At 38.3% G+C, this 57,671-nt stretch carries 50 protein-coding genes and 1 tRNA gene (2 of these 51 cut by a window edge); 25 read left to right on the forward strand and 26 right to left on the reverse strand.

Annotated features, from left to right (window positions below):
- Both pgm and seqA read right to left on the reverse strand, forming a co-directional pair.
- Positions 1-1,447, reverse strand: partial view of a phosphoglucomutase (alpha-D-glucose-1,6-bisphosphate-dependent) gene (pgm, locus tag HC728_RS02040; protein ID WP_065597778.1) — the 5' portion only. It extends 200 nt beyond the left edge of the window; 1,447 of the gene's 1,647 nt are visible here — the first part of the coding sequence; it begins with the start codon at positions 1,445-1,447; its stop codon lies beyond the left edge, outside the window.
- 48 nt (positions 1,448-1,495) lie between these two features.
- A complete protein-coding gene (gene seqA / locus HC728_RS02045; RefSeq protein ID WP_005418290.1) occupies positions 1,496-2,038 on the reverse strand; it encodes a replication initiation negative regulator SeqA in 543 nt (180 codons plus the stop codon).
- A 95-nt stretch (positions 2,039-2,133) separates the two neighbouring features.
- Between seqA and HC728_RS02050 the strand changes: the two genes are divergently transcribed.
- From HC728_RS02050 to fldA, 3 genes are all read left to right on the forward strand, one after another.
- Positions 2,134-2,910: an alpha/beta fold hydrolase gene (locus HC728_RS02050; protein WP_065604138.1), complete on the forward strand. Its 777-nt coding sequence runs from the start codon at positions 2,134-2,136 to the stop codon at positions 2,908-2,910.
- Between the two features lie 87 nt (positions 2,911-2,997).
- Positions 2,998-3,219: a DUF2788 domain-containing protein gene (locus HC728_RS02055; protein ID WP_005418283.1), complete on the forward strand. Its 222-nt coding sequence runs from the start codon at positions 2,998-3,000 to the stop codon at positions 3,217-3,219.
- A gap of 59 nt (positions 3,220-3,278) precedes the next feature.
- Entirely contained in the window at positions 3,279-3,806 is a 528-nt protein-coding gene (gene fldA, locus HC728_RS02060; protein ID WP_011261496.1) for a flavodoxin FldA, read from the forward strand.
- A gap of 53 nt (positions 3,807-3,859) precedes the next feature.
- Here fldA and HC728_RS02065 read toward each other — a convergent pair whose 3' ends face one another.
- Complete coding sequence (locus tag HC728_RS02065) at positions 3,860-4,324, reverse strand: hotdog fold domain-containing protein (protein ID WP_065604140.1); 465 nt, start codon at positions 4,322-4,324, stop codon at positions 3,860-3,862.
- Between the two features lie 180 nt (positions 4,325-4,504).
- On the opposite strand from HC728_RS02065, the gene fur reads away from it, so the two are divergent.
- Positions 4,505-4,948 (forward strand): ferric iron uptake transcriptional regulator, encoded by a 444-nt coding sequence (gene fur, locus HC728_RS02070; protein ID WP_005418273.1) that lies wholly within the window; start codon positions 4,505-4,507, stop codon positions 4,946-4,948.
- A gap of 77 nt (positions 4,949-5,025) precedes the next feature.
- Here fur and glnS read toward each other — a convergent pair whose 3' ends face one another.
- Together glnS and nagE are read right to left on the reverse strand one after the other, a co-directional pair.
- Positions 5,026-6,684: a glutamine--tRNA ligase gene (glnS, locus tag HC728_RS02075; RefSeq protein ID WP_005418271.1), complete on the reverse strand. Its 1,659-nt coding sequence runs from the start codon at positions 6,682-6,684 to the stop codon at positions 5,026-5,028.
- Positions 6,685-6,859: 175 nt separating this feature from the next.
- Positions 6,860-8,353, reverse strand: a complete 1,494-nt coding sequence (nagE, locus tag HC728_RS02080) for an N-acetylglucosamine-specific PTS transporter subunit IIBC (RefSeq protein WP_005418270.1) — start codon at positions 8,351-8,353, stop codon at positions 6,860-6,862.
- 402 nt (positions 8,354-8,755) lie between these two features.
- Between nagE and nagA the strand changes: the two genes are divergently transcribed.
- The 4 genes from nagA to asnB all read left to right on the forward strand — a co-directional run bounded on the left by nagA (position 8,756) and on the right by asnB (position 14,753).
- Positions 8,756-9,892 (forward strand): N-acetylglucosamine-6-phosphate deacetylase, encoded by a 1,137-nt coding sequence (gene nagA, locus HC728_RS02085; RefSeq protein WP_005418266.1) that lies wholly within the window; start codon positions 8,756-8,758, stop codon positions 9,890-9,892.
- A gap of 1 nt (position 9,893) precedes the next feature.
- The gene (locus HC728_RS02090; protein ID WP_065597781.1) at positions 9,894-11,108 is read left to right on the forward strand and encodes an ROK family protein; all 1,215 of its coding nucleotides are present in this window, start codon (positions 9,894-9,896) and stop codon (positions 11,106-11,108) included.
- An 84-nt stretch (positions 11,109-11,192) separates the two neighbouring features.
- A complete protein-coding gene (locus tag HC728_RS02095; protein ID WP_005418263.1) occupies positions 11,193-12,797 on the forward strand; it encodes a cation:proton antiporter family protein in 1,605 nt (534 codons plus the stop codon).
- A 288-nt stretch (positions 12,798-13,085) separates the two neighbouring features.
- Positions 13,086-14,753, forward strand: coding sequence for an asparagine synthase B (gene asnB, locus HC728_RS02100; RefSeq protein WP_065604143.1), 1,668 nt, complete (start codon positions 13,086-13,088; stop codon positions 14,751-14,753).
- 59 nt (positions 14,754-14,812) lie between these two features.
- Here the strand turns inward: asnB and rfaH are convergent, their stop codons facing one another.
- The gene (gene rfaH / locus HC728_RS02105; RefSeq protein ID WP_005418261.1) at positions 14,813-15,307 is read right to left on the reverse strand and encodes a transcription/translation regulatory transformer protein RfaH; all 495 of its coding nucleotides are present in this window, start codon (positions 15,305-15,307) and stop codon (positions 14,813-14,815) included.
- 382 nt (positions 15,308-15,689) lie between these two features.
- On the opposite strand from rfaH, the gene HC728_RS02110 reads away from it, so the two are divergent.
- Complete coding sequence (locus HC728_RS02110; RefSeq protein ID WP_065604145.1) at positions 15,690-17,045, forward strand: peptide MFS transporter; 1,356 nt, start codon at positions 15,690-15,692, stop codon at positions 17,043-17,045.
- 126 nt (positions 17,046-17,171) lie between these two features.
- On the opposite strand, the gene HC728_RS02115 is transcribed toward HC728_RS02110, so the two are convergent.
- The 10 genes from HC728_RS02115 to htpG form a co-directional block, all read right to left on the reverse strand.
- On the reverse strand, positions 17,172-17,474 hold the full coding sequence (locus HC728_RS02115) for a ComEA family DNA-binding protein (protein WP_005418259.1): 303 nt from the start codon (positions 17,472-17,474) through the stop codon (positions 17,172-17,174).
- Between the two features lie 187 nt (positions 17,475-17,661).
- Positions 17,662-19,518 (reverse strand): peptidylprolyl isomerase, encoded by a 1,857-nt coding sequence (gene ppiD / locus HC728_RS02120; RefSeq protein ID WP_190395089.1) that lies wholly within the window; start codon positions 19,516-19,518, stop codon positions 17,662-17,664.
- Positions 19,519-19,722: 204 nt separating this feature from the next.
- On the reverse strand, positions 19,723-20,019 hold the full coding sequence (locus tag HC728_RS02125; RefSeq protein ID WP_011261491.1) for an HU family DNA-binding protein: 297 nt from the start codon (positions 20,017-20,019) through the stop codon (positions 19,723-19,725).
- Between the two features lie 148 nt (positions 20,020-20,167).
- Positions 20,168-22,522, reverse strand: coding sequence for an endopeptidase La (lon, locus tag HC728_RS02130; RefSeq protein WP_017018476.1), 2,355 nt, complete (start codon positions 22,520-22,522; stop codon positions 20,168-20,170).
- Between the two features lie 132 nt (positions 22,523-22,654).
- Positions 22,655-23,941 carry an ATP-dependent protease ATP-binding subunit ClpX gene (clpX, locus tag HC728_RS02135; RefSeq protein ID WP_005418253.1) on the reverse strand — a complete coding sequence of 429 codons (1,287 nt, stop codon included), beginning with the start codon at positions 23,939-23,941 and terminating at the stop codon, positions 22,655-22,657.
- Positions 23,942-24,027: 86 nt separating this feature from the next.
- A complete protein-coding gene (clpP, locus tag HC728_RS02140; RefSeq protein ID WP_005418252.1) occupies positions 24,028-24,651 on the reverse strand; it encodes an ATP-dependent Clp endopeptidase proteolytic subunit ClpP in 624 nt (207 codons plus the stop codon).
- Positions 24,652-24,756: 105 nt separating this feature from the next.
- A complete protein-coding gene (tig, locus tag HC728_RS02145; RefSeq protein WP_012533616.1) occupies positions 24,757-26,055 on the reverse strand; it encodes a trigger factor in 1,299 nt (432 codons plus the stop codon).
- 341 nt (positions 26,056-26,396) lie between these two features.
- A complete protein-coding gene (gene hemH, locus HC728_RS02150; RefSeq protein ID WP_065597786.1) occupies positions 26,397-27,365 on the reverse strand; it encodes a ferrochelatase in 969 nt (322 codons plus the stop codon).
- An 85-nt stretch (positions 27,366-27,450) separates the two neighbouring features.
- Positions 27,451-28,095, reverse strand: a complete 645-nt coding sequence (adk, locus tag HC728_RS02155; RefSeq protein WP_005418249.1) for an adenylate kinase — start codon at positions 28,093-28,095, stop codon at positions 27,451-27,453.
- A gap of 261 nt (positions 28,096-28,356) precedes the next feature.
- Positions 28,357-30,252, reverse strand: a complete 1,896-nt coding sequence (gene htpG, locus HC728_RS02160) for a molecular chaperone HtpG (protein WP_065604147.1) — start codon at positions 30,250-30,252, stop codon at positions 28,357-28,359.
- 230 nt (positions 30,253-30,482) lie between these two features.
- On the opposite strand from htpG, the gene HC728_RS02165 reads away from it, so the two are divergent.
- Both HC728_RS02165 and HC728_RS02170 read left to right on the forward strand, forming a co-directional pair.
- Positions 30,483-31,364 carry a transcriptional regulator gene (locus tag HC728_RS02165; RefSeq protein WP_065597788.1) on the forward strand — a complete coding sequence of 294 codons (882 nt, stop codon included), beginning with the start codon at positions 30,483-30,485 and terminating at the stop codon, positions 31,362-31,364.
- Complete coding sequence (locus HC728_RS02170) at positions 31,355-31,900, forward strand: regulatory protein ToxS (protein WP_190395090.1); 546 nt, start codon at positions 31,355-31,357, stop codon at positions 31,898-31,900. The genes HC728_RS02165 and HC728_RS02170 overlap by 10 nt, the downstream gene beginning before the upstream one ends.
- Before the next feature lie 68 nt (positions 31,901-31,968).
- On the opposite strand, the gene yfcE is transcribed toward HC728_RS02170, so the two are convergent.
- Complete coding sequence (gene yfcE / locus HC728_RS02175; RefSeq protein ID WP_017018481.1) at positions 31,969-32,517, reverse strand: phosphodiesterase; 549 nt, start codon at positions 32,515-32,517, stop codon at positions 31,969-31,971.
- Between the two features lie 127 nt (positions 32,518-32,644).
- On the opposite strand from yfcE, the gene HC728_RS02180 reads away from it, so the two are divergent.
- From HC728_RS02180 to HC728_RS02205, 6 genes are all read left to right on the forward strand, one after another.
- On the forward strand, positions 32,645-33,550 hold the full coding sequence (locus HC728_RS02180) for a TIGR01777 family oxidoreductase (RefSeq protein ID WP_065597789.1): 906 nt from the start codon (positions 32,645-32,647) through the stop codon (positions 33,548-33,550).
- A 384-nt stretch (positions 33,551-33,934) separates the two neighbouring features.
- Positions 33,935-35,122: a glycine betaine/L-proline ABC transporter ATP-binding protein ProV gene (proV, locus tag HC728_RS02185; RefSeq protein ID WP_005418242.1), complete on the forward strand. Its 1,188-nt coding sequence runs from the start codon at positions 33,935-33,937 to the stop codon at positions 35,120-35,122.
- 3 nt (positions 35,123-35,125) lie between these two features.
- Complete coding sequence (gene proW, locus HC728_RS02190; protein WP_012533229.1) at positions 35,126-36,208, forward strand: glycine betaine/L-proline ABC transporter permease ProW; 1,083 nt, start codon at positions 35,126-35,128, stop codon at positions 36,206-36,208.
- 2 nt (positions 36,209-36,210) lie between these two features.
- Entirely contained in the window at positions 36,211-37,218 is a 1,008-nt protein-coding gene (gene proX / locus HC728_RS02195; protein WP_065597790.1) for a glycine betaine/L-proline ABC transporter substrate-binding protein ProX, read from the forward strand.
- Between the two features lie 183 nt (positions 37,219-37,401).
- The gene (locus HC728_RS02200; protein WP_065604151.1) at positions 37,402-38,229 is read left to right on the forward strand and encodes an SDR family oxidoreductase; all 828 of its coding nucleotides are present in this window, start codon (positions 37,402-37,404) and stop codon (positions 38,227-38,229) included.
- A gap of 328 nt (positions 38,230-38,557) precedes the next feature.
- Entirely contained in the window at positions 38,558-39,412 is an 855-nt protein-coding gene (locus HC728_RS02205) for a co-chaperone YbbN (RefSeq protein WP_012533772.1), read from the forward strand.
- Between the two features lie 20 nt (positions 39,413-39,432).
- Here the strand turns inward: HC728_RS02205 and cueR are convergent, their stop codons facing one another.
- Positions 39,433-39,834 (reverse strand): Cu(I)-responsive transcriptional regulator, encoded by a 402-nt coding sequence (cueR, locus tag HC728_RS02210; RefSeq protein WP_005418236.1) that lies wholly within the window; start codon positions 39,832-39,834, stop codon positions 39,433-39,435.
- A gap of 85 nt (positions 39,835-39,919) precedes the next feature.
- Here cueR and HC728_RS02215 point away from each other — a divergent pair, with 85 nt between their 5' ends.
- Positions 39,920-42,601, forward strand: coding sequence for a cation transporter (locus HC728_RS02215; protein ID WP_065604153.1), 2,682 nt, complete (start codon positions 39,920-39,922; stop codon positions 42,599-42,601).
- 103 nt (positions 42,602-42,704) lie between these two features.
- Positions 42,705-43,145: a DUF411 domain-containing protein gene (locus tag HC728_RS02220; RefSeq protein WP_065597795.1), complete on the forward strand. Its 441-nt coding sequence runs from the start codon at positions 42,705-42,707 to the stop codon at positions 43,143-43,145.
- Between the two features lie 209 nt (positions 43,146-43,354).
- Here the strand turns inward: HC728_RS02220 and HC728_RS02225 are convergent.
- Positions 43,355-43,431, reverse strand: a tRNA-Pro gene (locus HC728_RS02225).
- A gap of 210 nt (positions 43,432-43,641) precedes the next feature.
- On the opposite strand from HC728_RS02225, the gene smrA reads away from it, so the two are divergent.
- Positions 43,642-44,226, forward strand: a complete 585-nt coding sequence (gene smrA / locus HC728_RS02230) for a DNA endonuclease SmrA (RefSeq protein WP_065597796.1) — start codon at positions 43,642-43,644, stop codon at positions 44,224-44,226.
- Between the two features lie 50 nt (positions 44,227-44,276).
- On the opposite strand, the gene ushA is transcribed toward smrA, so the two are convergent.
- Complete coding sequence (gene ushA, locus HC728_RS02235; protein ID WP_038155167.1) at positions 44,277-45,938, reverse strand: bifunctional UDP-sugar hydrolase/5'-nucleotidase UshA; 1,662 nt, start codon at positions 45,936-45,938, stop codon at positions 44,277-44,279.
- 424 nt (positions 45,939-46,362) lie between these two features.
- Between ushA and HC728_RS02240 the strand changes: the two genes are divergently transcribed.
- From HC728_RS02240 to cobA, 5 genes are all read left to right on the forward strand, one after another.
- Complete coding sequence (locus HC728_RS02240) at positions 46,363-48,237, forward strand: methyl-accepting chemotaxis protein (protein ID WP_065597797.1); 1,875 nt, start codon at positions 46,363-46,365, stop codon at positions 48,235-48,237.
- Positions 48,238-48,533: 296 nt separating this feature from the next.
- On the forward strand, positions 48,534-51,110 hold the full coding sequence (nirB, locus tag HC728_RS02245) for a nitrite reductase large subunit NirB (RefSeq protein ID WP_012533444.1): 2,577 nt from the start codon (positions 48,534-48,536) through the stop codon (positions 51,108-51,110).
- Positions 51,111-51,112: 2 nt separating this feature from the next.
- Positions 51,113-51,442 (forward strand): nitrite reductase small subunit NirD, encoded by a 330-nt coding sequence (nirD, locus tag HC728_RS02250; protein WP_190395091.1) that lies wholly within the window; start codon positions 51,113-51,115, stop codon positions 51,440-51,442.
- 108 nt (positions 51,443-51,550) lie between these two features.
- Positions 51,551-52,360, forward strand: coding sequence for a formate/nitrite transporter family protein (locus HC728_RS02255; RefSeq protein WP_065624611.1), 810 nt, complete (start codon positions 51,551-51,553; stop codon positions 52,358-52,360).
- Positions 52,361-52,488: 128 nt separating this feature from the next.
- A complete protein-coding gene (gene cobA / locus HC728_RS02260; RefSeq protein WP_190395092.1) occupies positions 52,489-53,265 on the forward strand; it encodes a uroporphyrinogen-III C-methyltransferase in 777 nt (258 codons plus the stop codon).
- A gap of 79 nt (positions 53,266-53,344) precedes the next feature.
- Here the strand turns inward: cobA and kdsA are convergent, their stop codons facing one another.
- The 6 genes in view from kdsA to hemA are tightly spaced (at most 39 nt apart) and all read right to left on the reverse strand, a layout consistent with a single transcriptional unit that may run on beyond the window.
- Entirely contained in the window at positions 53,345-54,199 is an 855-nt protein-coding gene (gene kdsA, locus HC728_RS02265; protein ID WP_005418209.1) for a 3-deoxy-8-phosphooctulonate synthase, read from the reverse strand.
- Between the two features lie 11 nt (positions 54,200-54,210).
- Positions 54,211-55,023, reverse strand: coding sequence for a SirB1 family protein (locus tag HC728_RS02270; protein WP_065597800.1), 813 nt, complete (start codon positions 55,021-55,023; stop codon positions 54,211-54,213).
- A gap of 2 nt (positions 55,024-55,025) precedes the next feature.
- Positions 55,026-55,409 carry a SirB2 family protein gene (locus HC728_RS02275; RefSeq protein WP_005418206.1) on the reverse strand — a complete coding sequence of 128 codons (384 nt, stop codon included), beginning with the start codon at positions 55,407-55,409 and terminating at the stop codon, positions 55,026-55,028.
- 15 nt (positions 55,410-55,424) lie between these two features.
- Positions 55,425-56,279, reverse strand: a complete 855-nt coding sequence (gene prmC / locus HC728_RS02280) for a peptide chain release factor N(5)-glutamine methyltransferase (RefSeq protein ID WP_054776190.1) — start codon at positions 56,277-56,279, stop codon at positions 55,425-55,427.
- Positions 56,279-57,367 (reverse strand): peptide chain release factor 1, encoded by a 1,089-nt coding sequence (gene prfA / locus HC728_RS02285; RefSeq protein WP_005418202.1) that lies wholly within the window; start codon positions 57,365-57,367, stop codon positions 56,279-56,281. The genes prmC and prfA overlap by 1 nt, the downstream gene beginning before the upstream one ends.
- 39 nt (positions 57,368-57,406) lie before the next feature.
- A protein-coding gene (hemA, locus tag HC728_RS02290) for a glutamyl-tRNA reductase (RefSeq protein WP_188863894.1) crosses the window boundary here: on the reverse strand, positions 57,407-57,671 show its final stretch. 992 nt of this gene lie beyond the right edge of the window; only the last 265 of its 1,257 coding nucleotides appear in the window; its start codon lies beyond the right edge, outside the window; its stop codon occupies positions 57,407-57,409.

The following is a 57,671-nucleotide window of genomic DNA, read 5'->3' on the forward strand; positions in this document are numbered from 1 at the left end:
TTAAACGAGCTGTGATCTCATCACCAGCAAGCATTGTTGCTGAAACCATTTCTGGTGATAACTTACTTAGCACGGCTTTTTGCGCTTTGTTAGCAACCGCTTGAATACGATTGTAGCTAGATTCGCCATGCTGAGCAGCCAGTTTGTTGTAGTATTCTTGTGGGTTCATACCGGTAACAGCTGTGATTTCAGCCGCAAGAAGACATAAAAGAATACCATCTTTATCAGTTGACCAAGGCGTACCATCAAAACGTAAGAAAGAAGCGCCTGCACTTTCTTCACCACCAAAACCTAAAGAGCCTGCATATAAACCATCTACAAACCACTTAAAGCCTACAGGCACTTCACACAAATCACGGCCAAGATCAGCAACTACTTTATCGATAATGGCAGAAGATACTAATGTTTTACCAACAGCAACTTCAGGTTTCCACTCAGGACGATGACGGTATAGATAATCAATACATACCGCTAAGTAGTGATTTGGATTCATTAAGCCCGATGGCGTTACGATACCATGACGGTCATAATCAGGATCATTACCAAACGCTAGGTCATATTCATCTTTTAATGATAATAGACCAGCCATTGCATAAGGAGACGAGCAGTCCATTCGAACTACACCATCTTTATCTAGTGACATAAACTGGAATGAAGGATCAATCGCTTCACTCACCAAGGTTAAATCAAGATCAAAAGCTTGACCAATTTGACGCCAGTACTCAATACCAGAGCCACCTAATGGATCCACACCTAATTTTAGATTTGCTTTTTGAATCGCTTCAATATTAATAACATTTTTTAAGTCATCAATATAAGGCTGCACTAAATCCATTTGCTTTACTAAATCAGATGACATCGCTTCAGTAATTGATACACGTTTAACATCTTTTAATTCATTCGCAATTAATTGATTTGCACGATTTTCAATTGCTGTCGTCAGCTCACCCTCGGCAGGACCACCATGAACAGGATTATATTTAATACCGCCATCTTGAGGTGGGTTATGAGAAGGAGTTATCACAATGCCATCCGCTTTATCTTCACACTTAACATTGTGCGTTAAGATTGCATGCGAGATACCAGGAGTTGGTGTGTAGCCATTATTTTCTTGAATGATCACTTCAACGCCATTAGCAACAAGTACTTCAATAGCAGATGTGAATGCAGGTTCAGATAGCGCATGGGTATCTTTACCTAAAAATAATGGACCCGTTACGCCATTTTCTTTACGTACGTCAGCCACAGCTTGAGCTATCGCCCAAATATGATGTTGGTTAAACGTCGCTTTATCTGCCGTACCACGGTGGCCAGAAGTACCAAATTGCACTTGCTGATCCACATTTGTTGGGTTCGGTTCTAATAAGAAATAATTAGCAACTAATGATGGGATATTGTGTAAATCTTCTTGCTGAGCTTTCTGCCCAGCACGAGGATGTATAGCCATTTGACGATTCCTTGTGACAAATTATGATTTGAGTTATGACTCAAAAAATTAGATCGCCGCACACACTTTTTCTGTTAAATCATGTTGGAAGCCCATTCGCTCCATTAATAATTCAACCATGTGGCGCTTGCGATTAGTATTTGTATTTGTGATTACCCAGAATGGAGTACCTACAATTTCACGAGGCTTTGTCGTTTTACCGCTCGCGATTAATGTCTCTTGATTGTCAGCAAAATAAACTCGAGTACGGCCTTTTACTTCCGTTGCTTCAGAGAAAGCTTTTGAGTCAATTTTATATAATTCAGATAATACAGTTAAAAAGCGATCGATCGCTTTATCTAATGCTGAAAATTCATCAGAGATTAATAAGGTACGCACCGCTTTAACGCGATCTACCGATGCCTCTTTACCAGCATCTTTACTGACTACAATGCCTTTTTTCTGTACTTCAACAGGAGCAGAAACAGCAAGGTCTGAAGGTGATGACTGCATTAAGAGACGACGTAAAATATCAGAGGCACTTTCACCGATGTGTTGAGTTTGGCTCGCAATAAAGCGGTATAGTTCTTCGTCTACTTCAATTGTCTTCATTATATGGTTCGTATTCTATAATCTATTTATGAAGGCACGATTATACCCTGTAAAATCGTGATACTCTACGACAAACCTAACACAACGATAGAAAAATGATGTTACTTAACTATAAAGAACAAGGAAATGGGGATCCTTTGATCCTAATTCATGGATTATTTGGAAGCTTAGACAACTTAGGTCTTCTTGCTCGACAATTCGAAACAGAATATCGAGTGATCAGTGTTGATCTTCGAAATCACGGTCGTTCATTTCACTCTGATATTCATAATTATCATGAACTTGCAAACGATCTTGTTAATTTATTAGATCATTTATCTATCACTTCAGCACATATTATTGGTCATTCAATGGGCGGTAAAGTAGCAATGGCGCTAGCGAGTCAATCACCACAATTGATTCAATCTCTATCCATTTTAGACATGGCTCCTATTGCTTACCCTAAGAGAAAACATGATGCTGTATTCTCAGGTTTGCACAAGATCCTTGATAATAAGCCAGTAACACGTAAAGAAGCAGACAACTTACTTGCCACCTCTATTGTTGATCCTGGTGTTAGACAATTTTTAAGTAAATCCCTATATAAAGAACAAGAGCACCTTGCTCTTCGCTTTAATGTGAATGCTTTATTTGATAATTATGCACAGATTATTGGCTGGGATAATATTCCCGCTTTTGAGGGTGATGTTATCTTTATTAAGGGACAAAACTCAGACTATATTTTACCTGAACATCAAGCGAATATTATAAGCCAATTCCCAAATGCCAAAGCGCACATTGTTAACGGAACTGGACATTGGTTACATGCAGAAAAGCCAGAAACAATTTATCGAGTCATAAAACGCTTCATTGAAAAAGTGACAAATCGATAATCCATACCAACAAAGACAAAGCTATGATATAGTTTTGCAAAATTATTCGATCAGATATAGGTCGCTTACTTAAGATAAGGGTGATTCATGCTTTATGAACATTTTGATCTCATTGAATCTATTGGTTTAGATTTATTGTTTGCCTCGATATTCTTTTTTATCGGTATGGCTATTAAAGATGTATTAAAGCAAGCAAATGTTCCCCCTTTCGGCCGTAAAATTGTATGGCTTGTTCTCTTTTTAGGTTGTGCAGGCTTTATTGCTAAAGGACTCATCCAGCTGAGCTGGGAAGGTTCTGGACTCAATTAAATTGACTGATCTAACACCATTTATTTTTATTTAATATAGACAATACAGGTATTCATCATATGGCAAGTGTAGGACTCTTCTTTGGCAGCGATACAGGTAACACTGAAGCTGTTGGCAAGATGATTCAAAAGCAGCTTGGTAAAAAGCTAGTTCATGTACAAGATATTGCTAAAAGCAGCAAAGAAGACATCGATAATTTCGATCTACTTCTATTAGGTATCCCTACATGGTACTACGGTGAAGCTCAATGTGATTGGGATGATTTCTTCCCTGAACTAGAAGAAATTGACTTTTCAACAAAGCTAGTTGCTATTTTTGGTTGTGGTGACCAAGAAGATTACGCTGAATACTTCTGTGATGCGATGGGTAATATCCGTGATATCGTAGAAGCAAAAGGCGGTACTATCATCGGTTACTGGCCAACTGAAGGTTATGAGTTTGAAGCGTCTAAAGCATTAGTAGATGATGATAACTTTGTTGGTCTATGTATCGATGAAGATCGCCAACCAGAACTAACTGAAGAGCGTGTTACTAAGTGGGTAAACCAAATCCACGAAGAAATGTGCTTAGCAGAATTAGAAGACTAATATTCTAATTCCTATAATGCTCTCTGCCTATCACTCATTTAGTGTAGGGAGCATTATCTAAACTCTGGTTTCTTCCTTACATATAATGTTCTATTTACCCTAGCTACTACCTTTCCTTTTTTATCATAAATATATACTTCAAATTGCGGAAAATGCTTTTCCCCCTTTTTTGTCGCTTGTTTGATTTCTGCTAACTGTTCATCTGATATCACAAACCGAGCGTGTAAATCAGTGGTTCCTGGTGAAATAAAATCTATTTCAGATTGTTTATCCCATACATAATATTCATCTCTTAATATCCCCATTAACATGAGAGAGAACACAGGATCGGTCATAGAAAAAATACTGCCTCCATACTGAGTTCTATTAGCATTTCGATTCCAAAAACGATCTTTCAAAATAACACTTACTTCTTGAAAGTCAGATGAAATATTTTCGATTGAGATCCCAGCCCCCCAAAATGGAGGCCAAATATTTAATGCCCTTTTTACAATTTTTGGGGTAAAGTAACGATACATATTTAATCTCTTTAATTCTGGTCAGACCTCATAATAGTTTCTTTGTTAACAAAAGATCAACATCTATTTTTTTGTAAGAGATCTTGCATATAAGGTTTCAACTGAATTGAATGTTCCCTATAATTAAGTGATTAAAACTGCACAGGAAATCGATGCAGAAAGCCAAAACAGGAAAAGTCGATGTCAGATAATAACCAAGCTCTAAAAAAAGCCGGTTTAAAAGTAACCCTTCCGCGCCTTAAAATTTTAGAAGTGCTACAAGAACCAGAGTGCCAACACATTAGCGCTGAAGATTTGTATAAAAAGCTGATTGATATCGGTGAAGAAATCGGACTTGCAACTGTTTACCGTGTATTAAACCAATTTGATGATGCTGGTATCGTCACTCGCCACCATTTTGAAGGCGGTAAATCAGTTTTTGAATTAGCAACTCAACATCACCATGATCATTTAGTTTGCTTAGATTGTGGAAAAGTAATTGAGTTCTCGGATGAGACAATTGAGCAACGTCAAAAACAAGTTGCAGAAAAGTACAATGTCCGTCTAACGAATCACAGTTTGTACCTATATGGTCACTGCATAACGGGTGATTGTGCTGATAATGATGATGCACACAACGCTTAATTAATCGCTTTTTGCATAACCTCATATAAAAAAACCAGCATTTTCATGCTGGTTTTTTATTAGCTAGTAATGATTAATTAACCAGCCCAAGTATCACGTAAACCTACAGTACGGTTAAAGACTAATGCATCAGCACTTGAGTCTTTGTTATCTGCACAGAAGTAACCTGTACGCTCAAACTGATAACCAACTTCAGCTTCTGCTGTTGCTAAACTCGGTTCAACAAAACCATTTTTAACCACTAAAGACTCAGGGTTGATTGTTGCAGCAAAATCATCCGCAGCACCTGGGTTTGGTACAGTGAATAAACGATCGTATAAACGAATTTCAGCTGGTAATGCTTTATCAGCAGAAACCCAGTGAATAACACCTTTAACTTTACGACCATCTGCAGGGTTTTTACCTAACGTATCTTCATCGTAACTACAGAAAATCGTTGTGATATTACCTGCTTCGTCTTTTTCAATACGGTTAGCTTGAATAACGTAAGCACCACGTAAACGAACTTCTTTACCTAGCACTAAACGCTTGTATTTTTTGTTCGCTTCTTCGCGGAAGTCGTCTTGTTCAATATAAACTTCACGAGTAAATGGTACTTCACGAGTGCCCATTTCAGGTTTATTTGGATGATTAGCAATATTTAGCGTCTCAACCTTACCTTCTTCGTAGTTTTCAATCACAAGTTTCACTGGCTCAAGAACAGCCATTGCACGAGGTGCTGATTCGTTTAAATCATCGCGAATACAAGACTCAAGAGAACTGAATTCAATCATGTTTTCTTGTTTCGTTACACCGATACGCTTACAGAACTCGCGAATTGATGCAGAGGTAAAGCCACGACGACGTAAACCAGAAACCGTAGGCATACGTGGGTCATCCCAACCATTTACTAATTTCTCAGTCACTAGTTGGTTCAGCTTACGCTTAGACATTACCGTATATTCAAGATTTAGACGGCTAAATTCATATTGACGCGGTTGGCAATCAATTGTGATGTTCTCTAGTACCCAATCGTATAAACGACGGTTGTCTTGGAATTCAAGCGTACAAATAGAGTGCGTAATGCCTTCTAATGCATCAGAAATACAGTGTGTGAAGTCGTACATTGGGTAAATGCACCACTTATCACCCGTTTGATGGTGAGTAGCAAAACGTACACGATAAATAACAGGATCACGAAGTACGATGAATGAAGAAGCCATATCAATTTTAGCTCGTAAGCAAATTGTGCCTTCTTTAAATTTACCATCACGCATTTGTTCAAATAACGCTAGGTTTTCTTCTACGCTACGATCACGGTACGGGCTGTTTTTACCTGGCTCTTTTAGAGAACCACGGTATTCACGCATTTGCTCAGGAGTTAGCTCATCAACATACGCTAATCCTTTTTCAATTAATTCAACAGCATAACCATATAGCTTATCAAAGTAGTTTGAAGAATATTGAATATCTCCACTCCACTGAAAACCTAACCAGTTAACGTCATTCTTAATAGACTCAACGTATTCGATGTCTTCTTTCTCAGGGTTTGTATCGTCAAAACGAAGATTACACTGACCCTGATAATCTTGAGCAATACCAAAATTCAAACAGATAGATTTTGCGTGTCCGATATGCAGATAGCCATTTGGCTCTGGCGGGAAACGAGTATGGACACTGGAATGTTTACCAGACTTTAAATCTTCATCAATAATTTGACGGATAAAGTTGGTAGGACGAGTTTCAGTTTCACTCATCTAAAGCACCTCATTGGTATTAGTATTGTCAGAAAGAACAGATTGTTCATATCTCCCTATGATCCACAATTATGGGCAGATACTCAATATATAGAATCAAATAGTTTGGTTATTTATATAAAAAAAGCCGCTCTAAAGAGAGCGGCTTGTTGATTTTGAGTTAATTACTCAATAATTATGGTAGTGCAACTGCTGTTAGGTCTTCAGAAGCTGGGATTTTTTTCATTTCGCCAGCTACGATTTCAGCAAGAGGACCAAGGATAACTTGAACGTTGTTTGAACCAAGTTTAACCACACCCATTGCACCTAGAGCTTTAAGTTGCTTCTCGCTGATTACGCTAGTGTCTTTAAGAGTTAGACGTAGACGAGTGATACAAGCATCGATGTTTTCTAGGTTTTCGTGGCCACCTAGAGCTTTAAGGTATTGTTTAGCTAGCTCACCAGTTTCTTTAGAACCGCCAACTGTTGAACCTTCTTCGTCTTCGTCGTCTTCACGGCCTGGAGTCTTAAGGTTGAACTTAACGATTACAGCGCGGAATACGAAGTAGTAGATTGCGAAGAATACGATACCTTGGATAATTAGCATGTACCAGTTAACAGCTAGAGGGTTACGAGTAGAAAGTACCATATCTACAAGACCAGCTGAGAAACCGAAACCTGCAATCCATTGCATAGATGCTGCGATGAATACAGAGATACCTGTTAATGCTGCGTGAACTACGTATAGTGCAGGAGCAAGGAACATGAATGAGAATTCTAGAGGTTCTGTTACACCAGTGAAGAATGATGCGAAACCAGCAGCGATCATGATAGATGCAACTTTTTCTTTGTTCTCAACTTTAGCAGTGTGGTAGATAGCTAGTGCTGCACCTGGTAGACCAAACATCATGATTGGGAAGAAACCAGCTTGGTACATACCTGTAACACCTACAGTTGCAGTACCTTCAGCGATAGACTTAGCGCCACCTAGGAAGTTAGGAATATCGTTAATACCCGCTACGTCAAACCAGAACACAGAGTTAAGTGCGTGGTGAAGACCAACAGGGATAAGTAGACGGTTGAAGAATGCGTAGATACCAGCACCAACAGAACCCATACCTTGGATTGATTCACCAAAGTGTACTAGGCCACCGTAAATTGCAGGCCAGATGTACATAAGTACAAACGCAATTAAGATACCTGCGAAAGAAGTTAGGATAGGTACAAGACGCTTACCTGAGAAGAATGCAAGTGCTTTATGCAGTTCTACAGAAGAGAAACGGTTGTAGATTTCAGCAGATACGATACCAACTAAGATACCAACAAATTGGTTATTGATTTTACCAAATGCAGCTGGAACTGCAGCAGGATCAATACCCTGAATTTGAGCAACTGCTCCTGGTGAAAGAAGAGTAGTAACAACTAGGAAACCAACAAAACCAGAAAGTGCAGCTGCACCATCTTTATCTTTAGACATACCATAAGCAACACCTACTGCGAACAGTACTGACATGTTGTCGATGATAGCCGCACCAGCTTTGATTAAAAACGCTGCAAGTGCACTGTTGCCACCCCAAGCTACCGGGTCAATCCAGTAACCAATACCCATTAAAATTGCTGCTGCAGGTAATGTAGCAACTGGTACCATCAGTGCCTTACCTACTTTTTGAAAATATCCTAAAATATTCACCTTTAGTTTCCCCCTATAAGGATTTTAGATTTTTTTTGAATAACTTAACCTGTTCTTCACAAAACTTATTTCGTTACTCGTTATAAACAGGGTCAGTGTAAGGGATTAATTTCGCCCCGCAAATTAAAAGCTAACGTATTGTGATCATTATCACCTGCGGAAGGAATATTTAGGGTATTTTGCTAGCGAGATCATAAAACTTATTTTATCATTCGAAAGAATAAAACATCAGGAATAAAATTTGGTGCATATTATGACCAAATTTTGTCATTACTGAACGTAACATTTAGGTATTCTGAGTGTACCGCTCAGTAAGCAGTTCTATTTTCACCTGCTTAAAAATTTCAACGAAAAAAGTTTATTTTTTTTCGTACTCTAAATTATAACCAAAGGATTCAAGCTATGTATGCGCTAACTAACTGTAAAGTTTATACAGGTAACGATGTTCTTACTGACCATTCAGTAATCATTAATGGAACAGAGATTGAAGCTGTTTGCCCAACATCAGAACTACCAGCTGGTATTGAGCTAAAAGACTTAGATGGAGCGATTCTAAGCCCAGGCTTTATCGATCTTCAGCTTAATGGTTGTGGCGGTGTAATGCTTAATGATGAAATTACAGCAGAAACCATGCAAATTATGCATGAAGCAAACCTAAAATCAGGCTGTACTAGCTTCTTACCAACGTTGATTACTTCTTCTGATGAAGATATGCGTGCGGCAATCGAAGCAGCTCGTGAATACCACAGCAAATATCAAAACCAATCTTTAGGTTTGCACCTAGAAGGTCCATACCTAAACGTAATGAAAAAAGGCATTCACAGCGTTGATCATATCCGTACGTCAGACTCAGACATGATCCAACTTATGTGTGATAACGCAGACCTAATAGCAAAAGTAACGCTAGCACCAGAGCAAAATGATCCTGAGCATATCGAGCGCCTTCATAAAGCAGGTATCGTGGTATCTATTGGCCACACAAACGCAACTTATGCTGAAGCTCGTCAAGGGTTTGAGTCAGGTATCACTTTCGCAACTCACTTGTTTAATGCAATGACACCTATGGTTGGTCGTGAACCAGGTGTTGTGGGTGCAATTTATGATACTCCAGACGTTTATGCTGGCATCATTGCTGATGGTTTCCATGTTGACTATGCAAACATCCGTATTGCACACAAAATAAAGAAAGAAAAACTAGTATTAGTGACCGATGCCACAGCTCCTGCAGGTGCTGACATGGAATACTTTATTTTTGTGGGTAAGAAAGTATATTACAAGGATGGCAAATGTGTTGATGAAAATGGCACATTAGGTGGCTCAGCTCTGACTATGATTGAAGCAGTTCAGAATACAGTTGAGCACGTTGGAATCGCTTTAGACGAAGCACTACGCATGGCGACTTTATATCCAGCTCAAGCTATGGGCTTAGATAATAAACTTGGCCGCATTAAAAAGAACATGGTTGCTAACCTTGCTATTTTTGATCGTGACTTCAATGTAAAAGCGACTGTTGTGAACGGACAATACGAGCAAAGTTAATATGACTGGCGGACAAATTGGTAATGTAGATCTAGTAAAACAATTAAACAGTGCGGCTGTTTATCGTTTAATCGACCAAAAAGGTCCGATTTCTCGAATTCAAATTGCAGATGTAAGCCAGCTGGCTCCTGCAAGTGTTACCAAAATCACCCGTCAACTATTAGAGCGCGGCTTAATAAAAGAAGTCGCGCAACAAGCATCTACTGGTGGTCGAAGAGCTATCTCCTTGACCACTGAAACCTCCCCTTTCCACTCTATAGCAGTACGTCTAGGACGAGATTACATTCAACTGAGTTTGTTTGATCTTTCGACTAAAGAGCTGGCTAGCGAATACCAAGAATTCCATTATAGCAACCAAGAACATCTACTAGATGGGCTGAAATTACTATTGGAAGGCTTTATTTCAAAAAACCAAGATACAATTAAGCAATTAATTGCTATCGGCATTACTCTTCCTGGTTTAGTTAACCCTGAAACGGGTGTGGTTGAATACATGCCAAATACCGATGTAAACAAGCTACTTCTAGCGGATTTCATCAAAGATAATTTTAATACTGAATGTTTTGTAGGTAACGATGTTCGTGGCCTTGCACTTGCTGAACATTACTTTGGTGCTTCACAAGATTGTTATGATTCGATCTTAGTCAGTGTTCACCGTGGTACTGGTGCAGGTATCATTGTTAATGGCAAAGTATTTTTAGGTCATAACCGCAATGTAGGTGAAATTGGTCATATCCAAATTGACCCTATTGGTGATAAATGCCAATGCGGTAATTTTGGTTGCCTAGAAACCGTTGCTGCTGACCCAGCAATCATTGCACGTGTTGAGTCCTTATTAAAACAAGGCTATCCATCAAGTCTTTCTCAGTTACCAAAAATCACCATGACAGATATTTGTCATGCTGCAAATCATGGCGATGAGCTAGCGACTCAAACAATATTGCGTGTAGGTAATCAATTAGGTAAGGCTATTGCGATGACAATAAACTTATTTAATCCTCAAAAGGTCGTTATCGCAGGTGCAATTACCCATGCAGATAAAATCCTATTTGCTGCAATTCGTAACTGTATTAAAAATCAATCATTAACTACTTTCCATAAAGATCTACCAATTGTTGCTTCTGAGTTATACGACCAACCAACGATCGGGGCATTCTCTATGGTAAAACGTGCGATGCTTAATGGGGTCTTGTTACAAAAATTACTCGATGAATAATCACGAGTCTCTATTCACGTGTTATTATTCTAAGGGTTGCTATTAGCAGCCCTTTTTTTCGCTTACCATCAGGAACATGAGTATATGGAGTTACTTTTTATCATTGCAGCGTTTGTAATGGGATTTATTGCTTTAAAAATTAATCTACCGCCTCTTGTCGGTTTTTTATTAGCAGGATTTGGTTTACACGCCCTTGGTTTTCAATCTAACGACGCCCTTGAGACATTTGCGGATCTTGGAGTCACCCTATTACTTTTTTCCATTGGCTTAAAATTAGATATCAAAACATTACTTGCTAAAGAAATTTGGTTAGGCGCTACACTTCATAATGTCTTTTCAACTCTGTTTTTTACCTTTGCATTATTAGGGCTTAAACTTCTTGGCATCAATATGCTTGCCAACATAGAGACAGCTCAACTGGTACTCTTTGGTTTTGCACTCTCTTTCTCAAGTACAGTATTCGCAGTAAAAGCATTACAAGAAAAAGGTGAAATGAATGCAACCTACGGTACCTTAGCCATTGGTATTCTTGTTATGCAAGATATCTTTGCGGTTGTATTTTTAACTGCATCAACGGGTAAAATTCCAGAAATTACCGCGCTCGCTCTTTTTGCATTACCTTTGTTTAGACCATTGTTTTTTAAACTACTCGATTGGGCTGGGCACGGTGAAATGCTGGTCCTTTACGGTATTTTCTTAGCGTTAGTTGCTGGTGCAGGTACTTTTGAATTAGTAGGTATGAAACCGGATCTAGGTGCACTTATCTTAGGAATGCTATTAGCTGGACATGCAAAAGCCTCAGAATTATCTAAATCACTTTTTAATTTAAAAGAAGTTCTCCTCATTTGCTTCTTTTTAAATATAGGCTTGTCTGCTGCACCAACTATTTCAGGTCTTGGACTCGCTCTGATCCTTATTCTATTGCTGCCTGTTAAAGGTTTCTTGTACTTCATTATTATTAATAAATTCAAGTTCCGAGTGCGAACCTCATTGCTTGCCTCCCTAACTCTATTTAATTACAGCGAATTTGGGCTTATTGTTGGCGGTCTTGCCTTTAAAATGGGATGGTTACCAGCAGATACCTTGGTTGCCATTGCTATTGCGGTCTCCATCTCGTTCATTATCTCAGCACCATTAAATAATTTCGGACATACCATTTACCAACGTTCTCGTCATTGGCTAAAAGAACATACTGCTGAACGATTAAATCCGATGGATAAGCTAATTAATCCCGGACGCGCTCAAATTTTGATTTTAGGTATGGGCCGTATTGGTAGTGGCGCCTATGATGAACTAAAAGAAAAATATGGTGACATTATTTTAGGCATAGAATTGCGTGAAGAATCAGCAAAACAGCACCAAGAGCTAGGAAGAAATGTGATTTCTGGTGATGCAACCGACCCTGATTTTTGGGAACGTATTCTTTCAACGTCGCACGTAAAGTTAGTTTTATTAGCGATGCCAAATCACCAAGGTAATCAATTTGCACTTGAGCAACTACAAACCAGAAACTATCAAGGACAAACCGCGGCAATCGCAGCATATAATGACCAAATTGATGGATTAATTGAACAAGGTGTTGATGCTGCATTTAATATTTACCACGAAGCAGGCAGTGGTTTTGCCCGCCATGTAAGTGAACAGTTGGATCCACAATTTAATCATCATAAAGATTACATAACACATTAATTTATCGTTAATTTATTTCATTCAAATAATGAAGAGAGCACAGCATCGTTTGTTGTGCTCTCTTTTTTTATCTCTTTTATCTTCAATAATTATAACTTTCAGTTCAAAAAAGCAGCACCAAGTAACGATTCAATAAGTAAATCTTCATTTTGTTAAAAAATATCTAATCATGGGTCGTATTTGTGAATTTATTTGTATTTCTGGGTTGATTTTTTTAGCGGTAATGGCAAATTGTATTCAGGACAATAATTTAAGATAAAAATTAAGAAGAGTAGAAGGAACTAATTTATGTGCTCAATTTTCGGAATTCTAGATATTAAAAGCGATCCAACGCCACTAAGAACTACCGCTTTAGAAATGTCTAAAAAGTTACGCCATCGAGGCCCAGATTGGTCAGGTATCTATTCATCTGACAAAGCAATTTTAGCGCATGAACGTTTAGCTATCGTTGGCTTAAACAGTGGCGCACAACCTCTTTATAGCGAAGATAAAAAGCACATCCTTGCTGTTAATGGTGAAATTTATAACCACAAAGAGCTTCGCGAAAAATACGCAGATAATTACACATTCCAAACTGATTCAGATTGTGAAGTTATTTTAGCGTTATATCGTGAAAAAGGAGCCGATCTACTCGAAGATTTAAATGGTATTTTTGCCTTCATTCTTTACGATGAAGAAAAAAATGAATATTTAATTGGTCGTGACCATATTGGTATTATCCCTATGTATCACGGTTATGATGAACATGGTAACTATTATGTTGCTTCAGAAATGAAAGCATTAGTTCCTGTATGTAAATCAATCAGTGAGTTTCCTCCTGGCCACTTCTACTCATCAAAAGATGCAGAACCAACGCGTTATTATTTACGTGATTGGATGGATTATGATGCAGTTAAAGATAACCCAACAAGTAAAGAAGACTTAACGCAGGCACTTGAAGATGCTGTAAAACGCCAATTAATGACAGATGTTCCTTATGGTGTACTTCTTTCTGGTGGATTAGATTCATCTATTACGTCTGCCGTAGCTAAACGCTTCGCGGCGATGCGTATTGAAGACGATGAAAAGTCGGAAGCATGGTGGCCTCAACTGCACTCTTTTGCTGTTGGTTTAGAGGGTGCACCAGATCTAAAAGCCGCTCGTGAAGTTGCAGATAAACTGGGTACTGTTCACCATGAGATGACTTACACCATTCAAGAAGGGTTGGATGCGATTCGTGATGTTATTTATCATATTGAAACCTATGATGTAACCACGATTCGAGCATCAACACCAATGTTCTTAATGGGTCGTAAAATCAAAGCAATGGGCATTAAAATGGTACTTTCTGGTGAAGGTGCTGACGAAATCTTTGGTGGCTACCTCTACTTCCATAAAGCACCAAACAAAAAAGAGTTCCATGAAGAGACCGTTCGTAAACTACTTGCTTTAAACATGTTTGATTGTGCTCGAGCGAATAAATCACTTGCCGCTTGGGGTGTAGAAGGCCGTGTTCCATTCTTAGATAAAGAATTTATTGATGTGGCTATGCGTTTAAACCCACAAGATAAGATGTGTGGCAATGGGAAGATGGAAAAACACATCTTACGTGAATGTTTTGAGCATTATTTACCTGAAGCTATCGCATGGAGACAGAAAGAACAATTCTCTGATGGTGTTGGATATAGCTGGATCGACACATTACGAGAAACAGCAGAGGCAAAAGTAACAGATCAACAAATGGAATCAGCAAAATTCCGCTTCCCGTATAACACGCCAACAACGAAAGAAGCGTATGTTTATCGAGAAATCTTTGAAGAGTTATTCCCTCTAGAGGATGCAGCGAAATGTGTTCCAGGTGGTCCATCAGTTGCTTGTTCATCAGCAAAAGCGATTGAATGGGATGAATCTTTCCAGAACTGTGTAGATCCGTCAGGTCGTGCTGTTCAAGCCGTTCATAACGAAGCATACGATTAATGCACTAGCACTCATTTTAATGTAATAAAAAAGCGCCTTATAGGCGCTTTTTTATTACATTAATATTCGATATCTGAGTTAGGTATTTTTATTTCTACTTTTTTATTAATTAACGTTATTAAGAGGATGGAACGTTTTTCACCATCAGCTTCTTTATAAATCGCTTCAATACCGCTATACGGTCCTTCTTTTATCGCTACTTTTTGTCCAGCTTCAGGTAAACACTCTAATTTTTCTTTATTGTTATTTTCATCGAGCGCTTTTAATGAGTAAATCAAGTCACCTTGCAGAACCTTTGGCTGAGCACCAAATCGAATAAAATCACTGACTCCACGAGTAGAGCGAATAGAAGTAAACGATGGACCTACCTCAAAGTCAAAATAGATAAACATGTAGCATGGAAATAGTGGTTCTTTTACTTGTTTTCTTTTTCCTCGAACAATTTTCTCTACAACGATCTCAGGATAAAAGCACTCTACCATTTGATTTTCTAAATGTAGTTTCGCTCTCTCTTGCTCACCGCGTTTGCAATAAAGTAAATACCACTGTTTCATAACTCAATACCTAACCAAACCAACTGAAGATCATAGCATGTCAAATCATTCAAAAAAATGATTTCCTAGTAAAAATCAATAGTTGCACGCACAACAAATGTTAAATATCGATAAATAACCAAAATTACATCTAAAGTCTAAATAACAATACAAAATTAAAATAAAAAACCAACAAGTCAAAACAAAAAAGAACTTAAGCCTATAAGAGAATACAAAAACAGAGTATGATAATGTTACTGATTTAAAGTGTTTCCAAACATTTCAAAGAGTTAAAATGTTACGCAAATCACATAAAAATGTACGACATTGCAGTAACGACATTCAAAGCGTATAAATTTACGCAGTATAAGAAGAATAATATTCCATTATAAAAGAGAACATTATGTCAAATAACAACAAATTACTTATGGGACACCCTCAAGGGTTGTTCTTACTTTTTGGAACAGAGCTTTGGGAACGCTTCTCCTATTACGCAATGCGCGCTATCTTGGTTCTATATCTCACAGATAGAACCATCAATGGCGGTATGGGTTGGACAGTAAAAGACGCATTAAGCCTATATGGTACTTATACCGCCCTTATGTACATAACCCCTCTCATTGGCGGATGGTTAGCTGATAATTACTTAGGCCAACGTAAAGCATTATTAATCGGCGGTTTCTTAATGGTAATTGGTCAATTTACTTTGGCTTTACCGCACGATTTTCTTCCTTTTTCTGTCGAAGCCTTATTTTATACCGGTCTTGGTTTTCTAATCGCTGGTAATGGTTTATTTAAACCAAATGTTTCAACAATGGTTGGTGATTTGTATGAAGATGGTGATCATCGACGCGATGGTGCATTTACTATCTTCTACATGGGTATTAACTTAGGTTCTTTACTTGCTGGTGTTGTATCAGGCTCTGTAACTGGAGTATGGGGATGGAAAGCTGGCTTCGTTGCAGCAGGTATCGGTATGATCATCAGTTTGATCATTCAAAGCCTTTTTGCCCAACGCTTCTTAGGTGACATTGGTGTTAGACCTGCTGCACATATTGCAAAAGAAAACGCAAAAGCAGCTGGTAAATCAAGCACGGCGTTAACTAAAGAAGAGATTGACCGACTAAAAGTGGTCATGATCATGGGTTTATTCGTTATTGTTTTCTGGGCGGGCTTTGAACAAGCTGGTGGCCTAATGAATGTATATTCACAACAATACACAGATAGAATGATTGGTTCTTTTGAAGTTCCTGCAGCTTGGTTCCAATCGTTAAACCCGTTCTTTATTATTGTTCTTGCTCCTATCATTGCTGGAATATGGGTTAAACTCGGTCCAAAAGAGCCAAGCTCACCAGTTAAATTTGCGATGGCTCTATTCTTCTTGGCTATGGGTTTCGTATGTATGGTTGGCGCAGTACTAGAACAAGGTGGCGACTTAACCATTAAAACCTCAATGCTTTGGTTAGTTGGCGCGTATTTCTTCCATACTTTAGGTGAACTGTGTTTATCACCAATTGGTCTTTCATTAGTGACTAAATTAGCTCCATTACGTTTAGCTTCATTAATGATGGGGACTTGGTTTGGCTTCAATGCTATCTCTAACTACATTGCAGGTTTAGTAGGCTCACATGTTGAAAGCTTAGGTGCTCTAGATATTTTTGCTGGTATTGCTATCACGGCAACGGTTTCTGGTGTTCTTCTTCTGATAATTTCAGGTACGCTTATTCGTTGGATGCACGGTGCTGAAAAAGCCCATTAATAAGTAAGTCCAAACTGAATATCAAATATTCAGAATGCGATTTAGCACAAAAAAGGCAGCCTTCATGGCTGCCTTTTTATTATACCAATGAACGGATTAGCTAAATTGGTACAACTAAATATAACTCTACAATGTGATTCTATCTCGGTTTTTCTCAACCAGTTTATCCCCAATACCTTTAACTTTCGTTAAATCATCAGCTTTGACAAACTTGCCGTTAGCATTACGGTAATCAATTATCGCTTGAGCTTTTGATTCTCCAACACCAACCAATAACGTTTTTAGCTCTTCAGCTCCTGCTTGGTTGATGTTAACCGTTATTTCAATACCTTCATGTGTATCGCTTTTTGTTACTTCTGCTGCTACTGAAGCAGAGAAAAGTGTTAGTGTTAACATCAAGGTACTAAGTAAAGTGAGTATGCGTTTCATTATGTATCCTTTTTAAAATGAAAAAATGATGATTGATACATCAGAAAACAACACCTATTCAAACATCGGAAAAAGCATATTAAAACGTTTACTAAAAACCTATATGGAAATAGTTTCTATCTTTAAAAACACGACGGGCCCCTTATAGGAGCCCGTCTTTTATATTTATCAGTTACAAAGAAATGCTTTACTGTTCAAGTAACGGATAGCTAATTTCTGTACTTTCTTTTAGCGTATCTAACGTTGCAGTTAAATCTTGCTGAGTTTGAGAACGCAATAAACCAGTAGCAATTTGCGATGACATATTTGAATCATTTAATTCTAATACACTATCAAGAGCAACAATGACATGGTTTCCTTGACGATCCATAACCTGCGCATACGTTGATTTACCATCAACAGGTTTCTCTAAGCGGTATACATCATTTGCTAACTCATCATTACGGCTGATCATACGAGCCTCAGCAAACGCTAAGCCATTATTTGCGATAACACTATTGTCACCGTTATTAAGACCTGAAATTACGTTTTGAGCAAGTTCTAGAGCTTTCTGTTCGCCTTGTGCCTGAGATAATCGAGCGATTACTGCATCTTTTACTTCATCAAGAGGTAAAACCATTTCATCACGAACATCTTCAACACGAACAACGATAACGCGTTCAGGTGCAATTTCGATAACATCAGAGTTTAAGCCATCTTCTTTAACTTCTGGGCTATAAATAGCTTGAAGTACAGCTGAATCCGCAAGCGCTTTAGGTGCATCAGCTTGAGAGAAGAAATCAGATGTTACAATCTTCGCATCAACTGCTTCTGCTGCATCATCTAATGAATCAGGTGATTCAAACGCTTTTTCAGCTAATTCAGTTTGTAGACTGTAAAACGCATCTGCTGCATGCTCATCAACTAAGAAGGATTTGATATCAGCACTTACTTCAGCAAGCGGTTTTGTCGTTGGCTCTTCGATACCATTCAATTGAATAATATGATAACCAAACGCTGATTTAACGATACCAGAATGATCACCAACTTTTGCTAATTGGAAAGCAGCATCTTCAAACTCAGGATCAATAACACCACGTTCAATCCAGCCTAAAGAACCACCTTCTTTAGCTGTAGGGATATCTTGTGAAGCATCTTTAGCTACAGTGGCAAAGTCTTCACCATTGTTAATTCTATCTAGCACTTTTTGTGTATCAGCTTCGTCGCCTTTAATTAAAATATGGCTAACTTCACGCTTCTCTTGTGTAGAATATTTATCTAAGTTTGCTTGATAGTACTCTTCAATTTCTTTATCTGTAATTGGCGCCTGCGCTTTTAATGAATTACCAGATAGCTCTACATATGACACTTTTACTTGTTCAGGTCGAACAAATTGTTGTTTGTTTGCATTGTAGTATTCTGTGATTTCTTCATCTGTTACTTTTGCATTTTTAGCAAAATCAGCAGTATTTAATGTAATAGTACGAATTTCACGTTGCTGAGTTTCTAAAGCAGCTTGTGCTTGAACTTCATTTGATAACGTAAACTCTGTCGATTCCAACGCCATAACTAGCTGGTTTCTTACTAAGTCTTGACGTAAGTAAGCGGCAAAACTATCAGAGCTAAAACCTGCGCGGCGTAAAGAAATGTTATAGATTTCTTCATCAAACTTGCCATCTTTTTGGAATTGAGGCATTGAAAGGATAGTTTGACGAATTTGATCATCGCTAATACGCAAGCCTAAATCTTGAGCTTGGTTATCAAGCAGTGCATCATTAACCATACGGTCTAAAACTGACTTACGGAATTGCTCTACATATGCAGGATCACCCAGTAACGTAGCAAAATATTCACCTAACTGTGATTGCATACGGTTACGTTCATTTTGATAAACTTGCTCAAACTCATTACGAGTAATTTCGCGCTCACCAACTTTCGCTGCTAAAGGCTGGCCACCACCGACTAAATAACTACCTACACCTGCAAATACAAATGAGAAAATAATTAGACCGAGAATGATCTTAACTGCAAGGCCTGTTGAACCTTCGCGAATTCGATCCATCATAATGTGTATTAACTCCTAATCACCGAATGGAATGATTTTATTCCTAAGAAAACATTTCAATTTCTATTGATAGTGAAAATTTAAAATAGTTCAACAAAAGAAAAATTTAACAATAAAAAAGCGCATCATTGGATGCGCCTATGACTCATATCTCTAGTCTACTAGCGTTACGCTAGCTTGTGTAGAGTTTTATCTAGTTTTCGATTAGTTACACGCATCTTTTAATGCTTTACCCGCTTTAAAAGCAGGAACTTTTGCAGCTGAAATCTCAATCGCTTCACCAGTTTTAGGGTTACGACCTGTGCGAGCTGCACGCTCACGAACTACAAATGACCCAAAACCAACAAGAGTTACTTGATCGCCACTTTTTAGCGTCTCAGTTACTGTTTCAACTAGTGCATCTAAAGCACGGCCTGCTGCTGCTTTTGAGATATCTGCACTTTCAGCAATTTGATCAACTAATTGAGATTTATTCACGGTATTCCCCTTTAAAATTTTCATTCAACAGTTTAATGAACGAGTCCATATAATAATATTTGTTGTGTGAATTTATCTTCACAGCAATAGAGTCTAACTTAACGATATCAATATAGAGTGACAAGTCATTTCGACTTGTCAGCCCTGTTATATCAACGTTTTTTGCTACACATCACTTTTTAGATTGTTCAACACTAAAACCTGATGGGTCGCTTTGTAAAGCCAATGTCAAAACTTCGTCAATCCACTTAACTGGATGTACAGATAAATCAGCAATTACATTCGCTGGAATGTCTTCTAAATCACGCTCATTCTCTTTTGGAATGATCACGGTTTTAATTCCACCACGGTGTGCAGCTAACAATTTTTCTTTTAAACCACCAATAGGCAGTACTTCACCACGTAATGTAATTTCACCCGTCATTGCAACATCAGAACGAACCGGATTACCAGTTAAGCTTGAAACAAGTGCCGTACACATACCGATACCTGCACTTGGACCGTCTTTTGGTGTTGCACCTTCTGGTACGTGAACGTGAATATCACGCTTTTCATAGAAATCAGGATTAATACCTAATTTTTCAGCACGAGTACGAACTACGGTCATTGCTGCTTGGATTGACTCTTTCATCACGTCACCAAGCGAACCTGTATAAGTAAGTTTACCTTTACCTATCATTGATTCAGCTTCAATAGTAAGTAAGTCACCACCTACCTCAGTCCAAGCTAAACCAACAACCTGACCAATACGATTCTCATCATCCGCTTTACCGTAATCACAGCGCTGAACGCCTAAGAAATCTTTCAGGTTATCTTGATTAATCGTTACTTTCTTAATCGATTTATCAAGTAAGATCTGCTTAACCGCTTTACGGCATAATTTAGAGATTTCTCGCTCTAAACTACGAACACCAGCTTCACGCGTGTAATAACGAATAATGCCAATGATTGCTGAATCATCAATCTCAATTTCATTTTCTTTTAAGCCATTACGCTTAATTTGTTTTGTCAGTAAATGATTCTTAGCAATGTTTAATTTTTCATCTTCTGTATAACCAGATAAACGAATCACTTCCATACGATCCAATAATGGACCCGGAATATTCATTGAGTTAGACGTTGCAACAAACATGACATCTGACAAATCGTAATCAACTTCTAAATAGTGATCACTGAATGCGCTGTTTTGTTCAGGATCAAGTACTTCTAATAAAGCAGATGCTGGATCACCACGCATGTCCGATGACATTTTGTCAATCTCATCCAAAAGGAAGAGTGGGTTTTTCACTTCAACTTTCGACAGCTTTTGGATTAACTTACCTGGTAATGAACCAATGTAAGTACGACGATGTCCTCGAATCTCAGCTTCATCACGTACGCCACCAAGAGCCATACGTGTGTATTTACGTCCCGTTGCTTTCGCAATAGATTGCCCTAATGAGGTTTTACCTACACCAGGAGGTCCAACTAAACAAAGGATAGGACCTTTTAGCTTACTTACTCGGCTTTGAACCGCTAAATATTCTAAAATACGTTCTTTTACTCGCTCTAAGCCGTAGTGATCTGAATTTAAGATCTCTTCAGCTTTTGCCAAGTCTTTCTTCACTTTAGAGCGTTTATGCCATGGAACACCAACCATGCAATCAATGTAGCTACGAACTACCGTTGCTTCAGCTGACATTGGAGACATCATTTTTAATTTCTGAAGCTCTTGCTCTGCTTTTTCTTGCGCTTCTTTTGGCATTTTTGCATCTACAATTTTCTTTTGCAGTGCTTCAAATTCATCAGGAGCATCATCCAAATCGCCCAGTTCTTTCTGAATGGCTTTCATTTGCTCATTCAAATAGTACTCACGTTGGCTTTTTTCCATTTGTTTTTTAACGCGGCCACGAATACGTTTTTCGATTTGAAGTAAATCGATCTCCGATTCCATCATGCCCATTAAATATTCTAAACGAGCAATCACATCTGTTAATTCTAATACTTCTTGCTTATCAACCAATTTTAATGGCATATGAGCAGCGATAGTATCAGCAAGGCGTGCAGCATCTTCAATTCCATTTAATGAAGTTAACACTTCTGGTGGAATCTTTTTATTTAATTTGATGAAGCCTTCAAATTGATTAATTGCAGAGCGCATGATCACTTCTTGCTCTGCATCATCAATAACAGGTGTCAGCAAGAATTCAGCATCGGCAGTAAAGAAATCAGCCTCAAGAAACTGGTGAATTTTCGCTCGTTGCTGACCTTCAACTAACACTTTTACTGTGCCGTCTGGTAGTTTTAATAACTGTAAAATTGTCGCAATTGTACCAACACCGTGCAAGTCATCTAACTGTGGCTCTTCTTTTGCAGCTTCTTTTTGTGCCACAAGTAAAACTTGCTTATTTTGTTCCATTGCTGCTTCTAAGCAACGGATGGATTTTTCACGGCCTACGAATAATGGAATAACCATGTGGGGATATACCACAACATCGCGTAATGGTAGAACTGGTATCTCGATGCGCTCGGAACGCTCCAGGTTCATATTCTTCTCTCTTTCCGTCAGTATCTATTAGGAATAATATGGGGGCAAGTCGCTAAGATTCAATATAATTTTCATTAAAAAATAAAAAAGGAGGCCAATGCCTCCTTTTTATTCAACTAACTTGTCTTTTTGCTATTCAGCAGAAATTGCTTTTGTTTCTGTGTTTTCAAAAATTAATAGTGGTTCTGATTCACCATTAATCACAGACTCATCGATTACTACTTTAGAAACGCCTTCTTTTGAAGGTAATTCATACATAGTCTCAAGTAATACCGCTTCTAGAATTGAGCGAAGTCCACGAGCACCTGTTTTACGATCCATTGCTTTTTTAGCAATTGCTTTTAAAGCATCTTCACGGAATTCAAGCTCTGCACCTTCTAAATCAAATAATGCACCATATTGTTTAGTTAATGCATTTTTAGGTTGACTTAAAATCTGAACTAACGCTTCTTCATCTAATTCAGTCAGCGTTGTTGTTACAGGCAAACGGCCAATAAATTCTGGAATTAAACCAAACTTAACTAAATCTTCTGGTTCAATTTGCTTGAACAAATCACCGATTGTTGCTTCGTTTTCTTTAGAACGAACATCAGCACCAAAACCAATGCCTGTACCTGTTGCAACACGTTGCTCAATTACTTTATCTAAGCCAGCAAAAGCACCACCACAAATAAATAGAATCTTAGATGTATCTACTTGTAGGAATTCTTGCTGTGGATGCTTACGACCACCTTGAGGTGGAACTGAAGCAATTGTGCCTTCAATCAATTTCAATAGCGCTTGCTGAACACCTTCACCAGATACATCACGTGTAATTGATGGGTTTTCAGACTTACGAGAAATCTTGTCAATTTCATCGATATATACAATGCCACGCTCTGCTTTAGCAGGATCGTAATCGCATTTTTGTAATAGCTTTTGAATGATGTTTTCAACATCTTCACCAACATAACCCGCTTCAGTTAATGTGGTTGCATCCGCCATAGTAAACGGTACATCCAAGAAACGAGCTAGAGTCTCAGCAAGTAATGTTTTACCACTACCCGTTGGGCCAATCAGAAGGATATTACTTTTACCAAGCTCTACCCCATCTTTTGTTGTATCGCCATTACGCAAACGCTTGTAGTGGTTGTATACAGCAACAGCCAGTACTTTCTTCGCATGTTCTTGACCAATTACATAGTCATCTAAATGCTCACGAATATTACGTGGTGTTGGTAACTCTTCACTACTCTCTTTAGGAGACAGAGTATTATCTTTTAGCTCTTCGCGAATAATGTCGTTACATAAATCAACGCACTCATCACAAACATAAACAGATGGGCCTGCAATTAGTTTACGAACTTCATGCTGGCTTTTTCCGCAAAAAGAGCAATATAGTAACTTTCCACTATTTTCGTCTTTACGCTTGTCTGTCATTTGCTAACCTCTTAAACGTTGCCTTTATGCTGTAAGTTTATACTAACTTACCTTCTTTGCTGTAAACGTTACTGCTTTTTTATGAATTAGTCACGCTTATTTAACACAGCATCTACAAGACCGTATTTCACAGCATCATCTGCTGACATGAAATTATCACGATCTGTATCTTGTTCAATCACTTCCAAAGGCTGACCTGTGTGCTCTGCAAGCAACGTATTCAATTTCTTCTTAATCGTTAAGATTTCTTGAGCATGAATTTGAATATCAGACGCTTGACCTTGGAAACCACCTAGTGGTTGGTGAATCATCACACGTGAATTTGGTAATACATAACGCTTACCAGGAGCACCACCTGCAAGTAAGAAGGCACCCATAGAACATGCTTGACCCATACATACTGTACTCACGTTTGGCTTGATGAACTGCATTGTGTCGTAAATAGACATACCCGCAGTAACAGAGCCGCCTGGAGAGTTAATGTATAGGAAGATATCCTTATCAGGGTTCTCAGACTCAAGGAAAAGCAACTGTGCTACAACTAGGTTAGCCATGTGATCTTCAACTTGACCTGTTAAAAAGATAACTCGCTCTTTTAACAGACGGGAATAAATATCATACGAACGCTCACCACGTGAAGTTTGCTCAACAACCATAGGAACAAGTGCATCCATAATAGAAGGCATTGCATTGTTTTCTTGATAGCTCATAACCGTATCCCTTATAAAATAAATGGTCCGAATGACGCTTCATTCGGACCATTATTAGCAGATCTTGTGAAACTAAGTCAACTAACTACTTAATTAATTTAGAAATTAAGCAGGTTGTTGATTCATTAGTTCGTTAAAGCCAAATGCTTTTTCAGAAACTTGTGCTTTAGCTAGGATAGCTTCAACAGCTTGTTCTTCTAGAGCAACATTACGCATGTTGTTCATCATTTGCTCGTTGCCTTCGTAGTAAGCAACAACTTCTGTTGGATCTTCGTATGCAGAAGCCATTTCGTTGATAAGTGCTTTTACTTTCTCATCATCAGCTTTTAGCTCTTCAGACTTGATAACTTCACCAAGAAGAAGACCAACAACTACGCGACGTTTAGCTTGTTCTTCAAATAGTTCACGTGGAAGCTCAGGAGCTGTGTCAGCGTTGCCACCGAAACGTTGAACTGCTTGTTGACGTAAAACTTGAACTTCTTGATCGATTAGAGCAGAAGGTACGTCAATGTTGTTTTGCTCAACTAGACCGTTGATTGCTTGTTCTTTGATCTTGTTCTTAACAGCTTGAGCTAGTTCACGCTCCATGTTCTTACGAACTTCAGCTTTAAGACCTTCAACGCCACCTTCAGCGCCGAACTTAGCAACGAACTCGTCGTTTAGTTCAGGAAGCTCACGAGCTTCAACTTTAACTACTTTAATAGCGAACTGTGCAGCTTTACCTTTTAGGTTTTCTGCATGGTATTCTTCTGGGAAGTTAACGTCGATAGTTAGTTCGTCACCAGCTTTCTTACCTTTGATGCCATCTTCAAAACCAGGGATCATACGACCTTGGCCCATTTCTAGAGGGAAGTTTTCAGCTTTACCGCCTTCAAACTCTTCACCGTCGATAGAACCAACAAAGTTGATTGTAGCGCGAGTACCGTCTTCAGCAGCGATATCAGCATCAGCCCAAGTAGATTGTTGCTTACGTAGAGTTTCTAGCATTTCTGCTACGTCTTCATCTTTAACTTCAACTTGTGGTTTTTCAACAACAACTTTGTCTAGACCTTGAAGAGCTACTTCTGGGTAAACTTCAAAAGAAGCAGAGAAAACTAGATCTTTACCTTCTGCGAATTCAACAGGTGTAAATGTTGGAGCGCCAGCTGGGTTGATTTTCTCTTTTACGATAGCTTCGATGAAGTGACGTTGCATAACTTCACCCATCACATCATTGCGTACCGCTTGACCATACATTTTCGCAACCATCTTCATTGGCACTTTACCTTTACGGAAGCCATCGAAGCGACGATTTTTAGCGATATTACGAAGCTCAGCAGATACTGCATCTTCAATGTTTGCTGCTGGAACAGTGATAGTTAGAACGCGCTCTAGGCCTTCTTTAGTTTCAACGGTAACTTGCATGTTTATATAAACCTCAAAATCGACTCAGGTTCTCTGAGTTTGCGACAAAACAAAACGTGTCGCATCCTTGTGTTACGGGACTATAAAGATAGACCGCAACCCCTATGATTCGTGATACCTCAGGGTACCTTCCTTTTATTTACTTTTATATCAAAAGCAAATACGTATTTTAGCAATCAAAATACGTCATTTAGCCAAGTGGCAAAATAAGACGCGATATTGTAGCGATCTGACGTTTCTATGTCGAGGCTCACTACACTTGTTGATAATCTTTAATGAGAAATTGGGGAATAAGTAGTACTTTTCAACCCTTATTAACGATTTTTTTCTTAAAATAACCGTTATTTATTAAAAATTTTGCTACTAACAATATCCGCCATCATTTCAATGTGTAACTCATCATCATTTAAACACGGAATAAAGGTGTATTTTTGACCACCAGACTCCATGAAAATCTCTTTACACTCTTCAGAAAGCTCTTCTAATGTTTCCAAACAATCAGACGAAAAAGCAGGACTGATAATGTCTAATGATTTAATTCCTTTTGGCGCAAGCACTTTTAATGTTTCAGAAGTATAAGGTTGTAACCACTCTTCACGTCCGAAACGAGATTGGTAACTCATACCAATTTGTTCAGAAGTTAACCCTAGCTCTTGTGCTAATAATTCGGTTGTTCTTTCACAATGCGCTGCATAAATATCGCCATTATCAACAAAACGTTGTGGAATACCGTGGTATGAGCAAAGAACATAATCCCCCTTTCCATTCCTTTCCCACGACTGACGCACGGAGTTTGCAAGTGCTTTAATGTACAAAGGGTGATCATGGTAATTATGAATCATGGTGAAATTGGGTAGTACAGGTGTCGTTTTGTATTGTTTTGCAATTTGGTCAAAAACAGCTGCAGTTGTAGTACGAGAGTATTGCGGATACAAAGGTAAAATAATTATCTCATCACAGCCTTGTTGTTCTAATGACTCAATACCAGATTTAATTCTTGGTTCACCATAAGTCATTCCTAAAGCTACAGGCATCGAAAGGCGTGTTTCTAATGCTTTTACCTGTCGCTGTGAATACACTAATAATGGTGAGCCGTCTTCCATCCAAACGCTTTCATACAACTTAGCCACTTTTGGGGCGCGTATAGGAAGAATGACACCATGAAGCAATGGGCACCATATGAATCGATTCATATCCACCACTCGCTTATCATGTAAAAATTCTGATAAAAATTGTTTTACCGCAGCAGCTGTTGGCGCTGTTGGTGTTCCAAGATTAACCAGCAACACCCCTGTCTTTTTATTATTCACTGTCAATTACCTATTTATTTTCCATAAAAAAAGCGACCTATAAAAGGCCGCTTCAATATAGCAATAAATTACTGACTACGTAAGATTACGCTAGTGCTTTTTCGATTTCAGCACTTACTTCAGCAACTAATTTAGTACCATCAAATTTAAGGTACTTAGTATTACCTGCTTCAGCTTCTTTGTTGTAGTAAGCGATAAGCGGTGCAGTTTGCTCATGGTAGATACCTAAACGAGCAAGTACTGTCTCAGGCTTATCATCTTCACGGATAACAAGAGGCTCGCCAGTTTCGTCATCTTTACCTTCTTCTTTTGGTGGGTTGTACACTACGTGGTAAGTACGACCAGAAGGAAGGTGAGCACGACGACCAGACATACGCTCAACGATTACTTCGTCAGCAACGTCAAACTCAAGAACGTAATCGATAGATACACCGTTCTCTTTTAGGCCATCAGCTTGAGGAATTGTACGAGGGAAACCATCTAGTAGGAAACCTTTAGCGCAATCTTCTTGAGCAATACGCTCTTTAACAAGACCAAGGATGATCTCATCAGATACAAGTTGACCAGCATCAATTACAGATTTTGCTTGTTTACCAAGCTCAGTACCTGCCTTGATTGCAGCACGTAGCATGTCACCTGTAGAGATTTGTGGAATACCATATTTATCCATGATGAACTGAGCTTGAGTACCTTTACCCGCACCTGGTGCACCTAAAAGGATGATACGCATTGTTTTCCCCTTAAAAAATAATCTTGGAATTTATACCAAACCTTACAAATAAAAGTTACCTAACCTATATTTATAAACTTAGGTATAAGTTTTATTTCTAAAAAATAAGCCGTGAAGATACACGTAACTGTGAAAGCTATCAAGTTTGCAATTAAAAAAGCAAAAACTGCCTCTTAAATTGTGTGTATTTTCACCGTTAAAGACAATGAGACCTTAGTGTTATCTTTACTAAGGTCTCATCTTATTTAGCACAAATAATAATTATTTAGCTAGCAGTTGATTCATTGCACTTAAGAACTGCGACGGATCTTCTAAAGAACCTCGTTCAGCAAGCATCGCTTGGCCAAGTAACATCTCAACCCAACGGCCAAATGCTTCTTCATCAGCTTCATCTGCCATTTGTTTTACTAAAGCATGGTCAGGGTTAATTTCAAAAATGTACTTCACTTCTGGCGCAGCTTGACCTGCAGCTTCCAACAGTTTTGCCATTTGAGTACCCATTTCAAAGTCATCAGTAACAACAACCGCAGGTGTCGTTGCTAATTTGAACGTGGTGCGAACTTCTTTAACTCGATCGCCTAAATATAACTTTGTACGCTCAACAACTGACTTGAACTCTTCTTCAGTTTCTTTGTGTTTTTCTTTTTCCGCTTCATCTTCAAACTTGCTTAAATCTAAGCCCGCTTTTGTGATTGATTGGAATTGCTTACCGTCAAATTCGGTTAAGTAGCTCATTAGCCACTCATCGATACGGTCATACATCAGAACAACTTCAATACCTTTTGCTTTAAATTGTTCTAGGTGTGGACTGTTTTTCGCAGCGGCATAGCTATCAGCAGTTAGATAGAAGATCTTATCTTGTTCTTCTTTCATGCGCTCAACATAGCCAGCAAGGCCTAGAGCTTGCTCTGAACTGTCTTTTTCTGTCGTTGCAAAGCGTAATAGCCCAGCAATTTTTTCTTTATTAGCGAAATCTTCAGCTAAGCCTTCTTTTAGAACTTGGCCAAATTGCTTCCAGAAAATCAGGTACTTTTCATTGTCTTTTTTCGCCATTTTCTCAAGCATACCCAGTACACGTTTTGTACATGCACTACGTAATGATTGAGTTACTTTATTATCTTGAAGAATCTCACGCGATACGTTTAAAGGTAAATCATTTGAGTCAATTAACCCTTTAACAAAACGTAAGTACGTTGGCATAAATTGCTCAGCATCGTCCATAATAAAGACACGTTGAACATATAACTTTAGACCACTTTTATGATCACGATTCATCATATCAAATGGTGCTTTTGCCGGAATATATAGAAGGCTCGTGTAGTCATTTTTACCTTCTACTTTGTTGTGACTCCAAGTTAATGGATCAGCAAAATCATGAGAAACATGCTTATAGAACTCTTGGTATTCAGCATCTTCAATATCCGATTTACTACGAGTCCAAAGTGCTTGAGCTTTATTTACTTGTTCCCATTTACCTTCTTTATCTTTTCCTTCTTCGTCTTTTTCAACAGTCCAGATAAAGACAGGGATACCGATGTGATCAGAGTATTTACCAATCACTTCTTTTAAACGCCACTCATTTAGAAATTCTTTACCTTCTTCACGCATATGAAGAATGATATCTGTACCGCGACTTTCTTTTGTAATGTCTTCAATGGTGTAATCACCTTCACCCTCTGAGTGCCATTGAACACCTTGATCTTTTTCAGAACCTGCAGCACGCGTACGAACCGTAACCGCATCAGCGACGATAAATGCAGAGTAAAAACCTACACCAAATTGACCAATAAGTTGAGAGTCTTTACTTTGGTCTTCAGATAATTTAGAGAAAAAATCAGCCGTTCCCGATTTTGCAATCGTACCTAAATGCTCAATCACATCTTCACGGCTCATACCAATACCATTATCTGAAATGGTTAATGTATTTGCAGCCTCGTTAAAAGATAATTTAACACCAAGGTCGGCATTACCTTCATATAAATCGCCATTTGATAGCGCTTTAAAACGTAGCTTATCTGATGCATCAGAAGCATTTGAGATTAGTTCACGCAAAAAGATCTCTTTATTTGAATATAAAGAGTGAATCATTAAATGAAGTAACTGTTTTACTTCTGATTGAAATCCACGTGTTTCTTTATTAGCAGTTTGCTCACTCATCTAAAAACTCCAATATATAAGAGGTAACATTATTTACACTTACATATTGAAATAGGGTCATAAAACAGCAATTCAAGGTAAAGATATGTAAAACAGGCAGATTTTTTGCTGTTTTTTTGCTTTTTTTATAGAACAAAAATGATTAATGATAAATTTTGACATAATATAGACATTCTAAAAGTGATACTCTTTATCATATCTAAGAACTGCCACTACTGAGTTAATAACCGATGAATACAGAAAATAACAAAATTATTATTGGCGACCGGTTTCTCTTCGATCCAAACGACAATAGTCTTATTGATACACTAAATGATGATGAGATTATTCGCTTGGGTGGTAATGAAAGTCGAGTTTTAAGCCTGCTGATTCAAGAACCAGGGAAGGTTGTTAGCCGTCACGAACTACATGAGTATGTTTGGAGAGATCAAGGGTTTGAAGTTGATGATTCAAGTTTAACTCAAGCTATCTCTACATTAAGGAAGATGCTCCAAGACCCAACCAAGTTGCCTGTTTATGTAAAAACAGTACCAAAACGTGGTTATCAATTTATTTCAACAGCTGTTGCTCAAGTCGATCCAGACCAGAAAATAGAAGCTGAAACTGAACACAATTTAGAGAATACTCCGTTAAACGATTCTCTAAATAACACTTCAGTACATCAAGATGATGCTCAAGAAGCACAAACTGTGGCACCGCAACAAAACGCAACAATACATCAGCCATCTACGACTAATTCAGCACCACAGGCACATCTATCTCTTTTAGGTACAATAATGCTTATTATTGCATTTGTTTTGCCTATTCTTGCTTATGTTAATCATACGCCAAAATCAGATGCCTTTGTCCAAGTTGCTAATTATGATAATACGCCTGTTTTTGTTCCGGTTAACCACCCTAGCATCGAGCAGTGGAAACCTCTTATTGAACAATGTACAAATTTTTATAATTCAAAGCACACTGATTCATTAAAACCAATTGAAGTTATTGCCACTAGCGGTCAACCAAATCAAATTACATTAAATTATATACATAGCGAAGAGCACAGTGATCAAAGTATCAGTGTACGCTTGCTAATTGATCAAAAAGGGGTGGATAAGGTATGTGGATAAACAAAGAGCAGTTACCTCTATTCAAACGTTTATTACCCTTAATCCTGTTAACTATCTCAGTAATAGGTAGTGCATGGTTTTATTGGAAAAGCGACAGTAAAGTAGAACAGCTATTAATATCTAAAGAATGGCAAAGTATGAGCACAGTTCGAATAGACACTGACTATGAGGATATGGGCCCACTTAAACGTGCTGATATTAAATCTAACGTGGTTTATTTACCAAATAAGACCTATTCAAAGTCATCTACATTAACGATTTACAGTGGGTTAACTGATGAAATTCATCCACTAACAATCAATGTAATGGAGACTGGTAATTGGGATTACAGCGGTGATTATTTACTTATTGACCCTACTGAATTTAAAGATGTTACTGCCAGTGACAATAAAAATTTTTCAGGTTCTCAGAAAAAGCTGATTATGCGAGTTTTCAGAATGGATGCTCAACAAAGTAAGCGTGTTGATGTGGTTAATGATAAAACATTATTGCTAACGAGCTTAAATTACAGCTCTGGCATTCTATTCTCACATTAACGATGATTTCAAATTAATAAAAAAGAAGCGATTATTACGCTTCTTTTTTTATATCTAAAATATAATTATTAAATATCAATCGAATGCAAAATATTACCTTCAAAATCACATACGCTTAGCGTCTGTCCATCAAGTAACCCATAACTTGCTTTTTCCCCTTCAATACGTGGGAAGGTTGTAGAACCTGGATTAAAAATAATTTGATCTCCAACCCACTCTGCAACCGTAATATGCGTATGGCCATGAGCGATAATATCGCCTTTTTTCAATGGTGGTCGCTTATCAGCATTATAAATATGGCCATGAGTTAAAAATAATTTTTGACCCGTTGGTAATAGCACAATGTGATAATCAGACATGATAGGAAATGAAAGCAGCATCTGATCAACTTCACTGTCACAATTCCCTCTTACTGCAATGATAGAATCTGCATATTGATTTAATAATTCGGCAACCGCAAGTGGGTTGTGACCTTCAGGTAATGGGTTTCGTGGACCAAAATTAATTAAATCCCCAAGTAAAATCAGGTGATCTGCTTTTGAAGCTAGAAACGTATCAATAACACGCTGGGTTGCAGGTAAAGATCCATGCAGATCCGAAGCAAAAAATAGTTTCACGAAAGGTCCTTAAATATCGATATAATGCGAACACAAAGTATAAAGGAAATGTAAGCAAAGTTGCCAATCATTGAAGTCAATTTATACTTAGTTAGACAGATAACGAAAATATCTTGCAGGAGACGAGATGAAAATACTCATAACAGGTAGTACAGGATTAATAGGAAAGCAATTACTCGACCACCTAAAAGGGCATCACTTAATCCTTCTTACTCGAAATATAAAAAAAGCCCAACTTTCTTTAAACCACCTTGCTTTACCACATGTAGAGTTTGTTTCTGACCTGTCATCTTTTTCAAACTTCAATGATATTGATATTATTATCAATCTAGCTGGAGAGCCCATTGCCGATAAAAAATGGACAAAAAAACAAAAGAAAAAAATCATTCAAAGTCGATGTGAACTAACTCAACAGCTTTCTGAGCTTTGTCTTGCCTCTTCAACTCCACCTAGTTGTTTTATTTCTGGATCAGCTATCGGCTATTACGGCAGTCATGATAATAAAAACATAGACGAAAGCATGCAGGTATCCCTACCCGATTTTACTCATCAAGTATGTCAAGAATGGGAAAGCAAGGCACTCCGAGCCCAAAACGACAACACTCGAGTTTGCATACTGCGTACTGGCATTGTGTTATCGCAATCTGGTGGAGCACTAGGAAAAATGTTACTCCCATACAAACTCGGTTTAGGTGGACCAATCGGTAACGGTAAACAATATATGTCATGGATACATATTGATGATATGGTTTCTGCTATCTTACACCTAGTTTTTGAAGAGCAAAGCCATGGTATTTATAACATCACGGCTCCTCACCCTGTAACCAACCGCGTATTTAGCCAAGCCTTAGCAGGAACACTGCAACGCCCACATTTTTTATTCACCCCCAAATTATTAATTAAAACCATTTTAGGTGAATCCGCAGTATTGCTTTTAGATAGCCAACGTATTAGACCAAAACGTTTAGTTAATGAAGGATTCAAATTTCGCTACTCACGGATAGAATCGGCATTAAAACAACTTCTACAATAACCTCGATCCTCCGACTCTAAAGTATCATTCACTTCGAATAGACAATGTCATTGTTTATCGAAGTGAAGATAGAACTAATAATTAGTACATAGCCCTCGTCTAAAATTTAATTCGTACTCAAATTAATTTCAGAATCCCTTTATTAACTTTATTTACATTCAATCCAATCTCAATATTCAACGTGTTATTAAGTGGATACTACTGTTTATTACCTTGACTTTAAAACCATAAAAAATCAATTGGTTACACAAAATTAACTCGCATTTATGCGACTCATTTATCAATAAAATGAATTTAATAAATTATTTTACAATATGGTAACTCTTGATTATCAATCTCATTTTACTTATAGTACTAAGCAATTTTTTAATAAAGGATCTAAACATGAATCCCATACTGGAAGTTAAGGGACTGTACAAAGTATTTGGAGAAGACACTGAACGTGCATTTTCAATGATTGATAAAGGCGCAAATAAAGATCAAGTGTTTGAGAAAACGGGATTAACGATTGGGGTTAATGATGTTTCTCTTAGTATTCAAGAAGGCGAAATTTTCGTAATAATGGGACTTTCTGGTTCTGGAAAATCCACATTAGTTCGTCTTCTCAATCGACTTATCGAACCAACAAAAGGTAATGTGTTTCTCAGAGGAAAAGACATCGCCCACATTTCAGAAGAAGAACTTCGCCAAGTTCGCCGCAACAACATCTCCATGGTTTTTCAAAACTTCGCTCTAATGCCACACATGACAGTCATAGAAAATGCAGCTTTTGGTTTAGAACTCGCAGGAGTTGATACGGAAAAAAGAAAAGCAAGTGCACTAGAAGCGCTAGATAGAGTTGGACTTGGTGCCTATTCTGAATCTTATCCTGATGAACTATCTGGTGGTATGAAACAACGAGTTGGTCTTGCTAGAGCATTAGCTTGTGATCCAGATATTTTATTAATGGATGAAGCATTTTCTGCTCTTGACCCTTTAATCAGAACTGAAATGCAAGACGAGCTCATTCGCTTACAAAATGACGATAAACGCACGATAGTTTTTATCTCTCATGATCTTGATGAAGCGATGAGGATCGGCGATCGCATTGCTATTATGCAAAATGGTGAAGTCGTTCAAGTAGGCACTCCAGATGATATCCTTAATAATCCAGCCAATGACTATGTTGAAGCATTTTTCAGAGGTGTAAATGTTGCTAGCGTTTTAACGGCTAAAGATATTGCACGAAAAAAGCCTGCCGCTGTTTTTAAAAAATCAGAACATGATGGCCCAGCTTCAGCTCTTCAAATCTTAATTGATAATGATCGCGAATATGGGATTATTGTCGATAAAAGTAACCACTACTCTGGCATAGTCTCTGTCGACTCTCTTCGCGAAGCTCATAATGACCATAATTCATTAATAAGTGCTCAATTGGCAAATGGCGTCACTCTTACACCTGAACAACCAATTAATGATATTTTAGGTATTGTTGCTGACGTTCCTTATTCCGTTCCTGTCGTTGACAAAAACGGTAATTACTTTGGTGTTGTGACTAAATCACGACTTCTACAGACGTTAGATAAGGGATAAGTCATGTCAGCAAATCAAACAACAAATGATCCATGGTCACAAACTGAAACTCAATCAAGCGATCCTTGGGGTCAAGCAAGCGAATCAGCATCTTCAAATGATTGGTTAACAACAGAAACAGTAGACACTAAATCTTTTGATATTTTAAACCCATTTGAAGAAGCGGTTCTTCCTGTAGATACATGGGTTGAATCGGGATTAAATTGGTTGGTGGAGCATGGTCGTCCCCTATTTCAAGCAATACGTGTTCCTATCGACTTTATTTTAAGCTCTTTTGAAACCGCTCTTGTATCAACACCTGCGCCATTCATGTTGCTTATTTTATTTTTACTTGCGTGGCAATTTTCAAATCTAAAGCTTGGTGTATCCACTGCAATTTCACTGTTATTTATAGGACTTATCGGTGCTTGGTCACAAGCGATGACGACCCTTGCTCTGGTTATGACCTCTGTGTTCTTCTGTTTACTTATCGGACTCCCTATGGGGATCTGGCTAGCAAGAAGTCGCACTGCTGCCAAATTTATTAGACCTATCTTAGATGCAATGCAAACCACCCCTGCATTCGTTTATTTGGTTCCAATAGTTATGCTATTTGGTATTGGTAATGTTCCAGGTGTAGTCGTAACCATCATTTTTGCTCTACCTCCGGTTGTTCGTTTAACCATACTCGGTATTCAGCAAGTACCTACCGACCTTATTGAAGCTGGACACTCTTTTGGTGCAAATAAAAAACAGATGCTTTATCGAATCCAATTACCTCTAGCGCTGCCAACTATCATGGCTGGTGTAAACCAAACCCTAATGTTATCTCTGTCTATGGTTGTTATCGCATCTATGATTGCTGTAGGTGGTTTAGGTCAAATGGTATTACGAGGTATTGGACGATTGGATATGGGGCTGGCTGCCGTTGGTGGTCTAGGTATTGTTATCCTTGCCATTTTACTCGATAGAATCACTCAAGTATTAGGTGTAAACGCAGGCAATACCAAATTACGTTGGTATCAAATGGGACCTGTCGCCATCTTATTAAAAATATTTGCTCAAAAAAAAGAACCAAAACAAGAACTGAAACTTAAGGAGAAATAAGAATGATTAATTCATGGAAGAAAGTACTAACAGCCAGTATCGTTTCGACATTAGCTTTATCTACTAATGTTTGGGCTGAAAAGCTTCCAGGAGAAGGAGTTAGCGTTCAAGCTCTTCAATCAACAGTTGCTGAAGAAACATTTCAAACCTCCATTGTAAATCGTGCTCTTGAAGAACTTGGTTATGATGTACAACCAACAAAAGAAGTGGATTACAACGTTGCTTACACATCAATTGCTAAAGGCGATGCAACATTTCTTGCTGTTGGATGGTTCCCTCTTCATGCCGATAAATACACAATGTCTGGTGGAGATGACAAATTCTACCGTCAAGGCCAATACGTAAGTGGCGCAGCTCAAGGTTACTTAATTGATAAAAAAACAGCAGAGAAATATGGCATCACTAATATTGGTCAATTAAAAGATCCAAAGATAGCTAAATTATTTGATGCTGATGGTGATGGCAAAGCAGATCTTACTGGTTGTAACCCTGGTTGGGGTTGTGAAATGGTAATCGAACACCAAATTGAGACTTATCAACTTGAAGATACTGTCACGCATAACCAAGGTAACTACGCAGCAATTATTGCTGATACGATTTCACGTTATAAAAATGGCGAGCCAATTCTCTACTATACGTGGACACCTTACTGGGTAAGTGGTGTTCTAGTACCAAATAAAGACGTTGTTTGGTTAGAAGTTCCTTTCTCTGCATTACCGGGTGAACGTAAAAATGTAGATACCACATTATCAAATGGTAAAAACTACGGTTTTGAAATGAACTCTATGCGCATTATTGCGAATAAAGAATTTGCGGCACAAAACCCAGCAGCTGCAAAGTTATTTGAAATAATTAAGCTAAACATCAACGATGTGAGTGCGCAAAACATGATGATGAGTAAAGGTAAAAACAGCACTGCTGATATTGAATCTCACGTCAATGGTTGGATAAAAGCAAACCGTAATTTATTTGACTCTTGGATAAATGAAGCGAAAAAAGCAGCCATGTAATCCTTCATCACACTCCCAAAAAAGCCAATAGCATTATTGGCTTTTTTGTTTTATACGCAAAATCTCACACTCAAATTATCAATTCTATATCCCCTACTTTATACTGTTTTCTATTGTACTTATGTCAGCGAAAATAAGGTCTATATACTTATTTGGTTTGCTAATAAACATTTATAGGGATTTATGAAGCGTTCTATATTTATAACTGGCTGCTCTACAGGTATCGGATATACCGCAGCTCGCCAATTACAGCAACACGGCTTTAATGTTATCGCCTCATGTAGAAAAGAAGAAGATGTTATTCGACTTCAGAAGGAAGAACTCACTTGCTTACAACTCGATTATAATGACCCTAAGAGCGTTAGTGATGCAGTGAAAAAAATAAAAACACTAACTGATGGAAAATTATACGCTTTATTTAATAATGGGGCTTATGGGCAGGCAGGCGCACTCGAAGATCTACCTCGTGATGCCTTAAAAGAACAGTTCGAAGCTAATTTCTTTGGTTGGCATCAGTTAGTAACAGAATTACTTCCTATAATGAGAGAACAAAATCAAGGACGTATCATTCAAAACAGCTCTGTTTTAGGCATTGTTGCCATGAAATACCGTGGAGCTTATAACGCATCAAAATTTGCTATTGAAGGTTGGACAGATACGTTACGTCTAGAACTATCAGATACAAACATTAAAGTCTGCTTAATTGAACCTGGGCCAATAGAAACCGAATTCCGCGCTAACGCATTGAAAGCATTTAATAAATGGATAGATGTAGAAAATAGCCCTCATAAGGAAAAATACCTTATTCAGCAACAAAGACTCGAAAAAGAAAAGTCAGGTAGTGCGTTTGTTTTACCATCAACCGCCGTCATTCCCCCATTACTACACGCCTTAAATTCCACAAAACCAAAAGTAAGGTATCGGGTTACCTTTCCTACGTATTTATTTGCATTTCTTAAACGTATTTTACCAACAAAAATCCTCGATAAGATCTTAAATAAGAGTGATTAATGTAACTTTATACCGCCACCACTGTGTAATTTTTAATAAATACGAGAAAAAGATAAAAATGTAATATTAGTGTCATAAAGTAATCGTATATTTAATACTATCTGGTCGATTAGTGTTTTCGAGGGAAGTATGACACTAGGAAAAATTAACTGGATCTGTATGAGTGTAGCGGTTGCGGTATTCATACTGATCTAATAGTAACCTTTGCTTGCAAACAAAAAGCCACAATATATTAATATCGTGGCTTTCTTGTTTTTTGTCTCCTTGAAAATAGCCCACTAACGCCATATATCTACTAAAAGAGATAATTCTGATTTTAGGACAAGATATGCAAGCAGAACATAGCGTTGAATTGAACGAACAAAATTTCCAGCAAATTATAGAAAGCTCAGTGCAAACCCCTGTGTTGATTCACTTCTGGGCGCCAATGAGCCAAGAAAGCCTTTCTGTAATACCTGCACTTCAACAGCTTGCCCAACAATACGGTGATGCTGTTACCCTTGCCCTACTTAATTGCCAAGAACAACAAGGCCTTGCTCAACAATTTGGTGTGCAAACATTACCTACTATTGCTTTATTTAAAAATGGTCAAGCCGTAGATGGTATGGGTGGTCCTCAAACAATTGAAGCCATCCAAGATATGTTAAGCAAACACTTACCTAGTCAAGAAGAGCTTCAATTAGGGCAAGCGTTTAAGTTAGTTGAAGAGGGTGAATACCAAGCCGCACTCCCTATGTTGCTCGCTTTATTAGATCATTTTGGTGGTAATGGGCAAATCAAGCTTCATATCGCACAATGCTATATTGAAACACAGGCTTATGAGCAAGCTGAAAGCGTCTTGTCTGAAATTTTAATGCAAGATCAAGATAGTAAATATAAAGAATTAGTTGCTAAGCTTGAACTGCATAAGCAAGCAGGTAATACACCTGAAATCCAAGCATTAGAAGAAAAACACAACGCAGATCCAACTAATACAGAAGTCGCATTAGAGCTTGCTATTCAATACAGTCAAGTGAATCGCCAAGAAGAGGCGTTAGAGATTTTAATGGCGATATTAGTTAACGATCTTAATGCTCAAGATGGCCAAGTAAAAAAAGTGATGATGGATATTTTATCAGCTCTAGGTCAAGGTAACCCTATCGCTGGTAAATTCCGTCGCCAACTCTATTCTCTACTTTATTAAAGTAAGCATATAACCTGTTGTTATTTATTCTCATGACAACAGGTTAATCCTTTAATGATTGGACAGTCATTACTATCATCACCAGGACATGTATCAGCTAGATCTAATAACGTTTTCTTCATCCTTTCTAGCTCTTCTATCTTAGTTTCTATTTCTGAAACCTTTTCTAGTGTTTTTTGTTTTACATCCGCACTTCGTCTATTTGGATTATTCGATAAATTTAACAGCTCTTGACATTCATCTAAGTTAAATCCAACTAACCTTGAGCGACGGATAAGTAACAACTCATCCACTTGATGTTGTGTATATTGACGATACCCATTTGCGCCACGACTCGCCTCTTTTATTATCCCTTTACTTTCATAAAAACGAATTGCTTTTGCTGTTAATCCAGTTAATTTCGCTACTTCACTTATGTTCATACAACTCTCTTTACTTTTCTTCTTGACCTTCCATTAACTGTAAGGTTTATGATGCCTAATATCAAGATAGGTTATCGAGGTTATTATGAGTCAAGAATTCAATCTGCCTTTAGCGGGATTAAATTGTGGTCGTTGTATTGCAAAAATAGAAAAAGCATTTGCCGACAATCCGCATATACAGCAATACTCGGTAACTAAAACGGATACAAAGCTAACCACCAGTCTCTCTTATCAAGAGGTTGTTAAATTAATCACAGAGCTGGGATACTCCGTCCCTAAAGCACAAGATATCACTCTTTATTTATCTGGATTAAATTGTGGTAAGTGCGTCAATAAAACCAAAGAAGCGTTAAGTGGTTTATCGCATTCCAGTATTACGTCTATTTCAACAACACTATTGAAATTAGAAACCACTCACTCGCAACAACACATTATCGACCTCATTGAGTCTATTGGCTTTCACGCAAGTTCCGTATCACCTGCATCTGATAATCAAGAGGAACAAACGTCTCTATCTGATAGCTCAAAAACAGACAATATCAGCCATTCATCAGAAAAAACGACACAATTAATATTGTCTGGAATGACGTGTGCGAGCTGCGTATCTTCTGTTGAAAAAATCATTGCACAAAATAAAAACGTACACTCAGTGACGGTTAATCTTGCTGAACGCACCGCGCTCGTTCATGGCGATATCGATGTACCAACATTAATCAAAAGCATTGAAGACGGCGGTTATGGAGCAGAGCTAAGCGTCAGTGAAGAGCAGCGTAGAGAGCGACAAAAAGAGCAATTTCTAAAAACAACCGCGGAGCATAAAAGAAATACAATCCTATCACTAAGCATCGGCGCTCCGCTTATGTTATGGGGTGTTTTCGGTGGCAATATGCAAATATCAAATACTCACGACCAACTTGCTTGGGGAATTATTGGGATTATTTGTTTAGGATTATTACTGACGGCTGGTAGACACTTTTTTGTCAACGCATGGAAGGCCTTTACTCACCACAGAGCAACGATGGACACTTTAGTTGCACTGGGTACAGGCTCCGCTTGGTTATACTCAATGACGTTGGTTCTTTTTCCTGAGTTTTTCCCAGAACAAGCTCGTCATGTGTATTTTGAAGCAACAGCAATGATCTTAGGCTTAATTACACTAGGTAATCTCATTGAAACGAAAGCTCGAAATCGCACGTCAAATGCCATTGAAAAGTTGATCAACTTACAGCCACAAACAGCTACCGTTATTATCGATGGCCAAGAGGTTACTTTGCCTGTCGCTCAAGTTATTGAAGGTATGGTAATTAAAATTAAACCCGGAGAAAAAATCCCCGTTGATGGCACTATCTTAAGTGGTGAGAGCTATCTTGATGAAGCCATGTTAACTGGGGAGCCAATACCGAGCTTAAAATCCTTAGGTAATGCCGTACATGCCGGTACCATCAATCAACAAGGAAGCTTTACCTTTAAAACGACGAAAGTTGGTGAGCACACCATGCTCGCTCGTATTATTACCATGGTACGAAATGCACAGAGCAGTAAACCTAAATTAGCTAAATTGGCAGATAAAATATCATCAATCTTTGTTCCGAGCGTTATGATTATCGCTATTCTATCAGCACTTATTTGGTATAACTTTGGTCCAGAGCCAACATCAAGTTATATGTTAGTTGTCGCCACTACGGTTCTAATTATCGCTTGTCCTTGTGCCCTTGGATTAGCAACGCCTATGTCTGTGACAGTAGGAATTGGTAAAGCAGCTGAATTTGGTGCATTAATTAAAGATGCTGACGTACTTCAAACTGCAAGCACCATCGATACAGTTGTTGTTGATAAAACAGGAACATTAACGGAAGGAAAGCCAAGAGTAACTAAGGTAACCGTCTTCAATCAATTCGATGAAAAAGAAGTAATTTCACTCGCAGCAGCAGTCGAAGTTCATTCTGAGCATCCATTAGCTTTAGCTGTTGTGAATTATTTAAATGACAATCATTGGATACCTCTTACTAGTACAAATTTTACGGCTGAACTGGGCCTAGGCGCATCAGCTAAAGTAAATGGTAATGTCATCTTTATTGGTAACCGTCGTTACCTTGCTAAGAACAATATACCAAGTCCTGATATTTCAATTTCACCATCAGCTACACCTTTATATGTGGCTAATGAGCAAGAGTGTATCGGGGTTATTCAGGTTAGTGATGCCATTCGCTTAGATTCCAAAGCAGCCATCAAGCAATTTAACCAACTTGGTATTGATGTGGTCATGTTAACTGGCGATCGTAAAGAGACTGCTGAGCACGTAGCAAAAGAACTAGGGATCAATCAAATCATTGCTGGTGTATTACCTGATGGTAAAGCGCAAGCAATCCAAGAACTGCAAAAACAAGGCAAAAAAGTGGCTATGATAGGCGATGGTATTAATGATGCCCCAGCACTAGCACAAGCTGAAGTTGGTATTGCAATGGGCAATGGCAGCGATGTTGCAATTGAAAGCGCACATTTAACATTAATGAATCATTCCCTATTAACCGCTGTTAATGCAATTAAACTATCCAAAGCAACCATGAAAAATATGAAGCAAAATCTATTTGGTGCATTTATATACAATACCATTGGGATCCCTGTTGCGGCAGGCATTTTATTCCCATTTACTGGCATGCTTTTAAGCCCTGTGGTTGCTGGTGCTGCAATGGCTCTTTCATCTATAACAGTGGTAACTAATGCAAATAGGTTACGACTTTTTACTCCTCAATCTCAACAAAAGTAACAGGTGAAACTCATGATTAATATAGTTGGTATTTCTTTAATAGTCGCCATTGTTTATTGGTTCTGGCTTTCACCTAATTCAAAGTAAATAGTGGAATATCACCATGAAAAACGTAAAAAAAATAGCTTTCACTTCTCTTATGTTAATGAGCTCATCTGCATTTGCAGCAACCGAAGTTACTTCTTACAAATCCCCTTACTGCGGTTGTTGCACTGAATGGGAACAACACATGAAAGATAACGGTTATGACGTTACAACTGAAAAAAATGAAGACATGAGTGCGATTAAGAAAAAACTAGGTGTTGATCCTCGTCTTACTTCTTGTCATACCGCAGTCATTAATGGTTATGTATTTGAAGGTCATATTCCTGCATCTGATATTAAAAAATTTCTTGCTGATCCTCGTGACTACAAAGGATTAGCCGTTCCAGGTATGCCAATGGGCTCTCCGGGGATGGAATATGGAGATAAAAAAGACAAATACCAAGTTGTGGCGTTTAAAGAAAATGGAAAATTAGCGTTATTTAATACGCATAATAACTAGGGACTAGGGACTAGGGACTAGGGACTAGGGACTAGGGACTAGGGACTAGGGACTAGGGACTAGGGAAATAATAAACGGTGTTGAGTGATATCAATGCCGTTTTTATATCAATCACAGTAAATAAGAATAATACCAATAGTTACTTGAATGAATACAGGACTGATAAATGCAAAAAAGCCGCATCATTTCTGATGCGGCTTTCTTAAAAGTGGTCGGTGAAGAGGGATTCGAACCCCCGACCCTCTGGTCCCAAACCAGATGCGCTACCAAGCTGCGCTATTCACCGAGATGTTTAACAAAGACCTTGTCCGTGTCAACGAGGGCTATAATACTGCTCAGGATTTTTTTGACAAGTGTTTTTTTCATTTTTCAATTTGTTCGGCTATTTATTCATCAAATTAATCGAATTCATAAATAAATCATCAAAATTTGCTTAGAATTCATCAGTTACATTACTATAATCCAAATAAATATATGATCGCTCTAAGGATTATTTATGCCTCATACAGATGAATTTTCACTATTCCAAGAGATGATGGGAGACGTAAAACCCATTAAACAAGATATAGTGACACCGCTAACCTCTCCCCATAAAGCAACAGAATCTCAATTAGCACGTAAAGAGGCAGCGCAAGCATTATCAGAAACTGACCCAGACTTTCTATCTTTAGATAATGCACCATTATTACAACCTGACGATATCATTGAGTTTAAACGTGATGGTGTTCAAGATGGTGTATATCGAAAAGTTCGTCTCGGTAAATATGAAATTCAAGCACGTTTAGACTTACACAAACGCACATTAAAACAAGCTAGAGATGAAGTGCTTCACTTTTTAAAACAATGCCAGAAAATGGATGTACGCTTTGCTGTTATCGTCCATGGTAAAGGTGCAAAATCCAACCCTCCCGCATTAGTTAAAAGTCATGTTGCTCAATGGCTCCCACAAATAAAAGAAGTGATGTGCGTACATTCAGCTAAAGCACAACATGGTGGTTCTGGAGCGGTATATATTCTATTAAGAAAAAGCGTTGAAAAGAAATTAGAGAACAGAGAAAAACATCAAAAACGCAGTGCATAAAAAAAGCCTCCAAATATCTGGAGGCTTTTTATTAACCAGTAAACTTACTGTTATTTGTAAACAATTTCACCACGCGGAGCAAATTTGTTTACGTCGATTGGGCTGTTTGTTTCTAAGAAATCTTTCAACACTTCAGCATCAACGAAACCAGTATTTACATAGCCTGGGTGATCTGAGATTTTTGGATAACCATCACCACCAGCAGCATTATAACTTGGCACTGTAAAACGATATGTCTTATCTAAACGTAGTTGTTTACCACCAATAAAGACATTTGATACTTTCCCATTTTCAACGGTCATTTTAATACCAGCAAATTGCGCATAAGCACCAGAATCAACAGGTTTAGTAGCAACTACGTTAAGGTAATCTAACACTTCTTTACCCGTCATATCCGCATAAGTTACGATATTACCAAATGGTTGAACCGTTAATACGTCTTTGTAAGTTACATCACCCGCTTCAATTGAATCACGTACACCACCAGAGTTCATTACTGCAAAATCAGCTTTTGCACGAACCATATGTGATGTAGCAATCAAGCGACCTAAGTTAGTTTGTTCAAAACGAACAACATTACGATCACCTTCTAATTTGCCATTAGTTGAAGCAATCTTAACATTAAGTTGGCCTTGTCCTTTTTCTTGGAACGGTTTCAAGAAAGCAAGTAACTCTGCATCTTGTTCAATTTCATCTTCAATAAATACACGTTGTTTTTTACCATCGATATTTACTTTTTTCTTCAAGTTAACAGGAATAAGATCGTAGCTAACCATTTCTAATTCACCATTACGGAACTCAAAATCAGCTTTACCTACGTATTTACCCCATTCGTGAGCTTGAACAATCCATGTACCATTTTGCTGGTCTGGTTTACACTCATCACCCGGCTTAAAGTTTTTCTTAATTAAATTAGGGCCTTCCATGCATACAGGCTCTTGCGAGTGACCACCCACAATCATATCTAACTCACCCATATCTAAAGAACGCGCTAGTGCAACATCACCTGGAGCATTAATACCACGCTCACCATTTTCATAGTGTCCCATATGAGTTACGGCAAAAATAAGGTCAGGTTTTTCAGTTTCATTTAATTCAGCAATCACTTTTTTTGCTTCCAATTTAGGATCGCGGAATTCAAGACTACCGATGTACTCAGGGTTACCAATTTTTGCTGTATCTTCTGTTGTTAAACCAACTACAGCGATTTTGATACCTTGTTTTTCAAAGATTTCGTATGCTTGATACATACGTTCGCCAGTTTTCTTATCATAGATATTGGCAGATAACATTGGGAACTCAGCCCAATCAATTTGTTTTTGCAGTACATCCAGTGGATTATCAAATTCGTGGTTACCTAATGCAATCGCATCATAACCAATTTTATTCATGCCTTTGAAATCAGGTTCTGCATCTTGTAAATCTGATTCTGGTACACCTGTGTTAATATCACCACCAGATAAAAGAAGCACACTGCCCCCTTCCGCTTGCACTTCAGTTCGAATGTCATCGATCAACGTTTTGCGAGCAGCCATTCCATACTCACCGTATTTATTCTGCCAAAAACGACCATGGTTATCATTGGTATGCAGCACTGTGATTTTATACGTTGTATCTTCTTGCCAAGCAGGCTCAGAGGTTGTTGCACAACCAGCCAGTGTTGTTACTAATGCAGCAGCAATTGCCGCTTTTAGAGAAAGACGTTCCATCATGTTTCACCATTATTCAAAGGGGGATAAATTATGGCCAAATTAAGAGTCTTCTTCTTACTGGCCAAATAACCTGACCAAGTTTAAAAGAATTACGTCATACACTCACATTGATCTCATAAATATGTCTATTAGATCACTAAAAATTACTGATCATTATGTAAAAAAAGATAAACCACACAAGGATTTAACACCCACCAAACACGCAAACGTTTACCTTCCAAGTTAGCGTTTACTAATTAAACGAAGTCTATTCTCATTTTTTATATAAAAAACTAAAACTTGAAATATTTATTATCAATACCTCCTATAAATAGGTAAAGTTATTTCACTTTGCCCCGATAACATAATCAAAGCTTATAATAAGACCAACAAATCACAGCTTTTTTATATTAATGGATTACTTTTAATAAGATTAGGCAAAATCATGAAATTAAAACATAAGTTAATCGGTGCTAGTTTACTTGCTGTCATCATCACTGCCTCTGCTCTTACTTGGTTGGCTTCTAACCAACTGTTTGAACAAACACGCAATGGTGTCTATTCTCGTGCAGAAAGCGTTACATCAGCTGCGACAACCGGTATATCAAACTGGATAACATTAAAAGCTGAAATTGCACATGCCTTTAATGACTATAGCCAAGAAGAAGATGTTGTTTCATTCCTACAAATCAGCCGTAAAGCTGGTGGATTTGATGACATTTTCTTTGGAACACCACAAGGCGAAATGTTCCGCTCCCACCCCGAGAGAAATCGAGCAGATTACGACCCTCGTCAACGACCTTGGTATCAAGAAGCTCAACGTGAAAATAAACAGATCATCACCTCTTCTTATCAAGATGCTATCACTCAGTCTCTACTGGTAACCATTGCAGAACCTGTCTATAAAAATGGACAACTTTTAGGTGTTGTTGGTGCCGATGTTCTTATTGATCAATTAATCAATGATGTGATCAGTTTAGATGCAGGTAAAGATACCATTACGATGCTGATTGATAGCGACGGTACATTCCTAGCTCACCCAAATAAAGCACTAATCAAAAAAGAAGTGAATCGCTATTTCAGCGATATGAGCGCCCAAAGTATTCAAGATTCAATCAGCGCAAATCGCATTGAAGTTGCTAATATTAACGGCAGTGAAAAACTGGTTTATTTCTCTAAAGTACCAAATACTAATTGGACATTTGCAGTTGAAATGACAAAAGAAACAGAAGAAGCGGCTCACAGTGCCCTACTTCGTGAAATCATTTTATTAAGCATTGTGTTAACGGTAATTGTCGCTGTTGGTGTAACAACATTAGTTAATCTTTTATTTAGAGATTTAATCCGAGTATCAGACGCACTAGCAGAAATATCATCTGGTGAAGGCGATTTAACTCAACGTCTAGAACCTCATAGCGATGACGAAGTCGGTCAACTCGCCATTAACTTTAATACCTTTGTTGGTAACATGCATTCAATGGTATGTCGTTTACGTGATATTTCAGTAACACTAGCAAACCAAGCAAACTCTACGGCAGAGGGAGCGGAAGAACGTAATGTTCGTATCCAACATCAAATGGATGAAATCAATATGGTTGCAACTGCGATTAATGAAATGGCAGCAGCGACACAAGAGATTGCGGGTAATGCTGATAATACCGCTCAAACAGCTGAAGAAACCGTGACAGCATCAAATCATGGTGCAGAGCAAGTGAGCCAAAGCCAACACTCTATCGACAACCTTGCAAAAGAAGTCGAAACAGCAACTGGCGTCATTGAAGAACTTCACCATAATGCTCAGAACATCAATACGATTCTTTCAACAATCCAAAACATTGCAGAACAAACTAACTTGCTTGCATTAAATGCCGCTATTGAAGCAGCTCGAGCAGGCGAACAAGGTCGTGGTTTTGCAGTGGTTGCTGATGAAGTTCGAATTCTAAGCCAACGAACTCATGCTTCTACTCAAGAAATTCAGCAAATGATCGAAACACTGCAAGGAACAACTCAAAAAGCAGTTGGTATTATGGAAGATAGCCAGAACCTTGCAAATACAAGTGTAGAAGATGCACAATCTGCTTCAGCAAGCTTGTTGCAAATCACAAACTCAGTGACTCAAATAAGTGATATGGCAGCTCAAATTGCAGCGGCCGCTGAAGAGCAATCATCTGTAACTGAAGAGATCACACGTAATACTGAAGCGGTTCGTGATGTTTCAAACGAACTAACAGAAGAAACAAAACAATCTGTTATTCAGGCGTCTGAGCTATCTGAACTGTCAAATGAATTAAAACAAGAAATCGACCGATTTAAACTGTAAATTCATTAAACATATCCCCAAATTAAAGACAGAACGTGAATTCACATTCTGTCTTTTTTTTTCAGAAAATCAGAATAAAACCAACAAAAAAGAAAATAATTCTGTTAGATATTGTAAAAAAACCACACACATCACTCACGTGCCACATACAACCACTTGATTTAATAACAAAAAGTGATATTACCACCTTAGAGCTACCCCTTTCGAGTAGTTTTATTTCGTAATTGATCCACATCATATCTACATATTCGTTCATAATTCATCATATCTATATATCAAAAATAATAGGATTTCTTATGAGCAAGATGAAGTTAGTCATCATCGGTAATGGCATGGTTGGCCATCGCTATATCGAAGATTTAGTAGATAAAACTGACGTTCAAAACATGGACATCACCGTGTTTTGTGAAGAACCTCGAATCGCATACGATCGTGTTCACCTTTCGTCCTACTTCTCTCATCATACTGCTGATGAACTTTCTCTTGTTAAAGAAGGCTTCTACGAAAAACACGGCATCAATGTATTACTGGGCGAACGTGCAATTAACGTTAACCGTGAAAACCGCATTGTCTACTCAAGCACTGGCCGTGAAATTCAATATGACAAACTAATCCTTGCTACGGGGTCTTACCCATTTGTCCCACCAATTAAAGGTAATGAAAGCAAAGACTGCTTTGTTTACCGTACCATTGAAGATCTAAAATCCATTGAAGCGACCGCTAAGAAAAGTAAAAGTGGCGTTGTTATTGGTGGCGGCCTTCTTGGCCTTGAAGCCGCTGGTGCACTTAAAGCATTAGGGGTAACGACTCACGTTGTTGAATTTGCTCCTGTGTTAATGGCTGAACAGCTTGATCAACAAGGTGGCCTGCAACTACGTAATAAAATTGAACGTATGGGCGTACAAGTTCATACAAGTAAAAATACACTTGAGATTGCACCAGAGGGTACTGACGCTCGAAACGTAATGCGCTTTGCTGACGGCTCTGAGCTTGAAACAGACTTCATTGTCTTCTCTGCAGGTATTCGCCCTCAAGATAAACTGGCTCGCCAAATGGGCTTAGGTATTGCTCCTCGTGGCGGTATCGAAATCAACAACAACTGCCAAACAACAGATAAAAACATTTACGCAATTGGTGAATGTGCGTCTTGGAACCAAACCTTCTATGGACTGGTTGCTCCTGGTTACAAAATGGCAACGGTTGCCGTTGACCATTTAGTTGGTAACGAAAGTGAGTTTGAAGGCGCTGATATGAGCGCAAAATTAAAACTTCTAGGCGTGAAAGTAGGCTCAATTGGTGATGCTAATGGCCGAACTCCTGGTTGTAAAAGCTACGTTTACCAAAACGAAGAAGAAGAGATCTATAAACGTATTATCGTTTCTGAAGATGGCAAAAAATTACTCGGTGCAGTAATGGTAGGTGATACTTCTGATTATGGTGATTTACTTCAACTTAAACTGAACGATATCGATTTACCTGAACATCCAGACCTTCTGATCTTACCTGCGCATGCTGGTGCTGAAAAACCCTCTTTAGGTGCTGATTCATTACCTGAAAGTGCTGTAATTTGTTCATGTTTTGATGTGACAAAAGGAAAAATTGCTCAAGCGGTTGCTGATGGCAATCACACAATGGCAGAAATTAAGGCGGTTACTGGAGCGGGTACTGGCTGTGGGGGTTGTATCCCTCTAGTAACGTCTGTTCTTAATGCAGAACTAGCAAAATCAGGTATTGAAGTAAAAAATGATATCTGTGAACACTTTGCTTATTCTCGCCAAGAACTGTTCCACCTTATTCGTATTGAAGAGATCAAAACTTTTGATGAGCTACTAGAAAAATACGGAAAAGGATACGGTTGTGAAGTATGTAAACCAGCCGTTGGTTCAATCTTAGCGTCATGCTGGGGCGAACACATTCTAAAACCTGAGCTGGTTAAACTGCATGATACTAACGATAACTTCTTAGGCAACATGCAAAAAGATGGTACTTATTCTGTTATCCCTCGTATGGCAGGTGGTGAAGTAACACCTCAGGCTCTAAGCGTTCTTGCTGATGTAGCGGCTGAATATAACCTGTATACAAAAATCACTGGTGCTCAACGTATTGGTTTATTTGGTGCTCAAAAAGACGATTTACCAGCTATCTGGAAAAAACTGATTGCAGCTGGATACGAAACCGGTCAAGCGTATGCAAAAGCTCTTCGTATGGCTAAAACGTGTGTTGGTTCAACGTGGTGTCGCTATGGTGTTCAAGACTCTGTTGGCCTTGGAGTAATGATTGAGAATCGCTACAAAGGTATTCGTACACCTCATAAAATGAAGTTCGGTGTATCTGGCTGTACTCGTGAATGTGCGGAAGCTCAAGGTAAAGATTTAGGTATTATTGCTACCGATGCTGGTTGGAATATGTACGTATGTGGTAACGGCGGTATGAAACCTCGTCACGCTGACTTACTGGCTACCGACCTAGACCAAGAGACATTAATTAAATACATCGACCGCTTCATGATGTTCTACATTCGTACGGCTGCACCACTGCAACGTACCTCTGTGTGGATGGAAAATCTTGAAGGTGGTGTTGATTATTTACGCGAAGTTATTGTTGATAACAAACTGGGTATCAATGATCAATTAGAACTGGATGTAGCAAAGCTGGTTAATGAATTCTCATGTGAATGGACAGACACCATCAATGATGAATCTCAGTTAAAACGTTTTGCTCATTTCATCAATAGTGATGAGCGTGATGACAATGTGGTTTTTGTTTCAGATGGTCGTGAACAACACCGTCCTGCAACATACACAGAGAAAAACCCAAATGCGAAAGGCGATATTCTGCATGTCGCTCTAACTGATGCAACAGTGGAGAAATAATCATGGCTGCTAAATTTCAAAAAATCTGCCAACTCGATGACATCATCCCTGGTACAGGTGTTTGTGCACTTGTAAATGGCGAACAAGTGGCTGTATTTCGTCCAAGAGAAAATGATGAAGTCTTTGCTATTAGTAATCGTGACCCATTCGCTAATTCAAACGTACTTTCTCGTGGTTTAACCGCTGAACACCAAGGCGAACTTTGGGTAGCAAGTCCACTAAAGAAACAGCACTTTAATTTAGTGACTGGAGCATGTATGGAAGATGAGCGTTTTAACGTAAAGGCATACAAAATTCGTGTAACTAACGGACATGTTGAAATCTCAGCATAAGAAGATTTGATAGTTCAAGGGTTTTAGTCTCCTATTTATTGCTCATAAAACAGCGACTAGAGCCCTTTCCTATCCAATTTTAATTTTAACTTTTAGTAAGGGACTTCTATGTCTTATAACAAACCCTCTGAATTCGTCCAAACTATGATCGATGTTGGCGAAGCAAAGATTAAAACTAGCTCTCGTGATCTTATCTTACGTGGCACAATGGCCGGTATTATTCTCTCTCTAGCTGTTGTTGTTGCAATCACAACTATTGTTCAAACGGGTGTTGGTATTGTTGGTGCTCTTGTTTTCCCAGTTGGTTTTTGTATTTTAAGTTTAATGGGCTATGACCTTGTTACTGGTGTATTTGGTCTTGCTCCTCTAGCTAAATTTGAGAATCGCAAAGGCGTTTCTTGGGGACGTGTTTTCCGTTGTTGGGGTCTTGTTGGTCTTGGTAATCTAATTGGTTCTTTAATTGTCGCGGCTCTTATCGCACTATCATTAACAATGAATTTCAGCGTAGAACCAAACGCAGTTGGTCAAAAATTCATAGCGGTTGCTACCGCACGTACTGTTGGTTTTGAAAACCTAGGTATGGATGGTTGGATCACCTGTTTTGTTCGCGGTATTTTATGTAACTTAATGGTATGTCTAGGTGTCATTGGTAATATGACAGCTCGTTCTGTTGCTGGAAAAATTGCAGCAATGTGGCTACCTATCTTTATCTTCTTCGCTCTTGTATTTGAACATGCGGTAGTAAATATGTTCCTATTCCCACTTGGTATGATGCTTGGTGCTGACTTTGGTATCACTACATGGTTAAGCTACAACTTAATCCCAACTATTTTAGGTAACATTGTTGGTGGTCTTCTATTTACATGTATTCCTCTATACTTAACACATGTAAAAACAGCAGCATCACTAGACGCTTAAAAATCTATTTCTGTTTAGATTAGTTATAACTCATGCGATTAAAATCACTCTTAATAATTGATTAAGGGTGATTTTTTTTATCGACTCTTACATACTAAGGTGATTACACCTTATTCTGGAATTCCATTATGCCAAGTATTCAAGCTCAATCTGAGCCGAAAAAACAAAACGGACTTGTTTCTCTTGTTGGCGCAGGTCCTGGTGATCCCGAACTATTAACCATGAAAGGTTATCGCTTAATTAAAGAGGCGGATGTTGTCGTTTATGATCGTCTAGTCTCAAAAGAAATTTTAGCGCTTGCAAATGAAAATGCTGAAATGATTTATGTTGGAAAAAAGCTGGATTTCCACTTCGTCCCTCAAGATAAAATCAATCAAATCTTAGTCGATAAAGCACAAGAAGGTAAACATGTGGTTCGCCTTAAAGGTGGCGATTCATTTATCTTTGGGCGTGGCGGAGAAGAGCTTGAAACGTTAGCTGAAAATAGCGTTCACTTTGAAGTTGTTCCGGGGATCACAGCTGCGGCGGGGGCAACCTCATACGCAGGTATCCCATTAACTCACCGAGATCATGCCCAAAGCGTTCAATTTATCACAGCTCATGTACAAAAAGATGGTGCTGATATTGAATGGGATGCATTAGTCCGCTCTAATAATACCTTAGTATTTTATATGGGATTAAAGCAATCTCCTCATATATCTGAACAGTTAATAAAACATGGATTAGCTGCTGATACACCATGTGCAATTATTGAGCGAGGCACAACAGATAAACAAAAAGTATTTACTGGCGATATTTCAGAACTTGCACAGTTAGCAGAAAAAGCCATCAGTCCATCGCTGATCGTAGTAGGTACCGTAACAACGCTTCATCATAAATTAGATTGGTTTAAACCAAACGACTAATTTTTCCATTCATATAATAAAAAAAGCCCAAGAAAGTATTCTCTCTTGGGCTGTTTCTTATTTATTCTTTAGAGCTCGATTATTTAATATCGATGTGCTCGAAGCCTTTAATTAAATCATCTAGTGATTTCATTTGCTTCAAGAAAGGTTCTAATTGATCTAATGGCAATGCAGAAGGACCATCACATAACGCTTTATCTGGGTTTGGATGCGCTTCAATAAATAGACCAGCAATTCCCGTCGCTAAACCTGCTTTTGCTAACTCAACAGTTTGTGAACGACGACCACCAGATGCTTTACCACTTGGATCGCGATTCTGTAGTGAATGCGTCACATCAAAGATAATTGGGCTACCGTTTGATGCTTTTTTCATTACACCAAAACCAAGCATATCAACAACTAGGTTGTCATAGCCCATGCAAGAACCACGTTCACAAAGAATGATGTTTTCATTACCACACTCAGAGAACTTATCAATGATATTACCCACTTGGTCTGGGCTCATGAACTGTGGTTTTTTCACATTAATTACAGCACCTGTTTTTGCCATCGCTTCAACAAGGTCCGTTTGACGTGCTAAAAATGCAGGTAATTGAATCACATCCACCACATCAGCAACAGGTTGAGCTTGAGCTTCTGTATGAATATCGGTAATGATTTTCACACCAAACGTATCTTTCAGCTCTTGAAAAATTTTCAAACCTTCTTCCATACCAGGACCACGGTATGAATGAACAGATGAACGGTTTGCTTTATCAAAAGACGCTTTAAATACGTACGGGATGCCTAATCTATCTGTTACTTCTACGTATTTCTCACAGATTTGCATTGCAAGATCACGAGATTCTAATACGTTCATACCGGCAAATAAGGTAAACGGCTTATCATTCGCTACATCGATATTGCCAATTTTTACTGTTTTTTGATTTTGCATTATCTTCACTCTTAATGGAGAACGGTAGGGTGTTGTTCAAGTAATAATTGAACTTGCTCTTTCATCAGTAAAACTGATGGGTCATTTGGGCACTGTTCAATAAAATATTCTAAATCATTTTTCGCGGCATCATTACAATGCAATTGTTGATAGATTAAGCCTCTATCACGAATTTCAAACGGATCATCTGGCACCATTGTCAGTGCTAAATCACTGCATTTTAATGCAAATGAAAAATTCTTTTCACGAATACAAGCCGTTTTAATAACAGCAAGTAAGCGACCAAGTAAGGTAGAATTATCCACTTTTTCCAAGTGTGATGGTTGAATTGTAGCTAATGGCCCACCGTAGCCTATTAACCATGCCGTCATCAAGTGTTGACTTAAATATTGCCCATCAAACGGATTAAAATATTGCGTTTTTTTATTTGGCCACTCTATTTGTAATACGAGTTGAGTAGGGAAATTAATCGCACTAACTGGAAAACCCATGTATTGGCATAAATACAAAAACACAGCGCCTAAGGTGACAGGAATGCCTTTTTTTTCTTTGAGTACATGTTCAATAAATGCATTCTCAGAATTAAAATAAGTATTCACGTCTCCGCAATAACCCCATTCAACATAAAACAATTGAATAAGACGCTCTAAGCGTAGTTCATCATTTGGCTCATGAACAAGTACTTGCTCAGCTTCTTGGCACATCTGCTGTAATTTATGTTTAGCCCAATGTATTTCAGTATCGGGGTTTATCGCTAAATTAAGCTCTAATGCTCCTTCAGCTAAAGTGCGGTCATCTAAATTTTCATCACACAGTTGGAACATAATTACCCCAAGAACGTTGGTACTTTTGTTACCGCAATTTTAGCAGCAACCATTAACCAACCCATTGCACCTAAAAATGCAAAGGTCTTAAAGACTTTATTTTTACCATTATTTAAAGTAACTACACCTAAAGCAAGGTAAACCATAATACAGGTGATTTTTTCTGTTAACCAAGGCGCAGATGACGTAAATGGAATGAATCCAGTAATAAAAATAAGCCAAATACCACTAAGTAGCATTGCTGAATCAACAACGTGAGGAACACGCTTAAAGAAGCCATTATTACGAATGTCAGAATTTGCCATCATCAAACAATAACGAACGACAAAAAACAATACGCTACAAGCGACTAATAATAAGTGTATGTGTTTAACTGCGGTATACATGAATTATCCTTTATTCTAGTTATCTACTACCCATTGACCTAAAGTAACTCGGTCATTGCCAGCATAATCTTGCTCTGTTTTCACATTAATATAACCATGATCTTCAAAAAAGTGACGTAATTGTTCACCTTGTTCAAAACCATGCTCCATCATTAACCAACCGCCATTTAATAAATACTCTCGGCCGTGTTGCATAATGTGAATTAAATCTGAAAAACCGTTTTGTTCCGCAACCAAAGCGGTTTGCGGTTCAAAACGAACATCCCCTTCAGATAAATGAGGATCGTTACCATCAATATAAGGGGGATTACTCACAATAATGTCAAACTTATCACTCAGAGAAATAGGTTCAAACCAGCTTCCTTGTCTAAATTCAACATTATTAATGTGATTTATTTTCGCATTCCCTTTTGCTAACTCAACCGCATCGTCTTGATAATCGACACCTATCACATTAAGAGTAGGCATTTCAGAAGCAATAGCTAACGCAATGGCTCCTGTACCTGTTCCTAAATCCAAAATGGATTGAGCATTAGGTGTTAAATGATCTAATGCCACTTCAACCAGACGTTCGGTATCAGGTCTTGGGATTAATGTTGTTGGCGATACCTTAAGTGGTAATGACCAAAATTCACGATAACCCACGATATAAGCAATCGGTTCACCAGCAAGACGACGCTCTAGTAACGCATTAAAATTACCCAGCTCTTCGTCTGATACTATTTTCTCAGGCCAAGTTAATAGATAACTTCTTGGCTTATCTAACACATGACAAAGAAGAACAGCAGCATCAACTTGAGGAGAATCACTCCCCTCAAGCATCAGAGATTGAATTGAGCGCTTTAATAACGCTTCAATAGACAAGCTCATTAGTTTTGTTCAGCCAATGCAGCTAATTGGTCTGCTTGGTACTCAAGAACAACTGGCTCAATTAGACAGCCTAAATCACCTTCCATCACTTCATTTAAACGGTAAACCGTTAAGTTAATACGGTGATCCGATACACGACCTTGTGGGTAGTTGTAAGTACGAATACGGTCAGAACGGTCACCAGAACCTAACAAGTTACGGCGAGTATCTGAAACAGCAGCAGCACGACGAGCTTCTTCTGCTTGAATAATACGAGCAGCAAGAACAGACATCGCTTTTGCTTTGTTTTTATGTTGTGAACGTTCATCCTGACATTCAACAACCGTACCTGTTGGTAAGTGAGTAATACGAATTGCGGAATCCGTGGTGTTAACGTGCTGACCACCCGCGCCTGACGCACGGAAAGTATCAATTTTTAAGTCTGCTGCTTTAATTTCAGGAAGATCCGCTTCTGGGATTTCAGCCATAACTGCAACCGTACATGCCGATGTGTGTACACGACCTTGAGATTCAGTTTCTGGTACACGTTGTACACGGTGACCGCCTGATTCAAACTTAAGTACACCGTATGCACCTTCGCCGCTCACTTTTGCGATCATTTCTTTATAACCACCGTGTTCAGCTTCGTTTGAGCTCATTACTTCAACGCGCCAGCCCTTTTTCTCAGCAAAACGTGAATACATGCGGAATAGGTTACCAGCAAAAATGCCCGCTTCATCACCACCTGCACCAGCACGGATTTCTAAGAAACAGTTACGTTCATCGTTTGGATCTTTTGGAAGAAGAAGAACTTGAAGTTCATCAGTTAAACGTTCAATAGCTTCTTTAGCATCTTTAATTTCTTCTTGTGCCATCTCACGCATTTCTTCATCATCTTCTTGCGCCATTTCTTGGGCTGCAACAAGATCTTCTTGAGCTTGCTCATACGCTTGGAAGCATTGTGTAACTTCTTCTAGCTGTGAGTATTCACGAGATAAAGCACGAAACTTATTTTGGTCTCCGATAACATCAGGATCGCCTAATAAATGCTGAACTTCTTCATAACGCTCAACCAGCGTCTCTAATTTTACTCGAATGGATGCTTTCATAATAATATTTGTTCTTTTTGTTGGTAGCGAACGCTACGCTTAGTTGTCTAGACCAATAGTGGTTCGGATTACTGTTAATTTTTCAGTTTCACCGTTTTTTGCAGCTTGCTGCATCGCCAATGTTGGTGCATGAATGAGTTTATTGGTTAACTTATTACTGAGTTCAGCCAATACTTTTTCTGGATTTTGTCCTGAAGCAAGTGCTTGCATACTTTTTTGCAATAGCTCAATTCGCATCGCTTCTGAATTTTCACGATACTGACGGATACTATTTACCGCTTGACGAGAACGAATCCATGTCATG

It is taken from the genome of Aliivibrio sp. S10_S31, from assembly GCF_014694495.1.
In the GTDB taxonomy this organism is placed as follows: domain Bacteria; phylum Pseudomonadota; class Gammaproteobacteria; order Enterobacterales; family Vibrionaceae; genus Aliivibrio; species Aliivibrio fischeri.

Bases quoted from the DNA above. Each gene is read 5' to 3' on its own strand.
- seqA (WP_005418290.1), bottom strand. From the start codon at position 2,038: ATGAAGACAATTGAAGTAGACGAAGAACTATACCGCTTTATTGCGAGC.
- HC728_RS02050 (WP_065604138.1), top strand. From the start codon at position 2,134: ATGATGTTACTTAACTATAAAGAACAAGGAAATGGGGATCCTTTGATC.
- HC728_RS02055 (WP_005418283.1), top strand. From the start codon at position 2,998: ATGCTTTATGAACATTTTGATCTCATTGAATCTATTGGTTTAGATTTA.
- fldA (WP_011261496.1), top strand. From the start codon at position 3,279: ATGGCAAGTGTAGGACTCTTCTTTGGCAGCGATACAGGTAACACTGAA.
- HC728_RS02065 (WP_065604140.1), bottom strand. From the start codon at position 4,324: ATGTATCGTTACTTTACCCCAAAAATTGTAAAAAGGGCATTAAATATT.
- fur (WP_005418273.1), top strand. From the start codon at position 4,505: ATGTCAGATAATAACCAAGCTCTAAAAAAAGCCGGTTTAAAAGTAACC.
- glnS (WP_005418271.1), bottom strand. From the start codon at position 6,684: ATGAGTGAAACTGAAACTCGTCCTACCAACTTTATCCGTCAAATTATT.
- nagA (WP_005418266.1), top strand. From the start codon at position 8,756: ATGTATGCGCTAACTAACTGTAAAGTTTATACAGGTAACGATGTTCTT.
- HC728_RS02090 (WP_065597781.1), top strand. From the start codon at position 9,894: ATGACTGGCGGACAAATTGGTAATGTAGATCTAGTAAAACAATTAAAC.
- HC728_RS02095 (WP_005418263.1), top strand. From the start codon at position 11,193: ATGGAGTTACTTTTTATCATTGCAGCGTTTGTAATGGGATTTATTGCT.
- asnB (WP_065604143.1), top strand. From the start codon at position 13,086: ATGTGCTCAATTTTCGGAATTCTAGATATTAAAAGCGATCCAACGCCA.
- rfaH (WP_005418261.1), bottom strand. From the start codon at position 15,307: ATGAAACAGTGGTATTTACTTTATTGCAAACGCGGTGAGCAAGAGAGA.
- HC728_RS02110 (WP_065604145.1), top strand. From the start codon at position 15,690: ATGTCAAATAACAACAAATTACTTATGGGACACCCTCAAGGGTTGTTC.
- HC728_RS02115 (WP_005418259.1), bottom strand. From the start codon at position 17,474: ATGAAACGCATACTCACTTTACTTAGTACCTTGATGTTAACACTAACA.
- ppiD (WP_190395089.1), bottom strand. From the start codon at position 19,518: ATGATGGATCGAATTCGCGAAGGTTCAACAGGCCTTGCAGTTAAGATC.
- HC728_RS02125 (WP_011261491.1), bottom strand. From the start codon at position 20,019: ATGAAAATTTTAAAGGGGAATACCGTGAATAAATCTCAATTAGTTGAT.
- lon (WP_017018476.1), bottom strand. From the start codon at position 22,522: ATGAACCTGGAGCGTTCCGAGCGCATCGAGATACCAGTTCTACCATTA.
- clpX (WP_005418253.1), bottom strand. From the start codon at position 23,941: ATGACAGACAAGCGTAAAGACGAAAATAGTGGAAAGTTACTATATTGC.
- clpP (WP_005418252.1), bottom strand. From the start codon at position 24,651: ATGAGCTATCAAGAAAACAATGCAATGCCTTCTATTATGGATGCACTT.
- tig (WP_012533616.1), bottom strand. From the start codon at position 26,055: ATGCAAGTTACCGTTGAAACTAAAGAAGGCCTAGAGCGCGTTCTAACT.
- adk (WP_005418249.1), bottom strand. From the start codon at position 28,095: ATGCGTATCATCCTTTTAGGTGCACCAGGTGCGGGTAAAGGTACTCAA.
- htpG (WP_065604147.1), bottom strand. From the start codon at position 30,252: ATGAGTGAGCAAACTGCTAATAAAGAAACACGTGGATTTCAATCAGAA.
- HC728_RS02165 (WP_065597788.1), top strand. From the start codon at position 30,483: ATGAATACAGAAAATAACAAAATTATTATTGGCGACCGGTTTCTCTTC.
- HC728_RS02170 (WP_190395090.1), top strand. From the start codon at position 31,355: ATGTGGATAAACAAAGAGCAGTTACCTCTATTCAAACGTTTATTACCC.
- HC728_RS02180 (WP_065597789.1), top strand. From the start codon at position 32,645: ATGAAAATACTCATAACAGGTAGTACAGGATTAATAGGAAAGCAATTA.
- proV (WP_005418242.1), top strand. From the start codon at position 33,935: ATGAATCCCATACTGGAAGTTAAGGGACTGTACAAAGTATTTGGAGAA.
- proW (WP_012533229.1), top strand. From the start codon at position 35,126: ATGTCAGCAAATCAAACAACAAATGATCCATGGTCACAAACTGAAACT.
- proX (WP_065597790.1), top strand. From the start codon at position 36,211: ATGATTAATTCATGGAAGAAAGTACTAACAGCCAGTATCGTTTCGACA.
- HC728_RS02200 (WP_065604151.1), top strand. From the start codon at position 37,402: ATGAAGCGTTCTATATTTATAACTGGCTGCTCTACAGGTATCGGATAT.
- HC728_RS02205 (WP_012533772.1), top strand. From the start codon at position 38,558: ATGCAAGCAGAACATAGCGTTGAATTGAACGAACAAAATTTCCAGCAA.
- cueR (WP_005418236.1), bottom strand. From the start codon at position 39,834: ATGAACATAAGTGAAGTAGCGAAATTAACTGGATTAACAGCAAAAGCA.
- HC728_RS02215 (WP_065604153.1), top strand. From the start codon at position 39,920: ATGAGTCAAGAATTCAATCTGCCTTTAGCGGGATTAAATTGTGGTCGT.
- HC728_RS02220 (WP_065597795.1), top strand. From the start codon at position 42,705: ATGAAAAACGTAAAAAAAATAGCTTTCACTTCTCTTATGTTAATGAGC.
- smrA (WP_065597796.1), top strand. From the start codon at position 43,642: ATGCCTCATACAGATGAATTTTCACTATTCCAAGAGATGATGGGAGAC.
- ushA (WP_038155167.1), bottom strand. From the start codon at position 45,938: ATGATGGAACGTCTTTCTCTAAAAGCGGCAATTGCTGCTGCATTAGTA.
- HC728_RS02240 (WP_065597797.1), top strand. From the start codon at position 46,363: ATGAAATTAAAACATAAGTTAATCGGTGCTAGTTTACTTGCTGTCATC.
- nirB (WP_012533444.1), top strand. From the start codon at position 48,534: ATGAGCAAGATGAAGTTAGTCATCATCGGTAATGGCATGGTTGGCCAT.
- nirD (WP_190395091.1), top strand. From the start codon at position 51,113: ATGGCTGCTAAATTTCAAAAAATCTGCCAACTCGATGACATCATCCCT.
- HC728_RS02255 (WP_065624611.1), top strand. From the start codon at position 51,551: ATGTCTTATAACAAACCCTCTGAATTCGTCCAAACTATGATCGATGTT.
- cobA (WP_190395092.1), top strand. From the start codon at position 52,489: ATGCCAAGTATTCAAGCTCAATCTGAGCCGAAAAAACAAAACGGACTT.
- kdsA (WP_005418209.1), bottom strand. From the start codon at position 54,199: ATGCAAAATCAAAAAACAGTAAAAATTGGCAATATCGATGTAGCGAAT.
- HC728_RS02270 (WP_065597800.1), bottom strand. From the start codon at position 55,023: ATGTTCCAACTGTGTGATGAAAATTTAGATGACCGCACTTTAGCTGAA.
- HC728_RS02275 (WP_005418206.1), bottom strand. From the start codon at position 55,409: ATGTATACCGCAGTTAAACACATACACTTATTATTAGTCGCTTGTAGC.
- prmC (WP_054776190.1), bottom strand. From the start codon at position 56,279: ATGAGCTTGTCTATTGAAGCGTTATTAAAGCGCTCAATTCAATCTCTG.
- prfA (WP_005418202.1), bottom strand. From the start codon at position 57,367: ATGAAAGCATCCATTCGAGTAAAATTAGAGACGCTGGTTGAGCGTTAT.